This window comes from Streptomyces sp. NPDC001002, from assembly GCF_053599215.1.
On record NZ_JBSFLV010000016.1, the window covers coordinates 57,672 to 100,409 of the forward strand.

Genomic DNA, 42,738 nt, shown 5'->3' on the forward strand with positions numbered 1-42,738 from the left:
GACGTGCGTACGCCGTGCTGCTCGCCCTGGTCTGTGCCCTCGCCGCCGCCCTGGTGACGGCGGGCCCGGCCCAGGCCGCCGCCCAGACCGTCACCAACGGCACCCAGTTCACCGACACTTCGGGCAACGTCGTGCACGCCCACGGCGGCGGGGTCATCAAGGTCGGCTCCTACTACTACTGGTTCGGCGAGGACCGCAACGCCGACAACACCTTCAAGTACGTGGACGCGTACCGCTCCACCGACCTGAAGACCTGGGAGTTCAGGAACCACGTCCTCACCCAGTCCAGCGCCTCCGAACTCGGCACCGCCTACATCGAGCGGCCCAAGGTCATCTACAACGCCTCCACCGGCAAGTTCGTCATGTGGATGCACAAGGAGAACGGCGTCGACTACAGCGAGGCCCGCGCGGCCGTCGCCGTCTCCGACACCGTCGACGGCAGCTACACCTACCAGGGCAGCTTCCAGCCGCTCGGCCAGTACATGTCCCGGGACATCACCACCTACGTCGACACCGACGGCACGGCCTACATGGTCTCCGCCGCCAACGAGAACTACGACCTGCACATCTACAAGCTCAACTCCGCCTACACCGGCATCGACAGCCTGGTCGCCAACCCCTGGGCGGGCGGCCACCGCGAGGCCCCCGCGCTGTTCAAGCGGGGCAGCGTCTACTTCATGCTGACCTCCGGCGCGACCGGCTGGAGCGCCAACCAGCAGCAGTACGCCACCGCCACCAGCCTCGCCGGCCCCTGGACGTCCTTCGCGAACGTCGGCGACTCCACGGCGTACAACTCGCAGACCGCCTACGTCCTGCCGGTGACCGGCACTTCGGGCACGTCGTACCTCTACATGGGCGACCGCTGGGGCAACTCCTTCGGCGGCACCGTCAACGACTCCCGGTACGTCTGGCTGCCGTTGACCTTCCCGACCTCCACCACGATGTCCATGTCCTGGTACCCGGAGGTCACCGTGGACACGACGGCCGGGACGATCGGCGGGACGAGCGCCACCTACAACACCCTGATCGCCCGCAACAGTTCGAAGTGCGCGGACGTCCCGAACCAGTCCCTGTGGCAGGGCGTGGCGATCAGCCAGTACACCTGCAACAGCGGCACGAACCAGAAGTGGTGGTTCAAGGACCTCGGCACCGGCTACTACGAACTCGTGGGCCGGGGCAGCTCCTTGTGCCTCCAGGAGAACGCCACGAACGTCACCCAGGAGAACTGCACTGACGCCACCGCCCAGCAGTGGAGCCTGACCACGTCGGGCAGTTACGTCCTCGTCAAGGCCCGCGCCAGCGGCGAGTGCCTCGACGTGAACGGCGCGTCCACCGCCAACTCCGCCGCGATCATCACGTACACCTGCAGCGGAGCGACCAACCAGCAGTGGACGCGCGGGACCTGAGCCGACGTCAGGCCAGGAGATCGATCGCGTCGATCGCCGTGCCGGCACTGAGGAAGGACGTCGATCCCGAGCCGCTCGCCACGTAGATCTTCAGCGTGTTGTACGCACCGGTGTCCGTCAGCCAGGCGGACGCCGGAACGCTGTAGGTGAACGTGTAGTTGTTGCCCCGGTAGGAGCCCACGGTCAGCGACCGGGTGCTCGGCTGGGTGGGCGGCGAGGGGACGGCGGAGGTCCAGGTGTCGTTGACGACGACCTGCGGCCGGCCGTTGGCGTAGGCCGTCGTCACCCCGATCCGCAGGGTGTGCGCGGCGGCGGCCTGGGCGGCGGTCAGCTTGAAGTACACGATGATCCCGCTGTTGACGTCCTTCCAGAGATAGCAGGGGAACGCCGAGGTCTCGGTGCCGCTGCCGATGACCACATTGCCGGTCCAGGCCGCGGCCCGGACGTCGGACGGATGGGCGTACGTCATCAGGGCCGCGTTCTTGAAGCCGCCGGGCGTGCCGTCCCAGTCGTTGATTCGCCAGATCGCGCTCGCGTTGGACGGGTCGTTGGAGGACGGGATCGCGATCGTGTTCAGCGTGGTCGTACCGCCGGCGGTGACCGCCACTGACGTGGTGTAGACGGCGAGTTCACCCTTGAAGACGGTCAACGTGTACGACCCCGGCAGGACTTGGCCAATGGAGAAGTAGCCGTCCGAGGAGCGGGCCGAACCCCAGTACTGCGCGGTGGAGTTGGCGAGCCCGACCGTGTACGCGTACGCGGTGTTCCGGCCGCTGATCCCGACACCCGCGACCCGGCCCCGGCCGCTCGCGGCGACGTAGCCGGAGATGCCGAGCGAATCTGCCCAGGAGGTGGTGAGGTTGGCGTGGTAGAGCGCGGAGGAGGGCGCGCCGCCGTCCGTGAACGCGATGACGTACGGGCCCTGGAGACCGAAGCGTTGGGCCTCCGTCTGGTTCTCGCCGTAGTACAGGATCTCGTACAGGCCGCCACCGCCGGCGCTCTGGTGGCGCAGCAGGGAGCGGTAGAACGGGCCGCCCGAGGCCTTCTCGTGGTTGGAGCGGACGACGTAGAGGCCGACGCTGCCGGTGCTCCAGCCGATGTAGTCGTAGTCGGCGACCCGCAGCTTCGAGTAGTGCTTGGAGCGGGTCTGGCCGTCGGACTTCTCGAAGACGTCCGAGGCCTCGATGGTGGTCGGCGCGTAAGTGTAGGAATCCGGCTCGTCGTTGAGGAACAGACCGGCCTTGACGCGCACGATGTAGCGGGTCGCGCTGACCGACGTGTCGGCCTTGTTGGTCCACAGATAGACGTTGTTCTCGCCGCTGCGGGCCGCGTAGTAGTGCTTCAGCGTGCCGTGCGTGACGGAGATCAGGATGGTCGTGCCGGACTGCGCGAGGGTCACCGTGGAGGCGCCGAGGCCGGACTCGACATGCGAGTTCATGCCGCCGTAGCCCTGGTACTCGGTGCCCTTGTAGACCAGCGAGGTCAGATCGCCGTTCGTCTTGCTGACCTTGAACACGAGGCTCGCGCCGGTGTCGACGACATAGTTCGAACCGTCGTCGCTCCAGCCGAAGCTCGCGGCCGACGCGGGCGTGGCGAGCGGACCGGCGAGCGCGGCCGTGACCGCGGCGGTGCCGGCGGCGGCCGCGCTGCCGAGCACGAAGGTGCGGCGGCCGACGGCTCTGTTCACGAGGTCGGACATGGGGGTGCCTCCTTCGGAAGCGGTGGGGGTGCGGGTGTCTGGCAGAGTGACACTTGAATCGATTCCGCGAAAGGGCTTTCTCGTTCTGGAGGTTGGCAGTTCTGTGAAATCGGTCGAGGGACTAGAAAGCGCTTGTGGTTAGCGGTACGGTCCCAGCCGCCAGGCGTGTCGACCTGTTCGAGGAGCCGTTAATGAGACGTTTCAATCTCGCCGTTTCGGTGGCGCTGATCCTCTGCACCGCCTTGACTGTCCTGATGGCCCTGACCACCTTGATCGCCGCGCCTGCCCAGGCTCACGTCGGCGGGCGCCACCTCGGCATCGAGAACTGCACGGCCACCGCCTGCCACTTCGACGTCCCGCCCGGCACGTACGACGTGCGGGTGCTGCTCGGCGGCACGTCCGCGTCGAGCACGAGCATCAGTGGCGAGACCCGGCGCTCCCTGCTCCCCGAGACGCCGGTAGCGGCCGGCGAGCGCGCGACCCGTTCCTTCACCGTGAACGTCCGCACCCCGGAGGGCGAACCGACCGGCCCCGACGGCGCAGCCGGCCTCGACCTCGTCCTCGGCGGCACGTCCCCGGCCCTCGCCGACATCCGCGTCACGCCCGCCCGGCACGCGCGGCAGATCCTCCTGGTCGGCGACTCGACCGTCTGCGACCAGCCCGGCGACCCCTACTCCGGCTGGGGCCAACAGCTGCCGCAATACCTGCGGTCGGGCCTGTCCGTAGCCAACTACGCGGACTCCGGCGAGAGTACGGTTACCTACCTGGGGAACCCGCAACTGTGGGGCACGGTGCGGCCGTTGATCCGCCCCGGCGACCTCGTCCTGATCCAGCTCGCCCACAACGACAAGACGACCGACGAGGCGACGTACCGTGCCAACTTGGAGACACTGGTGGCGGGCGTACGGGAGAAGGGTGGACGGCCGGTGCTGGTGACACCCGTCGTGCGGCGCTGGTTCAATGCGGACGGCACCCTGAACAACGACACCGCGCTACTGGTCAACGGGCTCGGCGTGAACCATCCTGCCGTCATCCGCTCGATAGCGGACGAACAGGACGTTCCGCTGATCGATCTGACGGACAGGACGAAGACTCTGGTGGAATCCCTCGGCGTGGAGGGCTCCAAGGCGATCTACTTGTACAACGAGAAGAGAGACAACACCCACACCTCCGTGCACGGCGCCACCGTGTACGCGGGCCTGGTGCGCGACGAGCTCGTCGCACGGCATCTGGTGCCCGCGGCCCTGGTGCGGGTGGGATGAAACCCTGGGGCGTCCCGACCGGAACCGGGGCGCCCCAGGCCTCAACGGAGAGAGCCGATGCAGTTGCCCGCCGAGGACCGCGCCCTGAGCCCGCGCACCGGCTACACCCGCGCGCATTGGGAGGCCGCCGCCGACGCCCTGCTCGCGGCGGTCGAGCCCCACGCGGTCGAGGGCGGCGCGCTCTACGACCTGCCCGGCGAGCACACCAGTTGGTCCGGCCGGCTCTCCGACGGCCTTGAGGGCTACGCCCGTACGCTGCTCCTCGCGGCCTTCCGCCGGGACGAGACGGCACTTGAGCGGTACGCCGACGGACTGGCGGCCGGCGTGGCGGGCGTCTGGCCCCGCGTCGAGGACCGCAGCCAGCCTCTGGTCGAGGCGTCGTCCATCGCCCTCGCCCTGCGCCTGACCCGCCCCCTGCTGTGGGACCGGCTCGACGACGGCGTACGACAGCGGGCGGCGGCCTGGCTCGGCGACGCCCTGACCGCCGAACCCTGGCCCTGCAACTGGGAGTTGTTCCCGGTCACCGTCGGCGGCTTCCTCCAGGAGATCGGCTACGAACCCGACGAGTCCCGCAAGGCGATCGACCGCGGCCTGGAACGCATCGAGGACTGGTACGTCGGCGACGGCTGGTACACCGACGGCGACGGCCGCAAGTTCGACTACTACAACGGCTGGGCGATGCACCTCTACCCGGTCCTGCACGCCTGGCTGGCCGACGACCCCCGCCTGCTGGCCCACTACGGCGACCGCCTCTCGCGCCATCTCACCGACTACGCCCACCTGTTCGGCGCCGACGGCGCCCCCATGCACCAGGGCCGCTCCCTCACCTACCGCTTCGCGACGACGGCCCCGCTGTGGCTGGGCGCACTGGTAGGCCGTACGCCGTTGCCGCCGGGGCAGACGCGACGGCTGGCCTCAGGCGCGCTCAAGTACTTCCTGGACCGGAACGCGGTCGACGACCGGGGCCTGCTGACCCTGGGCTGGCACGGCCCCAACTCGGCTCTGCTGCAAGGCTATTCGGGCCCGGCCTCCCCGTACTGGGCGAGCAAGGGCTTCCTAGGCCTGCTCCTCCCACCGGACCACGAGGTGTGGACGACCCAGGAGGAGTCGGGCCCGACGGAACGAGCGGACGCGGTCACACCGATCGCCCCCGCCAACTGGCTTCTCCAGTCCACGAGTTCGGACGGCGTGGTCCGTCTCCACAACCACGGCAGCGAGGACGTCCGCTACGACCCGTACTACACGCGGCTCGCGTACTCCACGGCGACGGAGCCCTCGGCGTCGTACGACAACAGCGTGATCGTCGGCGACGATCCGAGCCGCACGGAGATCGAACCGCTCGGCGTGGGCGACGGCTGGGTGGCATCCCGGCATGTGGCGGGTGGGGGAGCTCGGGTGACCAGCGTCGTGCTGGCCCAAGGGGCCGTGGAGGTGCGGGCGTTCCTGGTCTCCGACGCCGAGGCCGGGACCGCGGTACGGATCACCGGATGGTCGGCGGGCGACGGACTGCGCTCGCAACTCCTGCCTGTCGCGGGGCTGTCGAGTGATCCCGACGCGCAATCGCCGGACGAGGGCGACGAACACGGCACGGCGCCCGCCGAGTTGACCGGCGTGATCGGCACGGAGCCGGCCCTCTTCATCGCGCTGGCCAGACTCACCGCCGAGCCGGCTCCGGCACCGCCGACGGAAGCGGTCAGGGTGGACGTGACCGGGCCGGACATGTTCGTCGTCCATTGGACGGGCGGACCTGTGCGCGAGGTGCGGCTGGAGGCGGGGCGGGTCACGGTCTCCAGTTGACCTTGAACGGGCGTTGCGAGCCGCAGTGTTCGCCCAAGTCCTCTCCTCGTGGGTTCGGGCAGGATGAGGATCATGGGTGGGAGAGACGAACAGATCGCATGGCTAGCGCGCGCCGGGCTGGAGCTCGTGGGGGACTGGGGAGACTGGCGGGCCGAGGGCGTGCCGCCGTCGGTCGTCGCGTGGCGGTATGTCGTCGCGGGGGCGGCGGAGCCGGTGGTGCGTGTGCCGCTCGGTCGGGCCGATCTCGGTGCGGAGCTCAACGCGCGGTGGCACCGGCTGGCTTCAGAGGTCGGGATGCTCGCCGGGGACGGGGTGTTCCTGGTCGACTCCGTCGGCGGCCCGACCACGGACTGGGCCCGGGTGCGGCTCACCGGGGCGTGGGATCTGGCCGGGGTGGTGGGGGCGGGGTTCGTCACGATGTCGGTCGACGGGGATGTCCTGGTGGGGGTCGTGGCCGGGGAGCGCGACGTGCGGGTCGTCGCCGTCGAGGGGTTCCGTGCGCTGCGGGAGGCGGCGGCACGGGCGATCGGTGAGGAGAGCGATCAGGAACGGGCCGACGCCTGGGCGCGGTTGTTCCGTGGGACGGAGCCCGGCGAGAAGGTGCTCGACGCCTGGGCGCGGGGGCTCTCGCTCAATCCGGCCACCCCGAACGACCTGCGGTCCCGACTGGTGGAGCGGTCCCACTACGGGGTGTACAGCCCCCTGCCGACGGAGGTGGTGGACGCCCTGCTCGCCCACCCCGACCGGAACCTGCGGCTGCGTACGGCCGAGTGCCAGCCGAACATCACCCCCGAGCAGTGGTCCCGCACGATCCGCGCCGCGCAGGGCGAGCGTGAGCGTTGGATCCTCACCCTGCTGGCGGCGGAGCGGCGGGCCGAACTGCCCGCCGACCTCCTCCGCCCGCTCGCCGCCGACCCCTCCGCGCGCGTCCGCTCCGAGGCCGCCCGCTGCGCCGGTCTGCCCGCCGACCTGGCGGTGGAGTTGGCCAGAGATCCCGATGGTGGTGTGCGGAAGGTCGCCTGTGCTGTCGCCTGGCCGTATCTCGAAGTCTCCGCGCGGCAGGCGCTGTTGGGGGACCCCGAGGGCAGGGTGCGTATCGAAGCCCTCCTGCTGCACCACCGGGACGAGCCGATGTCCCGTGCGGTGTACGAGGCGCAGGACGCGGCGGAGCGGGTGCTGGAGACCTGCCGACTGGAGCGCGATCTCGCTGAGCAGTTGGCACGGCACGGCGAACCGGACGAACGCCGCGACCTCGCCCGCAATCCGCGTCTCGATGCCGACCTGGTGGCCCTCCTCGCCGAGGATCCCGACGCCGACGTCCGCTACCAGGTGTCCGTCCGCTCCGACCTCACCGAGGATCAACGCGCCCGTATCTCCGTCGAGTTCGAGTCGGGGGGCCGCTACCGCACCCTCGACTGGGTCGTCGACCTGCATCACGACGAGGAGGCCATGCGTCGCCTCGCCGCGTCCTCGCACTTCCTGGTCCGCCGCAGTGTCGCCCGCGCCCGGCACCTCCCGCCCGATGTCGTCGCCCGCCTCGCCCGCGACGAGGACCGTGTCGTCCAGCTCTTCCTCGCCGAGTCCTGTGACGACGCGCCGGCCGACATGCTGATGAGGGTGTGGCAGTGGTGGGACGGCAGCCTCACCGTCCCCGACCGCCCGCGCGGGCACCCGAACTTCCCCCGCGAGGGCCTCCTCGCCTACGCCGACGACCTGAACCCCCGTATGCGCAGGCTGGTCCTCGACGACCCCGAGTCCACCCCCGAGGACGTGGAACGGCTCAGCCGGGACCGCAGCGACGAGGTCCGCCACCGCGCCGCCACCGACCCCCGGCTGTCACCCGCCGCCGCGGCACGCCTGCTGGAGGACCCGTACGACCACATCCGCAGCGCCGCGGCCCGCCACCCCCGGCTCCCCGCCACGATCCTGACCCGCCGGCTGCGGGGCGAAGGCGACGCCGAGACCGCCGCCCGCAACCCGGCCGTACCGGTGGAGGTCATGTACCGCATGGCAGACCGGATCAGCGCGTCCGCCGAGGCCACCGAGTGACCACCCCGCACGTCGCCTACGGTGTCACGGGCACGTAGGCCCCGATCAGCGCACCGGTCGCATCGAAAAGTTGCCGCGCGCTTCGCGGCGAAGAGGGCCGCGGACTGTCGTCGCACGCGTTGCCCCCAACCACCCGCGCCGCCGAGAATCCCTCCCATGACCTCCACCATCCGCCACGTGACCATCGACTGCGCCGACGCCTACGCGGTCGCCCACTTCTGGTCCCAGGCCCTGGACCTGCCGCTCGCCGAGGAGGACCGGCCCGGCGACGAGGAGGCGCTCATCGAGGACGCGGGTCTGCTCTTCGTCACCGTCCCCGAGTCCAAGACCGTCAAGAACCGCGTGCACTTCGACCTCCAGCCCGCCGACCGCACCCGTGACGAGGAGGTCCAGCGCCTCATCGACCTCGGCGCCACGGTTGTCGACGACCAGCGCACGGGGGACGGCGACGGGTGGGTCGTGCTGTCCGATCCTGAGGGCAACGAGTTCTGTGTGGAGCGCAGTGCGGCGGAGCGGGGGTACTGAGGGAGCGACCTGTCTCACAGCGCTCCGGTGGGCCATCCTGGTAGAGTCGAGACTTTCTTGGGTATCACACCCTTTGGACTCATCACCGGCGAGGGACCGAGGAACCATGGACATGGAGATCCCCGGCGACAGGCGCCTCGCGGCGGCCGTCGTGATGGACGACGACGACCGTGTGCTGCTCGTGCGCCGGAGCGAGAAGGAACGGTTCCTGCCCCGGGTGTGGGGTGTGCCGTGCGGCAAGCTGGAGCCGGGGGAGAGTCCCGAGGCCGGTGTGCTGCGTGAGCTCAAGGAAGAGACGGGGCTGCGCGGCGAGATCGTCGCCCGGATCGGTGAGTCCTCCTTCGTGAGCGAGTACCGCGGGCACGAGATCAAGAACTGGCAGCAGAACTTCCGGGTGCGCCTGCTGTCCGACCCCGACGAGATCAAGCTCCCCGAGGCCGACCAGGACAGCAAGTGGCTCAGTCTGCAACGGCTGACCGAGGTCGACATCGACGACTACAACCTCGACGTCATCCGCCAGGCGTTCTCGTACTGACCCGTCGAGCGATCTTGTACTGACCCGTCGAGCGCTCACGCACTCCTGAGCAGCTCTGCCAATCCCCGCAGCGCCTCCAGATACTCCTCCGGGTCCAACGGCACCTTCGGCACCGCCCCCGGATGAGGCCCCGCCGCAGTGAACACGTCGGTGTGCTCGCGGCGTTCGCTGCCCGTCTCCAGGAACAGCGTCACCGTCGGCTCGTCCGTCTCGCACCACGCGCGGTGCAGGGTGTGCGCGGGGAGGGCGTAGGAACTGCCCGCCGCGTACTGGCCCACATGGGTCAGGCGTAGTCGCGCCGGGCCGGTCGGTTCCAGGAGCCAGTCCGCCGAGCCCTCGTCGAGGGACTCCTCGTAGCGGGCGGCCGCGATACCCCCGTCACCGCGCTCGACCTCGTACAACTCCATCGCGAGCCTGCCGAGGACGATGTAAGAGGCGAGCGGCGAGCGGTGGTTGTGGATGTCCTCCTCGCCGACCGCGCCCGAACCCCGGTGCCACAGATGGGCGCGGAGCATATGGCGCGGGCCGCCGTCGATCAGCAGGAGCTTGTCGAAACCGAGGACGTGGCGGTACGACAGCCGCGCGCACCAGTCGGGATCGCCCTCACCGCAGGCGAGTTCGGCGATCAGCTCCAACAGCCGTTCCCGCATGCCCAGTTCGGCCACGACCGAGCGGGCCGCGTCGGCCAGCCGGCGCTCCGGCAGCTCCCCGTCCAGCGTCTCGGTCAGTAATCGCCGTGCCGCCAGAACCTGCCGACCGCCCATGCACTCCTCCTCAACGACCGCCCCCGTGCGCCGAGTTCGGTCAACTGGTCTCGTCCTGCCGATATACCCATACGGCATGTGCGCGCAGCGCCGATAGTCCCTGGTAGGTCATCCACATGGGATGGCGCAGTTCGCTGTTCTCGATCCGTCCCCAGGACCAGATGCCGTCGGTCTGCGCGGCCCACACCGTGGCGGCGGCCCGCTCCAGCAGTTCCCGCCATGCCGTTTCGAGGCCGTCCTGCTCGGCGACCTCCCTGGCCCCCGGGGTCATCAGCGCGCGCAGGGTCCAGGAGGCGGTGAAGTGCCGTACGTTCAGCACCTCGTGGCGCGAGGGGTCGTCCGAGCGGGGCCGGCGCACCTCCTCGCGCAGGTTCCGCAGATCCTGGGCCGGGTCCGGGCAGGCCAGCAGCCAGCGGACGCCGTCCTCCCGGGCGGACTTCGCGGCGGCGCCCTCGCCGAGGATCCGGGCGGTCCGGTCCAGAGCCACCACGGCCTGCGCGGTGTGCAGCGCGGACGGCAGTCCGTACGGCGGGTCGAGCCGGTAGCTCCAGCAGCGCAGATGGTCGCGGCGCGGGTCGCTGACAGCGCCGTCGACGAGGGACTCGCGCAGCCGGGGCAGGACGTCGGAGTGGGGCGCGGCGCGCAGCAGTCCGCGCAGCACGGTCGTCACGACGTGGGTCGACTCCCGTCCGGGGCGGTCGAGTTCATGGGTGAAGCCGGCCGTGCACCGGCCGACCTCCGCCGCGACCCGTTCGCTGGACGCGCCCGCGCGGGCCAGTACGCCCAGCACGAGTGCCGTGATCTCGGGCCGCGGTTCGGTCCCCTGCGAGCGTGCCGACCAGCCGCCGCCGGGCAGCCGCAGCCGCCACAGAGTGTCGACCAGGTCGCCGGTGCTCAGCCGGCCGTCGGGGACGCCGAGGTCGAGCATGATGTGCAGGCCGTACGCGGTGCCCAGCGCGGTGGGGCGGGACGGGGCGCTCTCGCCGAGGGAGTGCGTCCAGCCGGTGAGCAGGCCGCGGGCCGGGTCCTCGACGACGGACACCTGGGTGACGAGGGCGTGGTGGGCGGCGGCGAAGATCTGAGGGAGCGGGCCGGGCGTGCCGAGGGCCGGGGCCACGGGGGCCGCGGGGAGGGCGTCCGCCCGGCCGACCGCCGCGCGGGCCCGGACCAGCGCCGCCGCCAGCCAGGCCGCCGCGGCTGTGCCGATCCCGCAGACCGTGGAGATCAGATACCTGGCCGTCTCCCCGCCGAGCGAGTCGGGCAGCAGACCGAACAGGAACTGGAACACCACGTACCCGGCGGTCGCGCAGCCGAGGCTGCCCAGCCAACCCACGAAGCGCGCGGCCTCACTTGAGCCGCCCGGCGCCGGGTCGGTGCTGTCGTCGGATCTCAAAGGACCGCGTCCCAGCTGCTGTTGAGACAAGGCGCGCTCCCTCCCCCGGGGCGGCACGTGACCATCGCGAAGATTCCAGTCTAAGTGGTCAGCGGGACAGCTGTGGCATCGACCGGAAGCGCCCCCTCGACCTGGTGAACTTCAGCGGTTCGGCTGCTTCCTGGGCCAGTTCTCCAGCGCGATGTGCAGCGCCGCCACGGCCTGCTCCCACGACCTGCGCACATCACGCGGGGCGCCGAAACCGCCGGTGGCCTCCAAGGCGCAGTAGCCGTGGAAGGTGGCGCGCAACAGGCGCACGGCGTCGGTCAGATCGGGTTCCTCCAGGCCGTAGGCGCGGAGCATGCCGTAGGTGATCTCGGCGGTACGGCGGAAGGCGGGGGTGTCGGCGATGAGGGCCTGGTCGATCCGCAGCTGCGTGGCGGCATAGCGGCCCGGCCGCTCAAGGGCGTACTCCCGGTAGGCGTCGGCGAAGGCGGCCAGCGCGTCCTTGCCGGCCCGGCCGACCACGGCCTCGGCGATACGGTCGATCAACTCGCCGCCCGCCAGGAGGGCGACGCGAGTGCGCAGATCCTGGGCGTTCCTGACATGGACGTACAGGCTCGCGTCCTTCACGCCGAACCGGCGGGCCAGGGCGGACAGGGTGACGTTCTCGAAACCGACCTCGTCGGCGAGGTCGGCGGCCGCCGCGACGACACGCTCGGTGGTGAGCCCGGCTCGGGCCATGCGTCACTCCCTGTGAACCTAGGAATCCCAGGCCGGAGCCTACTTGGTGCAGGTCGTAAGGGGCTCAAGGCGGATACGCCCCATGTCATGTCGCCCAGTACGCGGGAGAGTTGAGGCAAAAGGTAAGAGAGAGGTGAGACGCCGTGCGGGAGACTCCCGGAGATCATCCCTCGGTGGTCCGGAATTCATCTTCCCCCTCAATTCTCCTCACGCGACGTGGTCGCGTCGCGGAAGGCAGCCGCAGAAGGCAGCGGCATCGGGAGGGTTTCATGGGGCACGGGCACACACACGGACCGCACCACCACGGTCATGACCACGGGCACGACCACGGCCACTCGCACGACGGGGCGACGGCTCCGCTGCCCGCCGCCTTCGACACCTCCGTGCCCGACGAGGCCCTGTCCCCCGAGCAGTCCTCGCGCCGCGCGATGCTGCGCCGGGCCGGTCTGCTCGGCGCGGGCCTGGCCGCCGGGAGCGTGATGGCCGGCGCCGCCGGTGCCGCGCCCGCGTACGCGTCCCCCGCGTCGTCGGCCTCCTCCTCCAACAGCCGCCGCAAGAACGGCTTCCTGTGGCTGGCCGGCGACCACCACATCCACACGCAGTACAGCAGCGACGGCAAGTACCGCGTCGCCGACCAGGTCCGCCAGGGTGCCCGGCACGGCCTGGACTGGATGGTCATCACCGACCACGGCAGCGTGGCGCACGCCAAGATCGGCGTGGACAAGGTGAACCCGGACATCGTCGCCGCCCGTGACGCCTACGACGACACCCTCGTCTTCCAGGGCCTGGAGTGGAACATCCCGGGCGCCGAGCACGGCACGGTGTTCGTGCACCCGGGCCGCAACGAGGTCTCCGTCCTCAAGCAGTTCGAGAACGACTACGACGGCAGCGTCAAGAACGCCTCCGGCTCCTCGCCCGCCAACGAGGCCCTCGCGGTGGCGGGGCTCGCCTTCCTCGGCGAGCAGGTCAAGCAGCGCAAGGTCAAGGACGCGCTGATGCTCGCCAACCACCCGGCGCGGCGCGGTGTCGACTCGCCGCACGAGATCCGCGCCTGGCGCGACGCGACCTCCCGCGACCACCAGATAGCCGTCGGCTTCGAGGGTGCGCCCGGCCACCAGGCCGCCGGTCTGCCCGCGCCGTTCGGTCCGGGCCGCGCCCGGGGCATCTACGACAACAACCCCAGCGTCGACTCCTTCGCCGGCTACCCGCTGGAGAGTTACCGCACCTGGGGCGGCTTCGACTGGATGACCGCCACGGTCGGCGGCCTGTGGGACAGCCTGCTCGCCGAGGGCCGGCCCTGGTGGATCACCGCCAACTCCGACTCCCACCAGATCTACGCCGACACCGCGGCGCGTGGCACCGGTGGCAACTTCGACACCGACGGCCGCTACCCGGACCCGATCTACAACGGCCAGATCGACATCACCCAGGGCGACTTCTGGCCCGGCCACTACAGCCGCACGCACGTCGGCTCCGAGGACTTCTCCTACGGATCCGTCATGGACGGCATCCGCGCCGGCCGCGTCTGGGTCGACCACGGCCAGCTGATCAGCGGCCTCGACGCGCGGCTGTCGGGCGGCAGCCGCTGGGCCACGCTGGGCGGCGCGCTGCACGTCCGCAAGGGCACCCGCGTCACCCTCACCGTGGACGTGGCACTGGCCGGCGGCCCCAACTGGGCGGGCTTCACCCCGAAGTTGGCCCGCGTCGACGTCATCCAGGGCGATGTCACAGGCCCGGTCGCGGACAAGGACACCTTCACCGCGCCGACGGCCAAGGTCGTCAAGACGTACGAGGTCAACAAGTCCACCGGCACGGTCCGGCTCAGCTACGACCTCGGCCGCGTCGACACCCCGCGGTACGTGCGCCTGCGCGGTAGCGACGGCAACCGGTCCGCCGTCGGCGCGCTGGGCGCGGCGGTCGACCCGGCCGGTCCGGCGATCGACGTCGTCGGCTCGGCCGACCCGTGGAAGGACCTCTGGTTCTACTCCAACCCCGTGTGGGTCCTGCCCTCGTGACCTCGTACGCCCTCACGGTGGACGCCGGCCTGCGCGACCTGGCCGCCGCCGACCACCTGCTCCACACGCTGGCCGCCGAACTCGCCCTCCCCGAGGGCGTGTTCGGCTGCACGCACCTGATCCGCGACGACCGCCCACGGGTCGCAGTGTCCCTCACCCTGCCCTCGGAGCCCCTCCTGCGCACCGCCCTGGAGAGGCTCACGGGGGCGGGCCACGAGGCGACCCCCGGCACCCCGGACGACCTGGGCCGCGCGGTCCTCTTCCCGGGCGCCGCGACCCTCACCGGCACGGTGACGATCGCGGACCTGCTCTCCGCCTCCGCGATCGACAGGGTCACCGTCCTGGGCACACCGGGCGAACCCGCCCCGGACACCCGCCTGGTGACCCGGGACCACGTCCGCCCGCAGTGGACACCGTCCGGGGAACTGGTCCTCACGGCGATGCCGGCGGCGGACGACACGCTCGTTCCGTTCGAGGTGCCGGATCCGACGCCCTGCTGCGCGGACCACTGACCGTGACGACGCCGGAGCCACCGGCGTCGTCAACCGTTCACCCCCGTGTAGTGGTTCAGGCTCCAGCGCCACAGGACCCGCCCCGCCAGATACGCGACGAGGCCCAGCAGCGGTGATGCCGCCGCCAGCCAGTACGGCGTCCCCGTCGAGTGGCCGTGGCCCGTGAGGACCGCTGCCGGGAAGTAGGCGACGAAGGCGAGCGGGAGGCCGTAGGTGAGGAAGCCGCCCACCGCTCGCGGGAGGACGTTGAGCGGGTAGCTGCCGAAGGTGCCCAGGAGTTCCTCCAGCCAGCGGCCCCAGTAGTCCGCGGCCGGGAAGCGCAGGGACGCGGAGGCCACCACCGTGAACAGGGCCGCCTCCAGGAGCATCCCGCCGAGTACGGCCGCGATCAGGTACGAGATCCGGCCTGCTGTCCAGTGCAGGTCGCTGCGGCTGATCGCGCCCACCATCAGGCCCGTCGCCACGGTCAGGTCGCCGATCGCGTTGGTCGGGAAGTACTGGAGCTGGATCTGGCGGTAGACCGGCATCGGGCGGAGCAGGTAGGCGTCGATCTTGCCTTCCTGGATGTGTCGGCCGAGGCCGTGCACCCGGCCCAGGAGCAGCACGAACAGGCCGTGCGCCAGCATGCGCGTGGCCGGGATGAGCAGGACGTCCGAGCTGTCCCAGCCGCCCATCCCGGTGAACCGGGTCAGCAGCACGGTCGCGAAGACGATCACCGAGACCTGCCAGATCGCGCCGATCGCGATCATCATCATGAACTCGGTGCGGTACTCCAGCTGGGCACGGAAGTTGAGACGCGTGATGCGCCACATGATCCGGACGGCGTTCATGGGCCTCAACCTCCTTGGGAGACGACACGGCGGGCGGCTCGCCGCCACAGGAATCGGGTGAGCATGCCGAGGACCACGACCCAGGCCGCCTGCAGGGCCAGTTGGGCGGCCGCGTCGGACAGCGGGATGCGGCCGACGTACAGCGAGAGCGGCACGCTGAGGGTTGCCTGGAAGGGCAGGAAGGCGCTCAGGGTGATGAACCAGTCGGGGAAGAACCACAGTGGCGCGTACACCCCGGACAGCAGGTTCTGCGCGAAGATCAGGATCATGATCGCGGCGTCGTTGCGCAGCGTCCAGAAGCACAACTGGTCGATGAGCAGCATGACGTAGTGCAGCACCCACTGGCCGAGGAGCAGGCTGAGCGCGAACACCCCGGTCACCGCGGCCGACTTGGGCGGTTCGACCACCCCGGCCGCCAGGCAGATCACGTAGCCCGCGAACGCCCAGGCGAAACCGTAAAGTTGCTCGCCCAGCGCGCGCAGTGCGTAGTAGCGGTGCGGGGGGAGCGGGCGCAGGTACCAGTAGACGATCGTGCCGTAGTGCAGGTGCTGCACGACCGAGTCCCGAGCCGCGTACTGATCCAACTCCCGCAGCCGGGAGGCGAGTACGGCCAGCACGGCGTACGTCACCGCCTGGTCGCGGGTCAGGCCCGCCGTCGTGCCGGTGTGCGCGTACAGGCCGTGCCACAGGGACGCGACCAGCACGATCTGCACCGTCAGCCGCAGCACGGCCGCGGTGATCCGGGGCGGTGTGTACAGCTCGCCCAGCGGGGTGACGCGCATCGCGCGCCAGGCGTACAGGCTCGTCATCTCAGACCGCCTCGGCCCGGGCCTGCACGTACGCCGCCCGCATCACGTCCTCCAGGTCCGCCTCGTCGACGGCGACGCCCGTCACCTCGTACCGCTCGATGACCAGCTTCAACGCCTTGTGGACCGTCGGAGCGGCCGGACCGTCCGGCCCGAACACCACCTGCGGGCCGTCCCGGCGCACCAGCGCGATGCCAGGCAGCGGACCGACCGGCGTGTGCGGATCGGCCAGCGTCGCCCGCACCTGCCACGTCGAGCCGAACCGGCCGCGGATCTCGTCGAGCGTGCCGTCGAGCACCAGCCGCCCGTGGTTGATCAGCACCACCCGCTCGGCCAGCCGCTCGACCTCCGTCATGTCGTGCGTGGTGAGCAGGACCGTGCGCCCCCGCTCCTCCACCTGGTGCCGCAGGAACTCCCGTACCTGCTCCTTCACCACCACGTCCATGCCGATCGTCGGCTCGTCGAGGAAGACGACCATGGGGTCGTGCAGCAGCGCGGCGGCCAGGTCGCAGCGCACCCGTTGGCCGAGGGAGAGATGGCGGACGCGGGTGTCCCAGAAGGCGGACAGTTCGAGGATGTCGTCGAACTCCCGCAGCCGGGCCGCGTGTTCGGCCCTGGGCACTTCGTAGATGTCCCGCAGGATCGCGAACGACTCGCGCACCGGCAGGTCCCACCACAGCTGGGTGCGCTGCCCGAACACCGCGCCGATGTTACGGGCGTTGCGTTCCCGTTCCTGGTACGGCACCACGCCCGCGACCCGGGCCTCGCCCGAGGTGGGCGTGAGGATGCCGGTGAGCATCTTGATGGTGGTGGACTTGCCGGCGCCGTTCGGGCCCAGCAGGGCGAGGAGTTCGCCCTGGGCAACGTCGAAGGTGATGTCGGAGACGGCGTGTTTGACGGCCCGCTCCGGATTGACCAGGGAGCGGAGCGCGCCCGTGAAACCCGGGCGGCGGACGGTGGTGTGGAAGGTGCGGGACAGCCCGCGGACCTCGATGCTGCCGATCACTCGACGAACCTCCGGGTGAGCTGGATCAGCCAGACAGTGGCCGCGAGCGAGGCGGCGGAGAGCGCGGCAAGCAGCCAGGGGACCGCGTGGATGCCCCAGGCCTCGATGCCCACGCCCAGCAGTGGCGGCGCTGCCACTCCGCCGATCATCGACGCGGCGATGACCCAGGCACCGGCACGCTTCGCCTGGGGAAGCGCCCTGTTCAGCCAGGGCAGTCCGGTCGGGAAGACCGGCGCGATGAACAACCCAACACCCGCGTACGCCACCGGCGCCACTCCTTTTATCAGCGCCAAAAGCAGGCACACCGTCATGCCGGTCGCGCAGATCGTCAGGATGCGCTCGGGGGAGTACTTCAACGCGAGCGGTACGACGAGGAAGCGGCCCACCGTCATCATCAGCCAGTACACGGAGGTCGCCGAGGCGGCCGCCGTCGCACTGTGGCCGACGGTCTCCAGGTGGGTGGGCTCCCAGCCGCCGACGCCCAACTCCACGGCCACATTGAGGATGTAGAGGGCGAGGAAACCGACGAGGACACGGGAGAGACCGAGGCCGGGTGCCGTCCCGCCGACCGGCGGTTCCACATCGACCGCCTTCGTCCGTACGCCACTCGACCCCGGCACGATCAGCGCCACCGCCAGCACCGCGCACGCCCCGAAGGCGTACGGGTACGAGTCCGGACCCAGCCACGCCACCACCGCCGGGCCGAGCACCGCCCCGATGCCGAAATGGGCGTTCAGGACGTTCAGCATGGCCGTGGAGCGGTCGCCGAAGCCGGCCGCGAACAGCAGGTTGAGGCCGTAGTCGACACCGCCGAAGCCGAGCCCGCCCAGGAAGGCGGCGGCCAGCGCGAACGGCCAGTTCGGGGCGAGCGCGAAGCCCGCCGCGCCCAGCGCCATCAGGACGTAACTCGCCGAAAGCAGCGTCCTGTTGCTGATCCGGGAGTGGATCGCGTTGAAGGCGAGTACGCCCGCGACCCCGCCCGTGAAGTGCAGGCTCAGGCCGAGTCCGGCGCCCGAGGGGGACAGGCCGAACTCCTCGCGCAGACCCGGCACCGACGGGCCGTACAGCGCCTGGAACATGCCGATGAGGACGAAGCCGAGACAGGACGCGGCCGCGGCCGGCCGGGTGAAGAGCCGGCCGGCCGCGGGGGCTATGAGGCCCCTGTCGCTCAACTGGGTTCCGAGAACACGAAGGAGAACTCGGCGGGCTCCGCCCGCAGGTAGTACTGCGGCAGCGGGCCCGGACCGCAGGACTGCGAACCGATGCCGTGCAGCCCGTGGTCGAGGTTCACCCACACCGTGTCACCGGGTGTGAGATCCGGGAGATGGGTGGCCGCCGCCAGCTGCTCGGTCGTCCAGCGCCTGGCGGTGAAGGAGAACTCCGGGTCGCCGTCGATCCGCAGCCCGCCGATCTCCGCCCACCGCACGTCGGCCCGCGCGCCGTTCTCCTGCGGACGCACGTACGGCGTCTGGAGCTCGTCGACGGTCGCGTCCCAACGGGCCAGTCGGGAAGCCGACTTGGTGTCCGGGTAGCCCTCGCCCGGACCGCCGCCGAACCACCGCACCCGGTCCGCCGAACCGTCGATACCGAAGCGCACGCCGAGCCGCGGCAGCGGCACGGTCCAGTCGCCCTCGGGCCCCACGGACACCGTCAGCCGCAGCCGGTCGCCGTCGGAGGTCCAGCGGTACACCGTGCTCAGGCCCACCTCCCAGGCGGCCGGCGCGACCCGGGTACGGACGGTCAGCGCGTCCTCGCCGACCTCCACCGCGTCCAGCCGGTGCCGCATGCGGTGCAGGCCCAACTTGCGCCACAGCAGCCCGTACCGCGTGTCCGACTGCCACTCGGCGCCGTCGTCGTTGTCCGTCGGGGCCCGCCACACGTCCAGCCGCAGGCCGGTCACGTGCACCCCGCCGATCGTGCGCAGTTCGCCGGTGCGGGCGTCGAAGGTGGCCGGGCCGAGGGTGATCAGCCGCTCTCCGACAACAGGCGCGTCGGACGCGGCGAGGGACGGCAACGGCCGCGCGGAGAACGCCACTTGGCCCCACGCCACCTCGTGCCCCTTCGGCGCCCACAAGGTGTCCTCGGCGAGCAGCGCCCGTACCGTCCATCCCGTCTCGGCGCCCCGGCCGTCCGGTGCCCCGGGCAGCTTGACGTCCGCGGACTCGCCGGCCGCGAGTGCGGGCACGGACAAGCTGCCCAACTCGACCGTCTCGCCGTCCACTTGGTAAGACCACTCAAACGCGAACGCGGACAGATCGGCGAAGTCCTGCTTGTTCGTGATCCGAACCGTGCCGTCCGAACCGTCGCCCTCGATGCCTACCGGCTCGATGACCTTCTTGAACTCGACGAGCCCCGGGGAGGGTTGCCGGTCCGGGAAGACGAGACCGTCGCAGACGAAGTTGCCGTCGTGCAGCTCCTCGCCGAAGTCGCCGCCGTAGGCGAAGCCCAGCTCCTCGTGCTTGATACCGTGGTCGATCCACTCCCAGATGAAGCCGCCCTGGAGCCGCTCGTGCGCCTCGAACAGCCGCTGGTAGTCGGCGATCCCGCCGGGGCCGTTGCCCATGGCGTGCCCGTACTCGCAGAGGATGAAGGGGAGTTGACGACTCTTGTGCGTGCCCCCGTCCAACTCCTTGCCGATCCTTTCGACTTCCTCGTGGAAGGCGTACATCCGCGAGTACATGTCGGTGTCACGGCAGTCGATGTCGCCCTCGTAGTGCACGAGCCGTGAGCGGTCACGGTCGTGGATCCACTCGGCCATCGCGGTCAGTCCGCGACCGGTGCCGGCCTCGTTGCCCAGCGACCAGATGACCACCGAGGGGTGGTTCTTGTCCCGCTCGACCATGCGGGAGGCGCGGTCCAGGAGGGCCGGGGTCCAGCGGTCGTCGTCGACGGGGTTGTCGCGCCAGGCCTGCTCCACGAAGCCGTGGGTCTCCAGGTCGCACTCGTCGATCACCCACAGCCCGTACTCGTCGCACAGGTCCAGGAAGGCCGGGTGCGGCGGGTAGTGCGAGGTGCGGACGGCGTTGAGGTTGTGCCGCTTCATCAGGAGCACGTCCGCGCGCATGGTCTCCAGGTCGAGTGCGCGGCCCTTCTCGGGGTGCCACTCGTGCCGGTTGACTCCCTTGAAGAGCAGGGGAGTTCCGTTGACCTTGATCAGCCCGTCCTCCAGTACGACGGTACGGAAACCGACGCGCAGCGGCACCCGCTCGCCCTCGGTGACCAGCTCGCCGTCGTACAGCACGGGGCTCTCGGCGGTCCACGGCCGCACCGGCACCGTGACCGTCTCCCCGGTCGCGACATCGATGTCCAGGCCGGGCACGGACACCCGCCCGTCGACGTCGGAGTCGACACGCAGGGTGCCCTCGCCGGTGACATGGTCGTAGGAGGCGTGCACGAAGTGGTCGAGGACGGCGCCCGCCGGGCGGTGCAGCAGGGTCACGTCACGGAAGATGCCCGGCAGCCACCACTGGTCCTGGTCCTCCAGGTAGGAGCCGGCCGACCACTGGTGCACGCGGACGGCGAGCACGTTGCCGCTCGGCCTGAGCAGATGCCCGACCGCGAACTCGTGCGGCAGCCGGGAGCCCTTGAACTCCCCGATGTCCGTGCCGTTGAGCCAGACCCGCGCGCAGGACTCCACGCCGTCGAAGCGCAGCACGACCCCGCCCTCGGACAGGTCCGGCCAGTCCGCGGGCAGGTCGAAGACGCGCAGGTGGTCGCCGGTCGGGTTCTCCGTCGGCACGTGCGGCGGGTCGACCGGGAAGGGGTAGAGGTGGTTGGTGTAGATGGGCGAGCCGAACGCGCCGTCGCCCTGGAGGACCCAGTGACCGGGGACCTGGACCTCGGCCCAGTCCCCGGCGTCGAACCCGGGCTCGGCGAACGCGTCGTCCTCGGCGTCGGCCGTCGCCGACACCCGCAGGCTCCACGCGCCGTTCAGGGACAGAGAAGCGGCGTCCGAGGACGCGTACCAGGCGCGGGGCGGGAGGGCCCCGCTGCCGGGTGCGACGTCCTCGACGTAGTCGACGGCCGTTGGTGTGCGGAAAGACATCGGACTCCAGGTCTTGGGTCTTGGGACGGGGGTGTCAGCCCTTGATACCGGTCTGCGCGATTCCCTGCACCAGCCAGCGCTGGAGGAAGAGGAACACGAAGACCAGGGGCAGGATCGAGACGGCGGTGGCCATGAAGATCAGATGGAAGTTGACGGTCTGGTTGGTCATGAACGAGGAGAGCGCTATCTGCACGGTCCAGGAACTCGGATCCTGCCCGATGACCAGCGGCCACAGGAAGGCGTTCCAGCCGCCGATGAACGTGATCGTGGCGATCGCCGCGAAGAAGTTCAGCGAATTGGGTACGACGATCCGCCAGTACGCGCCCCAGTAGCCGAGCCCGTCCACGCGTGCCGCCTCCTCCAGTTCTTTGGGGAACCCCAGGAAGTACTGCCGGAACAGGAAGCAGGTGAAACCACTGAAGAGGCCCGGGATGATGAGGCCACGGTAGGTGTCGACCCAGCCGAGGGACGAGACGAGAACGAAGCTCGGCACGAAGGTGACGGCCGTGGGAACCATCAGGGTCGCCAGGACGGCGTAGAACACCTTGTTGGCGTGCCGGTAGGGGATGCGGGCCAGGCCGTAGCCGGCAAGGGAGCACACCAGGAGGGTGCCGACGGTCATCAGGACGGCGACGACGGTCGAGTTCCACAGGGCGCGGCCGAACTGGACGGTCTGGTCGTCGAACAGCTCGGAGACGTTGCCCCACTGGAAGGAGGGCAGCAGCTTCCAGTTCTCGCCGGTGATCTCCGGGTCCGTGGAGAGGGCGTTGCGGAGGATCAGATAGAAGGGGATCAGGAAGAGCAGGGCGGCGACGCCGACGGCGAGGTACAGGCCGGTGTTGCCGAGAATGCCGCCGCGCTTCTTGCGGTTCCTGCCCACGTGCGGTGCGGTGGTGGTCACTTGGACTCCTCCCCCCTTCCGAAGCCCATGATCCGGCCCTGGGCGAGAGTGACGATGCAGATCAGCAGGGACAGGATGACCGCGCCCGCGCTGCCGGCGCCGTAGTCCTGGCTGTTGCCCAGGGCCGTCTTGTAGAGCTCCATGAGCGGGGTCTGGGCCCAAGTGGCCTTGGTGCTGATGATGTTGAAGAACTCGTCGAACGCCTGGTACGCGGCGACGAGCAGCAGCAGGACCACCGCCGTGGAGGTGGCGCGGAGCTGGGGCAGCGTGATGTACCGGAAGGTCTGCCAGCCCGGCTTGGCGCCGTCGATCTCGGCGGCCTCGTACAGCTCGGCCGGGATGTTCTGCAGCGCCGCGAGGAACAGGATCATGTAGAAGCCGGCCTGGATCCACAGGCGCAGGGTCACGATGACCAGCCAGTACCAGGGCGGGCTCGGGTTGGCGAGGTAGGCGATGTTGTCCACGCCGAACCAGCCGAGGACGGTGTTCATCAGGCCGAAGCGGACGCCGCTGAAGATGGACATCTTCCAGATCAGCGCGGCGGCGACGTAGGACACGGCGGTCGGCAGGAAGAACACCGACCGGAAGAACGCCCGCATGAACCGCAGCTGGTTCACCAGCAGGGCCAGCCCCAGCGACAGCGCCCAGGTGGTCGGAACGATGAACGCGGCGAACACCGTGAACGTCAGCAGCGACTGGGGGAAGTTGCTGTTGGTCAGGATCTGCTTGTAGTTGTCGAAGCCGATGAAATGGCTCGGAGTGACGGTGTAGCGGGCGTCGAAGAAGCTGAGCCAGATGCTCCAGCCGATGGGGACGAAGACGAAGATCACCAGGCCGATGAGGAACGGGCCGGTGAAGAGCCAGAAGTTCAGGGTGGCGTTGGACCGCAGGCCCCGCCGCGGCCGGGCCTGGGAGGCCTTGGCCGCGGCGGTCTTGGCGACCCCGCGCGTGGTGGTGGTCGACATGTCGGGTTCCGTCCGCCGGCCTATCCGAACAGCTTCTTGAGCTCGACGTCGACCTTCTTGTCGCAGGCGTCGAGCGCGGCCTCCGGGTTGCCGTTCTTGCGGACGGAGTTCGCGATCACGTCGGCGAACGCGGTGAGCATGGTCTGGTCGAAGCCGATGTTGTCGAAGTGCCCGTAGTCGGTGAAGAGCTTGACGCCCTCGGCCGGGAGGCCGGACTTGAGCTTGGTGGCGCCGGCGGCTATCGAGGACCGGGGCGGGATGTGGAAGCCGTAGGACAGCGCCCAGTCCTCCTGGTACTTCTTCTGGTCGATCCACAGCCACTTGACGTAGGCCTTGGCCGCCTCGACGTTGTCGCCCTTGGCGTTGACGAACATCGACCAGCCGCCGTTGTAGACCGACTGCTTGCCGCTGCTGCCGATGCTCGGGAACGGGAAGACGCCGAGGTCGTCGCCGAGAGCCTGCTGCATGGCCGGCATGGACCACATGCCGCCCCACTGGATCGCGCACAGGCCCTGGTTGAGCGAGGACGGGTCCCAGAAGTCGGTCGGGGCGTCCAGGAGCACATGACCGCTGGTGAACAGCTGACGGAGCTTCTTGAGGCCCTCGACGACGCCGTCCGTGTGGTAGGCGATCTCGTTCTTGTCGTCGAGGGTGTCGGCCCCGGCCGACCAGATGATCGGGTTCTGGACCGCGGTGAAGTCGTTGCCGAGGAAGGCGCCCTTGACCTTGCCGGTGGTGAGCTTGGCGGCGGCCTCCAGCAGCTCGTCCAGCGTGGTCGGGACCTCGACCTTGGCCTTCTCCAGCATCGACTTGCGGTAGTAGAAGAACTGCGGGTCGTCGATCATCCGGACCCCGTAGATCTTCCCGTCCACCGTGTGCGACTTGATGTCGGCCGGGTTGAAGTCGTCCTTGACCGGATCGATGATGTCGCTCAGGTCGGCCACCTGACCGCTCTTGACCAGCTGCAACTGCGGGTGGAACTCGAAGACGTCGGGCGCCTGCTTGGTGAGCAGGGACGAGAACAGCTTGGCCTCGAAGTTGTTGCCGGTGATCCAGTTCGTGGTCACGTTCGCCTTGGAGTACGCCTTCGCGTACCGCTTGATGGCCTGCTCGGTCCCGGCCTCGCCGTACGCGTGGAAGTACTGGACGAGCTGCTCGCCCGAACCGCTCCCGCCCCCACGCCCGTTGTTCCCCCCGCACGCGGCCAGCGTCCCCGCCGCTGCCATGCCCGCGGCGGCCCGGAAGATTGATCGACGGGACCAGTTGCTGTTGCTCATTGCCGACATGCTGACGTCCTTGTCTGTCGAGTGCGGCTGCGGCTCCACGGCTCAGTGGCCAGGTGGCTGAAATCAGGTGCGGTGCGGGACGTTAACCTTCGGCTAAGGCTTCGGCAAGGGGTTGGACGAAGTCTGTTCGAAGCGTTGTGCGCGGTTCGGGATGCCGAACGCGCGGACTTCACAAGGGGGTTGAGGGCCGCCGGGCCGGAAGCGGTCGGCGGCCCTCTGAACAGGGGAAATGAGGTGCCGGAGGACTAGAGCGAGAGGCTAACCACTCCTGGTCCAGACCTCGTTGGCGCCGCCATTGCAGCTGTACAGAATCACCTTGCCGCCGTCGCCGGTCGCCTGCCCGCTGACGTCCAGGCACTTGCCGGACGCCTCGCTGAGGACCTGCCCGTTGGCGTTCAGCAGCCAGCGCTGCGAGGCGTCACCGGTGGCATCGGCGGACGCCGTCAGGGCACCCGAACTCCCCGCCGTCAGATAGCCGTTCACGCCCTTCAGACGGCCCTTCGCGTCGTACGACCAGGACTGCCCGGTGTCGCCGGTGCACGTGGCGATCGCGGCCCCCGAGGTGTCCGCGGTCAGGCACTTGCCGGACTGCTTCCCGACCAGCGCGCCCGTGACCGCCGTACTGCCGTGACCCTTCTGGTCGAGGACGTACGTCGTGATCGAGCGGCCTGCGAGTGTCGCGGAGACCGTGCCCGAACTCACCGACGGTTTCGCCACCTTGGCCCAGTCCTCGGTGGCCGAGGTCCGCACGGCCTGCGAAGTCCGCACCGGGGTCCGGCTGTTGAAGTGCAGACTCAGGGGCGTGTCCGTGGCGTTGTGGTTGTTGACCACGACCACCCACTTGCCGTCCCGGTCGTACGTCGACACCTCGACGCCCTCCGGCACACCGGTCACGTTGTGCGCGACCGAGCCCGGTTTCACGAACCGGCTGTACTGGCCCAGCGCGTAGTACCGCTTGGTGAAGTACAGCGACTGGTTGCCGTTGGTCGCGTAGTTCGGGTCGTAGTAGATCAGGCCGTCGTTCCAGCCCTCGTCGTTCCTCGTGTACGGGTCGCTGCCGTAGCCGCTCGCGAGCGCCACCCACCACTGGAAGGCGGAGTCGTGGGAGCTCGCGAAGTCCTTGTAGACGATCCGGGACATCAGCAGGGCGTTGTCGATGCCCGGGTCGTACTCCTGGTTCCAGCCGGTCGTGCCCTTGCCGAAGCAGCAGATCTCGGTGGCCCAGGAGGTCTTCCCGACCGACTTCGCCGTCTCGTAGACGTTGCCCAACTGGCCGTCATTCGGGTTGTTGTACGTGTGATGGGCCAGCTTGTCGACGTACTGGGCGGTGTCCGGCTGGTTGATCCACTGCGGGACCTCGGTGCTGAACTGGACCGTGCTGCTGGACTCGTCGGCGATGATCCCGGTCCGCTGGTGCCGGGCTTGCTGCTCGGCGCCCAACGCCCGCACGATGTCGTCGCGTTGGTCGACGGTGACCTGCATGCCCTCCTGGCCGCAGGAGCCGAAGTCGTTGTCGGGTTCGTTGAAGGGGCTGATGTAGTCGAACCTCGCGCCCTGCTTGGCGAGGTGATCGGTCACGTCGGCCACGTACTTGGCGAAGTCCGTCACGTTCTCGGCCTTCAACTGTCCGCCGCAGCTCTGCCCGTTGGTCGTCCACTCGGCCGGCGCGCTGTTGACGAAGCCGATCAGGTCCTGGACGCCGTACTTCGCCGCGTACTTCAGGAACGTACGGCCGCCCTTGTCCTTGCTCCAGTCGTAGGTGCCGTCGGAGTTCAGGAAGTCCTCGGCGGCGCGGGCCGGGGTGGTGACCGCGGCGCCGCCGCCACCGATGTTGTAGCGGTACGAACTCAGGTCCAGGCCCTGCTCGGAGAAGAGCAGCTTCGCCACCCGGGCCTGCACCTTGGGCGAGAAGTGCTGGAGGTCGTTGACCCACCAGGCGCCGGACGCGCCGATGTCGTCGATGGTCTGGGCCGCGTGCGGGGAGACCTGGGCGGATGGGGTGGCGGCCGAGGCGGGCGGGGCCGATATGAGAGGCCCCGCGACGGCCAGTGCGGCCGCCGCCGTCAGCAGGAACGGTCTCCTGGAGTGGGGGCGAGGGTGGGGGTGAGTCATGTGCATCCCTTCCGTCGTCATGAAGGCGGTGCGGTACGGCTCCTTGCGGGAGTGGTGCGTTTGGTGCCGGTCCTCTGTCCCACCGACTGAAGGGCCCCTTCGAGCGCGAACGTGGCCGCGCCCAGGCACACCGGGTCGGTGGGGATGGGGGAGAGGACGATCTCGGTGGCGGCGAACGGGCGCGGCAGCGCGTGCCGGGCGACGGCCTCGCGCACCTCCGCGACCAGGGGTTCGCCGAGCGCGGCCGCGACCCAGCTGCTGAGCACGACCACTTCGGGGTTGAACAGGTTGACCAGGTCGGCGACGCCCGCGCCGAGGTACTTGACGGTGTCCCGGATCGCCTTCACCGCGATCGGGTCCCGGGTGCGCAGCCCCTCGGCCAGCGCGGCGATGGTCGCCGTCTGGTCCTCGGGGTGCAGCAGGGTGCTGTCGGGGCTCAACTCCCGCAGGTTCAGCATGATTCCGGACGCGCCGACATAGGCCTCCACGCAGCCGTGCTTGCCGCAGCGGCACAGCCGGCCGTCCAGCACGATCGTGGTGTGGCCCCACTCGCCGGCGCTGTTGCTCACGCCCCGGTGCAGCGCGCCGCCCAGGACGAGCCCGGCGCCCACGCCCGTGCCGAGGTTGACCACCACGGCGTCCCCGCGCCCGCGCGCGGCCCCGAACCACAGCTCGGCCACCGCGGAGGCGCGCAGCGGGTTGTCGAGGTAGAGCGGGTAGGCGATGTGCTCGGTGAGCAGGTCGAGCAGCGGCACGTCGTGCCAGTTCCAGTTCGGCGCGTACTCCGAGAAGCCGGTCTCACGGTCCACCTGGCCCGGCACGCTCACCCCGACGCCGAGCACCCGGGCGCCCTCGATGCCGGCCTGCGCGACCACCGAGCCGACGGCCGCGGCGACATGGCTGACCACCTGCTCGGGCAGGCTCTCGCCGGGACGCATGTCCTCGTCGGCGCGGGCCAGCACGTTCAACGCCAGGTCGAACAGCTCGACATGGACGTACGTCTCCGCGATGTCGACGCCGATCAGCGCGCCCCCCGACGCGTTGACGGCGACCAGGCCGCGGGGCCGGCCGCCCGCCGAGTCCTCGAACCCGACCTCCGTGATCATCCGCAGGTCGAGCAACTCGCCGACCAGGGTGGCGACCGTGGCCAGGCTCAGTCCGGTGGCGGCCGCCAACTCCTGCCGGGAGGTGGGGGATGCGGCGATGATCTGGCGCAGCACCTCGTATCGGTTCGCCGTACGGATGTCACGTGATGTGCGCTTCACCGCGTCTGTCCCCCGTCCCTTCGCTCCTGCGGACCGGGACACGACGGCACCGGCGCGGCGCAAGGCTATGGGCTGCCGGTGACTTTCGACAAGGGGTTAGGAAAGGGGCTTTATAAAGTCCCGGTCCAAGCCGCCGGCGATTCCGGGTCCGAGGCTCAGTCGCCGAGGACGTCCCGTACGAAGGTGTTGGCGAACTTGCCGGCGGGGTCCAGCGTACGGGCCACCTTCCGGAAGTCGCCGAGCCGGGGATACCGCTCGCGCAGCACCGGCGCCGGCGTCGTGAACACCTTGCCCCAGTGCGGCCGCGCGTCGAAGGCGTCCAGTGCCGCCTCCACCGCGCCCACCACCGGCAGCACGGCCGCGGTGTCGTCGACCCAGGTGAAGTGCAGGGCCACGGTGTCCCGCCCGTAGGACGGGCTGAGCCACTGCGCGTCGGCGGCCACCGTGCGCACCTCGCAGACCTGGAGCAGGGGCGCGACCGTCGTCCGGATCGCGTCGAGCGCGTGCAGGGCGTCGAGGGCGGACGGCCGCGGCAGCAGATACTCGGACTGCAGCTCGGAGCCGCTGCTCGGGGTGAACTCGGCCCGGAAATGCGGGAGTCGCTCGTGCCACGGGCCCGGTACGCCGAACTGCTCGGTGCAGTTGAGGGCGGGCATCCCCGGCACCGGGTGCATTTTCTCGGTCGCCGGTGCGGCCCACGGGAAGTCCGGGAGCGGCTGGTCGGTGCGCCGCTTGAGCCACACCTGCCGGAAGCCCGGCGCCCGCCAGTCGGTGAACAGACTCACGCTGTACGCCGTCGCGGCGACCGTCTCGAAGTCCAGCCCCGCGAGCGGGAGTTCGGTGAACACGTACTGCTCGACGTCGAAGCTCGGCTCCAGGTCGAGGGTGAGCGTGGTGACGATGCCCAGGGCGCCCAGGGAGGTGACGGCGCCGTCGAAGCGGTCGTCGCCGCGCGCGATGGTCACGGTCGAGCCGTCCGCGGTGACGAGCTCGACCTCGCGCACGACCGACGCGAGCGAGCCGTTGGCGACCCCGGAGCCGTGGGTGCCGGTGGCCACCGAGCCGGCCACGGAGATGTGCGGCAGGGAGGCCATGTTGGGCAGGGCGAGGCCGTGGGCGTGCACGATCCGGGCCAGTTCCGCGTACCGGACGCCGCCCGAGACCCGTACCGTGCGGGCCTCGGTGTCCACGTCGATCACCGGGGGCAGCCCGGCCGTCGACAGCAGGACGCCGTCGGCACCCGGCTCGGCGATCTCGTTGAAGGAGTGCCCGCTGCCCAGCGCCCGCACCTTCGCGCTGTCGGCCACCAGGGCCCCGAGCGCGTCGAGCGAGTGCGGGCGGTGCAGTTCCTTGGCGGCATAGGTGATGTTGCCCGCCCAGTTGGTGACGGTCCCGGTCATCCCGTTGTCCCTCCCCGTGGCATCGAGAGCCACGACCTCACAGGGGGAACCTACCTCGGGAGTCCGGAGCCCGCGCAGCCGGTACCGGGGGCTGTGATACGACGGATTTCGTTGCTGTAGGCGGCCATGGCAACGGATCCGGCCTCCCTCTATCCATCCTGGGCACGTTTTCGTTAGCTTTGCGCCCATGACGTCCAGCCCGCCGCCAGCCTCGCCACCCGCCCGGCCGCCCGCTCCGTCGGCCCTGCCCGCCCACCTCCCCGAGACCGACCTGACCCGCCACCGCCGTCTGCGCGAGCAGGGCAGCCTCGACCGGGCGGACCTGGAGGCGATCCTGGACGCCGGGTTCGTGTGCCACCTGGGCGTGCTGGTCGAGGGTCGGCCGCTGGTCGTGCCGACGGTGTACGGCCGTGACGAGCGGCAGCTCTATCTGCACGGTTCCGTCGCCAGCCGCAGCCTCGCCGCGGACACGCCGGTCTGCGTCACGGTCACCCACGTCGACGGCCTGGTCCTGGCGCGATCGGTGTTCGAGCACGGCGTGAACTACCGCAGCGCCATGATCCGCGGCGTCCCGCGCAGGATCACCGACCCCGAGGAGAAGCTGGCCGGCCTCCGCGCCCTCACCGAACACGCGACGCCCGGGCAGTGGACGTACGCCCGTCGCCCCAACCGCAAGGAACTCGCCGCCACCACTCTCCTCGCCCTCTCCCTGGAGGAGGCCTCGGTCAAGATCCGCACGGGTCCGCCGGACGACGGCGACGGGCCTGACGCGGAGCTGGGTCTCTGGGCGGGAACATTGCCGCTCACGTCGACGTGGGGTACCCCGGTCACCGACCCGGCACTGCCGTCGAACACCCCCGTACCAGAACATATCGCCCGTCGTGGAGGGACCCGGCACGGGGGATGAACGAGCGGGGGCATACCGTGAAGAGTCGTACGCCTGAAGCAGGGCGCCTGAGCCGGGAGGAGATTACGGGATGGGCAGCCGCACCGCGCTGGTCGAGGATCTGATGGAGCGCTTTCCGCATGTGCCGCGGGAAGCCGTCTTCAAGGAGGACCTGCTGCGCGGCGGTGTCGCCTTCGACCCCTCCGCGCTGAGCGACAACGAGGGCGGCGAGGTCAAGCCGAAGTCGTACTTCATCTTCTCCTTCGACCACGGCACCCTGCCGGAGCTGGGCGAGGCCGCGCTGCGGCGGCCGCCGGAGGAGATCATCCTCACCGGCGGTCCGTACGACCTGCGCCGCACCGTCGTGTCCGTGCGCGTGAACCCGGCGTCCCCGTACCGCGTGGCCTCCGACGACGACGGCGTCCTCGGGCTCTACCTCGACGGCAAGCGCATCGCCGATGTCGGTGTGCCGCCGATGCCGGAGTACTACAAGCACAAGCTCGCCAACGGGAAGTCCGTGATGGAGGTGGCCCCGACCATCCAGTGGGGCTACCTGATCTACCTCACCGTCTTCCGCGTCTGCCAGTACTTCGGCGCCAAGGAGGAGTGCCAGTACTGCGACATCAACCACAACTGGCGCCAGCACAAGGCGGCCGGGCGGCCGTACACCGGCGTGAAGGACGTCGAGGAGGTCCTTGAGGCGCTGGAGATCATCGACCGGTACGACACCGCGAAGGTGTCCACCGCCTACACGCTCACCGGCGGCGCGATCACCAAGACCGTCGCCGGACGCGACGAGGCCGACTTCTACGGGCACTACGCCAAGGCCATCGAGGAGCGTTTCCCGGGCCGTTGGATCGGCAAGGTCGTCGCCCAGGCGCTGCCGAAGGACGACGTGCAGCGGTTCAAGGACTACGGCGTGCAGATCTACCACCCCAACTACGAGGTGTGGGACGAGTATCTGTTCAAGCTGCACTGCCCGGGCAAGGAGCGCTACGTCGGCCGCGCCGAGTGGCACAAGCGGATCCTCGACTCGGCGGAGATCTTCGGCGCGCGCAATGTGATCCCCAACTTCGTGGCGGGCGTGGAGATGGCGGAGCCGTTCGGGTTCAAGACCGTCGACGAGGCGATCGCGTCGACCACCGAAGGCCTGCGCTTCTTCATGTCGCAGGGCATCACGCCCCGCTTCACCACCTGGTGCCCGGAGCCCACCACCCCGCTCGGCAAGGCCAATCCGCAGGGCGCCCCGCTGGAGTACCACATCCGCCTGCTGGAGGCCTACCGCGCCACCATGGAGGACTTCGGGCTCCAGTCCCCGCCCGGATACGGCGAACCCGGCCCCGGCCGCGCCGTCTTCTCCGTCAGCTCCTTCATGGACAGCCTGCCGGCCCGCGAGGACAGTCCTTCCGCACCGGAGCCGACCCAGGTGTAACTCCCGCCGTACCGCCGGACATAGAGGGGTGTCATCGCGGACGGCGGACGGAAGGGGGCAGGTGTGCCGGAGGACGGAACACCTGAGGGGACCGAGGCGGCGGGCGGGGAGGAGAGACTCCGCGCGCTGTACGCGGCGCACTACGGGCGGGTGTTGAGCTTCGCCCGGCGCCGCGCACCGGACCCGGAGACGGCACAGGACGTGGCGGCCGAGACCTTCCTGGTCGCGTGGCGCCGCATCGACAAGGTGCCCGACGAGGCCGACGGGGAACTGCCGTGGCTGTACGCCGTGGCCCGCAACATCCTCGCCAACCAGCTGCGCGGACAACGGCGCGGCGGTCGCCTGACCGCACGGCTCGGCCGTACGGCACCCGTGGCGGCCGCGGCCCCCGACCACGCCGGGGGAGTGGTCGAGGCGCTGCATGTGCGCCAGGCGCTCGCCGCGCTGTCGGACCGCGACCAGGAGACCCTGCGGCTCATCGGCTGGGAGGGCCTCGACACGGCCGCCGCCGCACGGGTGGTGGGCTGTTCGGCGCGCACCTTCGCGGTACGGCTGCACCGCGCACGGCAGCGCCTGGAAAGGGAGTTGGCACTACGCGAGGAACCGGCCGGCCGGGTGGGCGGACAACTGGCCGGGCTGAAGGGGGAGCGGGCATGAGCAGGCAGCTGGACACGGCCGAAGTCGAGGGACGGGTACGGGAGTTGCTGGCTCCCGCCGACCCGGTGACTCAGGACGCGGGACCGGACGGGGCGGTCCTGGAGCGGATCCTGGGGGAGGGTCCGCGGGCGCGGAGGGGGCGCCCGCGGACCTACCGGCCGCCACGTCGGCGCTGGGTGATCGGCGTCGCGCTCGTCGGAGTGCTGGGCGTCGGCGGGTTGGCCGCGGAGGCCACCGGGGTGATCCCGGGGGACGTGGACTGGGGGTTGAACAGGGCTGGGGACACCAGCCGGGGTGCGCACGGGTTGGCGCCGGACACCGACAAGGCCGAGATGTTGTTCTCCGGCGTCACCCCGGACGGGCTGACCATGCAGTACTGGGAGGCGCCGAACGAATCGGGTGGTACCTGCCACTATCTGCGGGTGCTGGGGCCGGACGGGAAGAGGATGGAGGGCGGCTGGTCGGAATGCAGCCGGGGCGGCGACAGCATGGTGTCTCCGCCGGCCCCGATGTGGTCCGTCGTGGACACGACCGCCCTGTCCGACTGGGTCGCGATCTACGGCCGGGCGCCGAAGGGAGCCGTCAGCGTCAAGGTCGACTGGCACGGCAAGAACGTGGTGGGACCGATCGATGTCGGCCGGGATCGATACTTCCTGACGTTCCTTCCGTATAACTCTCGTAGCAACGAGGAGTGGTTCCCGGAGTACAGGACACAGGCCTTCGACGCGCACGGGCGGGTCCTGGGCGTCGTGCGCTCCGAGCACTAGCGGTGAGGTGCACCGGCGGTCGTCGTCAGGCGACCGCCGGTAACCGAAATTGAAACGGGCGCTTGTCAGTTGTGTCGATGACGTGAAAGGCTCGGGCCCTGCCGCGAGGCTCCCCACAACTCCGTTGCCAATATGGTGAGTTGACCTCGCTTGTGGATGCAGGAGACCCATGCCCGACCTGCCGACCCCGAAGGACGCCGCCGAGGCCGCGCTGTTCTCGGAGTGCTGGGACGCCGTGCTGTCCTACGCCGATCTGTGCACCGCGGGTTCCACCGCGGCCACACAGCTGGCCACGGAGGCATTCGCCCTCGGCATACGCGAAGCACGCGCCGCCGAGAGCGGCAATGCCAGGAGCACCGGCCGCCGCGCGCCCCGACTGCCCGTGATCCCCCTGCTGTTGACCGCCGTACGCACCACCGCGGCGGCCTGGGAAGCAGGTGGACAGGGTCACGACCTCGACTCCGATCTGCGGCTGTGGCTCAACTCCGACAAGGCCGCGCGCTACACCGGACCGCCGCTGCTGCGTCCGATCGCCCTGCGCGGTCTGCGTGACCTGCAGGAAGCGGACGCCGCGCTGCTGTGGCTGGCCGAGGTGGAGGCGCTGCCCCTGCCCGTGGTGGCCCGGCGGCTCGGCCTCGACGCGGCCCTGGTCGCCGAGGAACTGGCCCAGGTGCGCGGCCTGTTCCGGGACCGCTGCCACCGCAACCACCTCGACACCCCGATGGACGCGCAGTGCCGCAGCTATGTGCGGCTGCTCGACGCGGTCACCCGGTCGCCCACCGCCGACATCCCCGACGACCTCTCGCACCACCTCGCCCGGTGCGTGGGCTGCGCGGAGGCCGCCGCCTGTCTGCGGCCCAACAGCGGCGGACTGCCCGTGGCGCTGGCGAGCGGGGTGATCGGCTGGGGCGGCCTGGCCTATCTGGAGCGCCGCCGCCGGGCCGCCGAGGTGCGGCTGGGCGCCGGACGCCCGGAGCTGACCGCCGGCCCGGGCGGTGAGCCGCAGGACGGTGCCAAGCGGGCGAAGGCCGTGCGCAACGGCCTGCTCGTCGCCGCCGTACTGGTGTCGCTGCTGGCGCTGGCCGTTTCCATGATGCCGATGGGCAGCGGCATGGACGACGACGCCTCGGCCTCCGGCGACCCCTCCACCGACACCAGCCCGGTGGCCGCGCCGCAGCCGTCCCTGCCCTCCTCGGTACCGCTCCCGAAGACGGCCTCCCCGAGCCCGTCCGCCACCACCACGGCGACGCCGACCGGCCAGGGCAAGAAGGCGGACCCGGACCCGGAACCCCAGGGCACCTCCTCGTCGACGGCCGACAGCAAGCCGTCCGCGAGCAAGAGCGCCTCGGCCGCCTGCGCGTTCGAGTTCGACCTCGTCAACCAGTGGCCCGACGGCTTCCAGGCCACCATCAGCGTCACCACCGAGAAGGCCATCGGCGACTGGCGGGTGGCCTGGTCCTTCAAGGACGGCCAGCGGGTCGGCCAGATGTGGGACGCCAACTTCGCCCAGAACGGCTCCCGGGTCACCGCCACCGCCGCCGACTACAACAAGTCGGTCCCCGCGAACGGCAGCCTCTCCTTCGGCTTCATCGCCACCTGGTCGGGCAAGAACTCGCCGCCGTACGACGTCACGCTGAACGGGCAGAGCTGCCTGAAGTCCTGACTTCGCGCCACCTGGGGGACGAGGACCGCTAACGGTCCTCGTCCCCCAGGAGCAGCGCGTCCAGGTCCCCCATGAACTCGCTCGTGTTCAGGAACATCAGGTCCAGGGCGTCCGACGGCGGCTCCGGCCGGTTCTCCGGTGTGAGCAGTGCCTGTTCCGTCCAGATGCACTTGCCCGTGGCCGTGTAGCGCGTGCCCCAGCGCTGGGAGAGGGCCGTGATCAGCTGCAGGCCGCGGCCGCCCTCGTCCGTGTCCGTCGCGCGGCGGATCCGGGGCATGGTCAGGCTGCCGTCGAAGACCTCGCAGATCAGCTCGGCGCCGTGCAGCAGCCGCAGCCGCAGCGGGCCTCTGGCGTGGCGGATCACGTTGCCCACCATCTCGCTGGCCAGCAGTTCCGTGGTCGGGATCAGGTCGTCCAGGCCCCACAGGGCGAGCTGCTCACGGACATGGCGGCGGGCCTGGCCGGCCGCTCGCGGGTCCTCGGGGAGCGCCCACGACGCCATCCGGTCGCCGGTGAGGGCGTGCAGACGGGCGACCAGCAGGGCCGCGTCGTCCGTCGTCGCGCTCTCGGCGGGCAGCAGCCCCGCGGTCAGGGTGTCGCAGAGGCGTTCCAGGTCCAGGTCCGTGCCCGGATCGGCCTGGTGCGCCTCGTGCAGCAGACGCGCCAGGTCCGCCATGCCCTCTTCCATCTCGCGCTTGGACGACTCCACCAGACCGTCGGTGTAGAGCACCAGCAGGCTGCCCTCCGGAACCGTCAACTCGACCGTTTCGAAAGGGGGTTCAGCAGCTCCCAGCGGAGGGTCCGCCTCCAGCGGCGGGAAGTGGACCGTGCCGTCGGGGTGGACCACCGCCGGCGGCGGATGGCCGGCCCGCGCGATGGAACAGATCCGGGAGGTCGAGTCGTAGAGCGCGTACAGACAGGTCGCGTACGACTCCTCGCCCATCCCCGCGACCAGGTCGTTGAGGTGGCTCATGATCTCGTCGGGCGGGAGCTCCAGGTCGGCCAGGGTGTGCACCGCCGTGCGCAGGCGGCCCATCGTCGCCGCCTCCGGCAGGCCGTGGCCCATGACGTCGCCGACCACGAGGGCGACCTGACCGCCCGAGAGCGGGATGATGTCGTACCAGTCGCCGCCCACGTCCATGCCCTGGCCGGCGGGAAGGTAGCGGGCGGCCGCGGTGCACGCCGGCAGGTCGGGCAGGTCCCGGGGGAGCAGACTGCGCTGGAGTTCGCGGGACCGGGTGTGCTCGGCGTCGTAGAGCCGGGCCCGCTCCAGGGCCTGGGCGACGAGGGCGCTGATCGTGGTCAGCAGGGTGCGTTCCTCGTCGGAGAGCCGGCGGGAGCGCTCGAAGGCGACGACGCAGACGCCGAAGGTCTTGCCGGACGCCGTCAGCGGCAGGAACGCCCACGCCTGCTTCTCGGCCCGGGCCGGCCTGCCGGTCAGGGCGGGGTAGCGGGCCGTGTACTCCTCGACCGAGGAGAGGAACAGCGGCACACCGGACTCGATCACGTCCCAGGACGGCTCACCGGTTGTCCGGGAGTGGCCGTCGACGATGGCGAGGAAGTCCTCCGGGTAGCCGTCCGCTCCCACGGTGTGCAGCCGGTCGCCCTCGACCGCCTGCACCAGCAGGCCGGCCGCGGCGAACGGCGGCAGCACCCGGCGGGCGACCGCGGCCACCACGTCCTGCGAGGTCGTCGCCTTGGCCAGGGCCTTCGTCAACTCGCCCATCCGCGCCGCGCGTTCGACCGCGGCGCGCTCGGACGCCCGGCGCTCCTCCTCGTGCTGCCGCTTCTCGGTGACGTCGGTGAAGTAGAGGGTGCGGCCGTCGGGACCCGGCACCAGGCGCACGTGGTGGCGCCGGCCGGTGTCGCCCATCCGCACGTCGAACCCGACGGATCTCTCCTCGGCCGCGGCCTCCCGGCAGCGGCTCTCCATGCCGGGCACCTCGCGGGTGGCGGGCAGCTCCCACAGCAGCCGCCCGAACAGCTCCTCCTCGGAGAAGCCCAGCGTGCGCTCCGCCTCCAGGTTGGCGAAGGTGATCCGCCACTCGTCGTCCACCGCGAGGAAGCCGTCGCTCATGTGGCGCAGGGCGCGGCCGAGCGCGTCCCGGGCGGACCGGGACTCGTTGCTCTCCCAGCCCACACCGATCATCCGGTTGGGCTCGCCGTTCTCGTGGTACGTCACCCGGGCCCGGGCCTGCGTCCAGCCGTACGTGCCGTCAAGCCGCCGTACCCGGTACTCGGCCTCGAACACGCCGTGGTCGCGGATCGCCCGGTCCACCGCGTCGAGGGTCGGCGCCAGGTCGTCGGGGTGGACGCACACCATCCAGTTCTCGACCCGGGCGGTGTAGTCCTCGGGCCGGAAGCCGTACAGCTCCATGGCCGCCTCGTCCCACAGCAGCTCGCCGCCCTGGATGTCCCAGTCCCAGGAGCCGACGCTGACCTCCTTGAGGGCCTGCCGCAGACGGTCGCGGGAGCCGGTCAGCTCCGTCCGGGAGGGGGTGGAGGGCGGCGCGGCCTGGCTCATGCGCTCCTCGGTCCAGGCGATCAGCTCGTGGAGGAAGTCCCACTGCCGCGAGGTGGGCTCGCCCTGGTCGCCCGCGAGGACCGTGAGCGCGCCGATGCTGCGGTCGCCGCCGAACAGCGGCAGGGCGGCCAGGCCGGAGCCGGGCCAGCTGAGGTCAGGGGCCGACGCGCCCACGGGCGTCGGGGCCGACGCGTCCATGGGCGACGGCTCCATCGGCACCCACACGCCACGGCCCTGGTGCAGGGCCCGGGCCTGGGCCGACGGGCCCTCCTGGTCGATGATTTCCCAGGAGCGGGCGAGCGCGGGAGGCAGCCCGGTCGACGACACCAGCCGGAGCATGGACATGGGGCCGCGCAGATGAATCGTTCCCCCGAGGGCGCTCAGCTCGCCCACGGCGTGCTGGAGCGCCAGCCGGAAGACCTCGCTCTCCGCCACGCCGGGGTCCACCGTGCCGAGGAGAGCCAGACGTGCGTTCATACTCTGGACTTTACCGTTCCGGTCTCAGGTGACGTACAGCTTCGCACGATTCTCACCAGCGACTCCGACAGCCGACACGAGCTCAACTGGCGTGCATCCAGGGCGAGTTGTCAATTGATCACGCTGAGGTCATGATCGGTGACACTGTGTGGCGCGCCGTCGTGCGACGCGCTGGCCCAGTGGCCCGGCCGCCGTGCGTAGCGCCGCGTTCACAGACCGGGAGGAGGGTAGTAATGATCGACGCGTACGGTCGAGGCCGGCGCGGAACTCCCCCTGGAACGCCCGGAATTCCGGAACTCTCCGATCATGCAAGCTCGTTGTCCCCCCGTCAGATTCACCCCACCCGTCAGCGAGGAGCGGTATGGACATCGGCGTCTTCATCCCCATCGGCAACAACGGCTGGCTCATATCGAAGAGTTCACCCCAGTACCTGCCGAGCTTCGAGCTGAACAAGGCCATCGTGCAGAAGGCGGAGGAGCACGGGCTCGACTTCGCACTGTCGATGATCAAGCTCAAGGGGTTCGGCGGCGAGACCGAGTTCTGGGACCACAACCTGGAGTCGTTCACGCTCATGGCGGGCCTGGCCGCCGTGACGGACCGCATCAAGCTGTACGCCTCCACGCCGATCCTCGCGCTGGAGCCCGCCATCGTCGCCCGCATGGCGGTGACGATCGACTCCATCGCCCCCGGCCGCTTCGGCATCAACATCGTCACCGGCTGGGCCCCCGGCGAGTACTCCCAGATGGGCCTGTGGCCCGGCGACCAGCACTTCGGCAACCGCTACGCCCGGGCCGCCGAGTACGTCACCGTGATGAAGGAGCTGTGGAGCGAGGGCGTCAGCAACTTCAAGGGCGAGTTCTACGAGATGGACGACTGCGTGCTGTCCCCGCGCCCGACGGACGGGCACATCGACATCGTCGCCGCCGGCCAGAGCACCACCGGCATGAAGTTCGCCGCCGAGCACGCCCAGTACAACTTCATCCTCGGCAGCGGCGTCAACACCCCGCTCGCGCTCTCGGGCACCACGGCCGGCCTCGTCGAGGCGGCACGGGAGACCGGCCGTGACGTCGGCGCGCTCTCCCTCTTCATGGTCATCGCCGACGAGACCGACGAAGCCGCCCAGGCCACATGGCAGGACTACCACGACAACGCCGACCACGCGGCGCTCGCGTACATGGCGGGGGAGACGGCCACGGACACGACCTCCGACGGCACCTCGACCGCCCGGACCATCGCGCTGCCCGAGGGCGCGGTGAACTTCAACATGGGCACGCTGGTCGGGTCGTACGAGACCGTCGCGAAACTGCTCGACGAGGTCGCCGAGGTCGAGGGCACCAAGGGGATCATGCTCGTCTTCGACGACTTCCTCGAAGGCCTGGAGAACTTCGGTACGCGCATCCAGCCGCTGATGAAGTCGCGCTCGGTCCCGCGGTGAACACCGCCCCAGTGCCCGACCCGCCGGACGTGTGGCCGGCCTGATGTCCGAGGCGGGGCCCGCCGTCCGTGACCCGCGGTGGGTGTTCGCCGCCACCGCCGTGGGCGTGGTCGCCGTGTTCCTCAACATGAGCGGTCTCGCCGTCGCCCTGCCCACGATCGCCCGGGAACTGGGGGCGGGCCCCGGGCAGGCCGACTGGATCCTGCTCGGCTACATGCTGGTCACCACCGCACTGATCCTCGTCTTCGGCCGCCTCGCCGACCTGGTCGGCCGCCGCCGGCTCTATCTCGCCGGGCTCGTCGTCTTCACCGCCGCGACCGGGCTCGCGGCGCTGTCCCCGACGGCGGAACTCCTGATCGCGGCGCGGGTGGTGCAGGGGGTCGGGGCCGCCGCCGTGATCACCAACAACACCGCCCTGCTGACCGACGTGTTCCCCGCCCGGAGCCTGGGCCGGGCCCTGGGCTGGAACGTGACGGTGGCCGCGCTGGCCCAGATCGCCGGACCGCTCGTCGGCGGCGCGGCGACCCAACTCCTGGGCTGGCACGGGCTGTTCGTCGTCTGCGTGCCGATCGGACTGCTCGCGATCGTCGCCTCGGCGCTGGTCGTTCCGGCGAGCGGGAGCGGCACCACCGGGCGGCCCGGCAGGACCCGTGAACCGTTCGACCTGCCGGGCGCGTTGCTGTCCACGGCGATGCTGACCGCGCTGGTCCTCACCCTGACGCCCGGCGTCACGGCCACCGTCGCGGGCTGGCTGCCGTGGGTCTGCGGCGGCGCGACCCTCGCCCTGTTCACGGCCTTCGCCGTCGTCCAGGCGCGCCGCTCGCACCCCCTGGTCGACGTGGCGTTGCTGCGCACCCGAGCGATCGCCCTGGTGCTCGTCGCCGTGCTCGCCAACGCGGTCGGCTCCTACGCCGTCGTACTCCTGGCATCCCTGCACGAGCAGGCGGTGACCGGTGCCACGTCTCTGCAGGCGGGCGTGCTGGTGACACCGGTCGCGGTCGGCACGCTGATGACCTCGGCGGTCGCCGGTTCACTGTGCGACCGCTTCACTCCGCGAGCGCTGACGACGGCAGGCATGGCCATGACGGCGTGCGGTCTGCTGGGCTTCTCGCTGACGCTCTCGACGGCGGCCGTACCGTTCCCGGCGGTGGCCCCCTTCCTCTTCCTCGTCGGGGCCGGCACCGGGCTGTTCATGACACCCAGCACGAGCGCTCTGATGCTCAGCGCGCCGGCGGACCGGCGCGGGACGGCCAACGGCCTGCGGTCGACCACACAGAACGTGGGGTACCTGCTCAGTACGGCACTCGCGCTCGCGTTCACGACGACCGGGCTGAGCGAACCGGCCCGGCACGCCGCGTACGACGGGACACTCAACACGCTGAACGTGTTCGCGTCGGGCGAGTTGAACCGCTTCGTCGCCAACATCCGCGTCACGGGGTTCGTCCTCACGGGCGTCATCGTGGCCGGGGGAGCGATCTGCCTGGCGTTCCCGCAGTCGCTGCGGGCTCCGCGTACGACCGACGCGGTCGCCGTCAACGCCCGGCCGGAGTCCGCCACTTCACGAAGGACATCGCCATGACCGGTTCCGACAGGAGGACATCGCCATGACCGGTTCCCAGCAGGAGGACTACGAGCACGCCGGATTCGGCGGACAGCTCGCCCCCGGCACCTCCCCGGCTCTCCTCCTGGTGGACCCGGCCCGTGCCTACGTCGACCCCAACTGCCCGCTCTACGCGGGCGTCGAACCGGCGGTCGAGGCGATGCGGGTGCTGCTGACCGACGCGCGCCGGGCCGGGATCCCGGTGATCGTCACGCGGGTGCTGCTGCGGGCGGACGGCAGTGACGGCGGCCTCTTCTTCCGCAAGGTGCCCGTCCTGCGGGCCTTCGTCGAAGGCAGCCCCTTCGGCGAGTTCATCGACGGGCTGGCCCCGACGCCGGACGACCTGACCGTGACGAAGCAGTACCCGAGCGCCTTCTTCGGCACCGGCCTCGCCGCTCACCTCGCGGCGAACGGCATCGACACCCTGTTCATCGGCGGACTGTCGACGAGCGGCTGCGTCCGAGCCACCGCCCTGGACGCCATGCAGTACGGCTTCGTCCCCATCGTGGTCGAGGAGGCCGTGGGCGACCGGGACGCCGACATCCACGCGGCGAACCTCTTCGACATCAAGCACAAGATCGGCGAGGTGTGGCCGATGGGGCGGGTGCGGGACCATCTCGGCGCGCTGTGACTCGGGGCGCTTTAATTCGGTGGCGTCACGGCCCGAGTGCCTTTAAGGTCGTGCTCGTTCAGACCGTGCTCGTTCACGAGGAAGACCCAGGAGGTGTTGACCGATGACTGCCGTCGCGCCGGGCGCTGCCCGCATCCACGAACTCATCAAGTCCACCTCCTTGGCAGCCGGCTGACCTCAACTCTCTTGGCCGGGGCCGTCCTTGTGAAGGATCACCCTTGACTTCCAGCAGTTCCAGCTCTGTTACCTCCGCTTCCTCCGCGCTCGCTCCCTACGGCTGGGACGACGCATGGGCGGACGAGTTCGCCCCCTACGACACCCAAGGCCTCCTGCCCGGGCGGGTCGTCCGCGTCGATCGCGGCCAGTGCGACGTGGTCACCCCCGACGGGACCGTACGGGCCGACACCGAGTTCGTCGTTCCCCGTGACCCTATGAAGGTCGTGTGCACGGGGGACTGGGTCGCCGTCGACCCCGAAGGCAGCGATCCGCGGTATGTGCGGACACTGCTGCCCCGCCGTACCGCCTTCGTCCGCTCCACCTCCTCCAAGCGGTCCGAAGGACAGATCCTCGCCGCCAACGTCGACCACGCGATCATCGCCGTCTCGCTCGCCGTCGAACTCGACCTCGGCCGCGTCGAACGCTTCCTGGCCCTGGCCTGGGAGTCGGGCGCCCAGCCGGTCGTCGTGCTCACCAAGGCCGACCTGGTGCCGGACGCGGTGGGCCTGTCGTACCTCGTCGAAGACGTCGAGACCACCGCCCCCGGAGTGCCGGTGCTGACCGTCAGCGCCGTGCGCGGGGAGGGGCTCGACGTCCTCGTCGCCCTCGTCTCCGGCGGTACGTCCGTGCTGCTCGGCCAGTCCGGCGCAGGCAAGTCCACCCTCGCGAACGCGCTCCTCGGCGACGACGTCATGGACGTCCGCGCCACTCGGGACGCGGACGGAAAGGGCCGCCATACGACGACCACCCGCAACCTCCTCGCGCTGCCGGGCGGCGGTGTCCTCATCGACACACCCGGACTGCGGGGCGTCGGCCTCTGGGACGCCGAGACCGGGGTCGGCCAGGTCTTCGCCGAGATCGAGGAACTGGCGGGGCGCTGTCGCTTCCACGACTGCGCGCACGAGAGCGAGCCGGGGTGCGCGGTGCTTGCCGCGCTGGACTCCGGGGAGTTGTCGGTGCGGCGGTTGGAGAGCTACCGGAAGTTGATGCGGGAGAACCAGTGGATCGTGGCCAAGACCGATGCGCGGGTCCGTGCGGAGCTTCGGCGGGAGTGGAAGCGGAAGGGTTCTGACGGGAAGGCGGCGATGGAGGCTAAGCGGGGGCGGTGGTGACCGGGGTTGTCGTGGCCGTCTGGGGGCTGCCGCCCCCAGGCC

General features: G+C 70.3%; 33 protein-coding genes (1 of these 33 cut by a window edge). 17 read left to right on the plus strand and 16 right to left on the minus strand.

Annotated features, from left to right (window positions below; translation table 11 throughout):
• Positions 1-1,406 carry the 3' portion of an RICIN domain-containing protein gene (locus tag ACWDR3_RS10620; RefSeq protein WP_450352090.1) on the plus strand. It extends 4 nt beyond the left edge of the window, so only the last 1,406 of its 1,410 coding nucleotides appear in the window; its start codon lies beyond the left edge, outside the window; its stop codon occupies positions 1,404-1,406.
• A 7-nt stretch (positions 1,407-1,413) separates the two neighbouring features.
• Here the strand turns inward: ACWDR3_RS10620 and ACWDR3_RS10625 are convergent, their stop codons facing one another.
• Complete coding sequence (locus ACWDR3_RS10625; protein WP_450352091.1) at positions 1,414-3,105, minus strand: rhamnogalacturonan lyase B N-terminal domain-containing protein; 1,692 nt, start codon at positions 3,103-3,105, stop codon at positions 1,414-1,416.
• 191 nt (positions 3,106-3,296) lie between these two features.
• Between ACWDR3_RS10625 and ACWDR3_RS10630 the strand changes: the two genes are divergently transcribed.
• The 5 genes from ACWDR3_RS10630 (at position 3,297) to ACWDR3_RS10650 (ending at position 9,273) form a co-directional block, all read left to right on the plus strand.
• Entirely contained in the window at positions 3,297-4,367 is a 1,071-nt protein-coding gene (locus ACWDR3_RS10630; protein WP_450352092.1) for a rhamnogalacturonan acetylesterase, read from the plus strand.
• Positions 4,368-4,424: 57 nt separating this feature from the next.
• The gene (locus tag ACWDR3_RS10635) at positions 4,425-6,164 is read left to right on the plus strand and encodes a DUF2264 domain-containing protein (RefSeq protein WP_450352093.1); all 1,740 of its coding nucleotides are present in this window, start codon (positions 4,425-4,427) and stop codon (positions 6,162-6,164) included.
• Between the two features lie 72 nt (positions 6,165-6,236).
• Positions 6,237-8,213 carry a PE-PGRS family protein gene (locus ACWDR3_RS10640; protein WP_450352094.1) on the plus strand — a complete coding sequence of 659 codons (1,977 nt, stop codon included), beginning with the start codon at positions 6,237-6,239 and terminating at the stop codon, positions 8,211-8,213.
• Between the two features lie 156 nt (positions 8,214-8,369).
• Positions 8,370-8,738: a VOC family protein gene (locus ACWDR3_RS10645; protein ID WP_450352095.1), complete on the plus strand. Its 369-nt coding sequence runs from the start codon at positions 8,370-8,372 to the stop codon at positions 8,736-8,738.
• Positions 8,739-8,844: 106 nt separating this feature from the next.
• A complete protein-coding gene (locus ACWDR3_RS10650) occupies positions 8,845-9,273 on the plus strand; it encodes an NUDIX hydrolase (protein ID WP_450352096.1) in 429 nt (142 codons plus the stop codon).
• Positions 9,274-9,308: 35 nt separating this feature from the next.
• On the opposite strand, the gene ACWDR3_RS10655 is transcribed toward ACWDR3_RS10650, so the two are convergent.
• From ACWDR3_RS10655 to ACWDR3_RS10665, 3 genes are all read right to left on the minus strand, one after another.
• The gene (locus ACWDR3_RS10655; protein ID WP_450352097.1) at positions 9,309-10,037 is read right to left on the minus strand and encodes a hypothetical protein; all 729 of its coding nucleotides are present in this window, start codon (positions 10,035-10,037) and stop codon (positions 9,309-9,311) included.
• A gap of 40 nt (positions 10,038-10,077) precedes the next feature.
• Positions 10,078-11,460 carry a hypothetical protein gene (locus ACWDR3_RS10660; protein ID WP_450352098.1) on the minus strand — a complete coding sequence of 461 codons (1,383 nt, stop codon included), beginning with the start codon at positions 11,458-11,460 and terminating at the stop codon, positions 10,078-10,080.
• 111 nt (positions 11,461-11,571) lie between these two features.
• Entirely contained in the window at positions 11,572-12,153 is a 582-nt protein-coding gene (locus ACWDR3_RS10665) for a TetR-like C-terminal domain-containing protein (protein WP_450352099.1), read from the minus strand.
• Positions 12,154-12,422: 269 nt separating this feature from the next.
• On the opposite strand from ACWDR3_RS10665, the gene ACWDR3_RS10670 reads away from it, so the two are divergent.
• The gene (locus ACWDR3_RS10670; RefSeq protein ID WP_450352100.1) at positions 12,423-14,168 is read left to right on the plus strand and encodes a PHP domain-containing protein; all 1,746 of its coding nucleotides are present in this window, start codon (positions 12,423-12,425) and stop codon (positions 14,166-14,168) included.
• Positions 14,165-14,680: a hypothetical protein gene (locus ACWDR3_RS10675; protein WP_450352101.1), complete on the plus strand. Its 516-nt coding sequence runs from the start codon at positions 14,165-14,167 to the stop codon at positions 14,678-14,680. Before ACWDR3_RS10670 ends, ACWDR3_RS10675 begins: the two co-directional genes overlap by 4 nt.
• A 29-nt stretch (positions 14,681-14,709) precedes the next feature.
• Here ACWDR3_RS10675 and ACWDR3_RS10680 read toward each other — a convergent pair whose 3' ends face one another.
• From ACWDR3_RS10680 to ACWDR3_RS10730, 11 genes are all read right to left on the minus strand, one after another.
• Positions 14,710-15,510, minus strand: coding sequence for an ABC transporter permease (locus ACWDR3_RS10680; protein WP_450352102.1), 801 nt, complete (start codon positions 15,508-15,510; stop codon positions 14,710-14,712).
• A gap of 5 nt (positions 15,511-15,515) precedes the next feature.
• Entirely contained in the window at positions 15,516-16,319 is an 804-nt protein-coding gene (locus ACWDR3_RS10685) for an ABC transporter permease (protein ID WP_450352103.1), read from the minus strand.
• Position 16,320: 1 nt separating this feature from the next.
• Positions 16,321-17,322 carry an ABC transporter ATP-binding protein gene (locus tag ACWDR3_RS10690; protein WP_450352104.1) on the minus strand — a complete coding sequence of 334 codons (1,002 nt, stop codon included), beginning with the start codon at positions 17,320-17,322 and terminating at the stop codon, positions 16,321-16,323.
• Complete coding sequence (locus ACWDR3_RS10695) at positions 17,319-18,494, minus strand: MFS transporter (RefSeq protein WP_450352105.1); 1,176 nt, start codon at positions 18,492-18,494, stop codon at positions 17,319-17,321. The genes ACWDR3_RS10690 and ACWDR3_RS10695 overlap by 4 nt, the downstream gene beginning before the upstream one ends.
• Positions 18,491-21,367 (minus strand): glycoside hydrolase family 2 TIM barrel-domain containing protein, encoded by a 2,877-nt coding sequence (locus ACWDR3_RS10700; RefSeq protein WP_450352106.1) that lies wholly within the window; start codon positions 21,365-21,367, stop codon positions 18,491-18,493. Before ACWDR3_RS10700 ends, ACWDR3_RS10695 begins: the two co-directional genes overlap by 4 nt.
• A gap of 34 nt (positions 21,368-21,401) precedes the next feature.
• Positions 21,402-22,268 (minus strand): carbohydrate ABC transporter permease, encoded by an 867-nt coding sequence (locus tag ACWDR3_RS10705; protein WP_450352107.1) that lies wholly within the window; start codon positions 22,266-22,268, stop codon positions 21,402-21,404.
• Positions 22,265-23,233 carry a carbohydrate ABC transporter permease gene (locus ACWDR3_RS10710; protein ID WP_450352108.1) on the minus strand — a complete coding sequence of 323 codons (969 nt, stop codon included), beginning with the start codon at positions 23,231-23,233 and terminating at the stop codon, positions 22,265-22,267. Before ACWDR3_RS10710 ends, ACWDR3_RS10705 begins: the two co-directional genes overlap by 4 nt.
• A 20-nt stretch (positions 23,234-23,253) precedes the next feature.
• On the minus strand, positions 23,254-24,519 hold the full coding sequence (locus tag ACWDR3_RS10715) for an ABC transporter substrate-binding protein (protein WP_450352109.1): 1,266 nt from the start codon (positions 24,517-24,519) through the stop codon (positions 23,254-23,256).
• Positions 24,520-24,777: 258 nt separating this feature from the next.
• A complete protein-coding gene (locus ACWDR3_RS10720; RefSeq protein ID WP_450352125.1) occupies positions 24,778-26,637 on the minus strand; it encodes a glycoside hydrolase in 1,860 nt (619 codons plus the stop codon).
• A gap of 11 nt (positions 26,638-26,648) precedes the next feature.
• Complete coding sequence (locus tag ACWDR3_RS10725; RefSeq protein ID WP_450352110.1) at positions 26,649-27,896, minus strand: ROK family transcriptional regulator; 1,248 nt, start codon at positions 27,894-27,896, stop codon at positions 26,649-26,651.
• Between the two features lie 155 nt (positions 27,897-28,051).
• Entirely contained in the window at positions 28,052-29,296 is a 1,245-nt protein-coding gene (locus ACWDR3_RS10730) for an FAD-binding protein (RefSeq protein ID WP_450352111.1), read from the minus strand.
• 187 nt (positions 29,297-29,483) lie between these two features.
• On the opposite strand from ACWDR3_RS10730, the gene ACWDR3_RS10735 reads away from it, so the two are divergent.
• The 5 genes from ACWDR3_RS10735 (at position 29,484) to ACWDR3_RS10755 (ending at position 34,701) form a co-directional block, all read left to right on the plus strand.
• Positions 29,484-30,203 carry a pyridoxamine 5'-phosphate oxidase family protein gene (locus ACWDR3_RS10735; protein WP_450352112.1) on the plus strand — a complete coding sequence of 240 codons (720 nt, stop codon included), beginning with the start codon at positions 29,484-29,486 and terminating at the stop codon, positions 30,201-30,203.
• A gap of 70 nt (positions 30,204-30,273) precedes the next feature.
• A complete protein-coding gene (locus ACWDR3_RS10740) occupies positions 30,274-31,614 on the plus strand; it encodes a radical SAM protein (RefSeq protein WP_450352113.1) in 1,341 nt (446 codons plus the stop codon).
• 63 nt (positions 31,615-31,677) lie between these two features.
• Entirely contained in the window at positions 31,678-32,271 is a 594-nt protein-coding gene (locus ACWDR3_RS10745) for an RNA polymerase sigma factor (protein ID WP_450352114.1), read from the plus strand.
• Positions 32,268-33,038 (plus strand): hypothetical protein, encoded by a 771-nt coding sequence (locus ACWDR3_RS10750; RefSeq protein WP_450352115.1) that lies wholly within the window; start codon positions 32,268-32,270, stop codon positions 33,036-33,038. Before ACWDR3_RS10745 ends, ACWDR3_RS10750 begins: the two co-directional genes overlap by 4 nt.
• A 169-nt stretch (positions 33,039-33,207) precedes the next feature.
• Positions 33,208-34,701: a cellulose binding domain-containing protein gene (locus ACWDR3_RS10755; RefSeq protein ID WP_450352116.1), complete on the plus strand. Its 1,494-nt coding sequence runs from the start codon at positions 33,208-33,210 to the stop codon at positions 34,699-34,701.
• A gap of 28 nt (positions 34,702-34,729) precedes the next feature.
• Here ACWDR3_RS10755 and ACWDR3_RS10760 read toward each other — a convergent pair whose 3' ends face one another.
• A complete protein-coding gene (locus ACWDR3_RS10760) occupies positions 34,730-37,702 on the minus strand; it encodes a SpoIIE family protein phosphatase (RefSeq protein WP_450352117.1) in 2,973 nt (990 codons plus the stop codon).
• Positions 37,703-38,063: 361 nt separating this feature from the next.
• Between ACWDR3_RS10760 and rutA the strand changes: the two genes are divergently transcribed.
• The 4 genes from rutA to rsgA all read left to right on the plus strand — a co-directional run bounded on the left by rutA (position 38,064) and on the right by rsgA (position 42,696).
• Positions 38,064-39,137, plus strand: a complete 1,074-nt coding sequence (rutA, locus tag ACWDR3_RS10765) for a pyrimidine utilization protein A (protein ID WP_450352118.1) — start codon at positions 38,064-38,066, stop codon at positions 39,135-39,137.
• Positions 39,138-39,180: 43 nt separating this feature from the next.
• Complete coding sequence (locus ACWDR3_RS10770; RefSeq protein WP_450352119.1) at positions 39,181-40,716, plus strand: MFS transporter; 1,536 nt, start codon at positions 39,181-39,183, stop codon at positions 40,714-40,716.
• A gap of 25 nt (positions 40,717-40,741) precedes the next feature.
• Complete coding sequence (locus ACWDR3_RS10775; RefSeq protein ID WP_450352120.1) at positions 40,742-41,368, plus strand: isochorismatase family protein; 627 nt, start codon at positions 40,742-40,744, stop codon at positions 41,366-41,368.
• Between the two features lie 218 nt (positions 41,369-41,586).
• Positions 41,587-42,696, plus strand: a complete 1,110-nt coding sequence (gene rsgA / locus ACWDR3_RS10780; protein WP_450352121.1) for a ribosome small subunit-dependent GTPase A — start codon at positions 41,587-41,589, stop codon at positions 42,694-42,696.
• The last annotated feature ends 42 nt before the right edge of the window (positions 42,697-42,738 follow it).

Bases quoted from the DNA above. Each gene is read 5' to 3' on its own strand.
- ACWDR3_RS10625 (WP_450352091.1), bottom strand. From the start codon at position 3,105: ATGTCCGACCTCGTGAACAGAGCCGTCGGCCGCCGCACCTTCGTGCTC.
- ACWDR3_RS10630 (WP_450352092.1), top strand. From the start codon at position 3,297: ATGAGACGTTTCAATCTCGCCGTTTCGGTGGCGCTGATCCTCTGCACC.
- ACWDR3_RS10635 (WP_450352093.1), top strand. From the start codon at position 4,425: ATGCAGTTGCCCGCCGAGGACCGCGCCCTGAGCCCGCGCACCGGCTAC.
- ACWDR3_RS10640 (WP_450352094.1), top strand. From the start codon at position 6,237: ATGGGTGGGAGAGACGAACAGATCGCATGGCTAGCGCGCGCCGGGCTG.
- ACWDR3_RS10645 (WP_450352095.1), top strand. From the start codon at position 8,370: ATGACCTCCACCATCCGCCACGTGACCATCGACTGCGCCGACGCCTAC.
- ACWDR3_RS10650 (WP_450352096.1), top strand. From the start codon at position 8,845: ATGGACATGGAGATCCCCGGCGACAGGCGCCTCGCGGCGGCCGTCGTG.
- ACWDR3_RS10655 (WP_450352097.1), bottom strand. From the start codon at position 10,037: ATGGGCGGTCGGCAGGTTCTGGCGGCACGGCGATTACTGACCGAGACG.
- ACWDR3_RS10665 (WP_450352099.1), bottom strand. From the start codon at position 12,153: ATGGCCCGAGCCGGGCTCACCACCGAGCGTGTCGTCGCGGCGGCCGCC.
- ACWDR3_RS10670 (WP_450352100.1), top strand. From the start codon at position 12,423: ATGGGGCACGGGCACACACACGGACCGCACCACCACGGTCATGACCAC.
- ACWDR3_RS10680 (WP_450352102.1), bottom strand. From the start codon at position 15,510: ATGAACGCCGTCCGGATCATGTGGCGCATCACGCGTCTCAACTTCCGT.
- ACWDR3_RS10685 (WP_450352103.1), bottom strand. From the start codon at position 16,319: ATGACGAGCCTGTACGCCTGGCGCGCGATGCGCGTCACCCCGCTGGGC.
- ACWDR3_RS10700 (WP_450352106.1), bottom strand. From the start codon at position 21,367: ATGTCTTTCCGCACACCAACGGCCGTCGACTACGTCGAGGACGTCGCA.
- ACWDR3_RS10710 (WP_450352108.1), bottom strand. From the start codon at position 23,233: ATGTCGACCACCACCACGCGCGGGGTCGCCAAGACCGCCGCGGCCAAG.
- ACWDR3_RS10715 (WP_450352109.1), bottom strand. From the start codon at position 24,519: ATGTCGGCAATGAGCAACAGCAACTGGTCCCGTCGATCAATCTTCCGG.
- ACWDR3_RS10720 (WP_450352125.1), bottom strand. From the start codon at position 26,637: ATGCACATGACTCACCCCCACCCTCGCCCCCACTCCAGGAGACCGTTC.
- ACWDR3_RS10730 (WP_450352111.1), bottom strand. From the start codon at position 29,296: ATGACCGGGACCGTCACCAACTGGGCGGGCAACATCACCTATGCCGCC.
- ACWDR3_RS10735 (WP_450352112.1), top strand. From the start codon at position 29,484: ATGACGTCCAGCCCGCCGCCAGCCTCGCCACCCGCCCGGCCGCCCGCT.
- ACWDR3_RS10740 (WP_450352113.1), top strand. From the start codon at position 30,274: ATGGGCAGCCGCACCGCGCTGGTCGAGGATCTGATGGAGCGCTTTCCG.
- ACWDR3_RS10750 (WP_450352115.1), top strand. From the start codon at position 32,268: ATGAGCAGGCAGCTGGACACGGCCGAAGTCGAGGGACGGGTACGGGAG.
- ACWDR3_RS10755 (WP_450352116.1), top strand. From the start codon at position 33,208: ATGCCCGACCTGCCGACCCCGAAGGACGCCGCCGAGGCCGCGCTGTTC.
- ACWDR3_RS10760 (WP_450352117.1), bottom strand. From the start codon at position 37,702: ATGAACGCACGTCTGGCTCTCCTCGGCACGGTGGACCCCGGCGTGGCG.
- rutA (WP_450352118.1), top strand. From the start codon at position 38,064: ATGGACATCGGCGTCTTCATCCCCATCGGCAACAACGGCTGGCTCATA.
- ACWDR3_RS10770 (WP_450352119.1), top strand. From the start codon at position 39,181: ATGTCCGAGGCGGGGCCCGCCGTCCGTGACCCGCGGTGGGTGTTCGCC.
- ACWDR3_RS10775 (WP_450352120.1), top strand. From the start codon at position 40,742: ATGACCGGTTCCCAGCAGGAGGACTACGAGCACGCCGGATTCGGCGGA.